This is a genomic window from Pseudomonas sp. S3_B11 (genome assembly GCF_054667715.1).
Genome location: NZ_CP162749.1, coordinates 3,033,943 through 3,091,613, shown reverse-complemented (window position 1 = coordinate 3,091,613; position 57,671 = coordinate 3,033,943). Strand labels below are relative to the sequence as shown.

The 57,671-nt window shown below is 60.8% G+C and carries 46 protein-coding genes and 5 pseudogenes (2 of these 51 only partly in view); 30 read left to right on the top strand and 21 right to left on the bottom strand.

The features are described 5' to 3' along the window. From AB4O22_RS13955 to AB4O22_RS13940, 4 genes and pseudogenes are all read left to right on the top strand, one after another. A protein-coding gene (locus AB4O22_RS13955; protein WP_003200711.1) for a dicarboxylate/amino acid:cation symporter crosses the window boundary here: on the top strand, positions 1-326 show its end. It extends 1,000 nt beyond the left edge of the window; 326 of the gene's 1,326 nt are visible here — the last part of the coding sequence; its start codon lies beyond the left edge, outside the window; the stop codon is at positions 324-326. A 140-nt stretch (positions 327-466) separates the two neighbouring features. After that, complete coding sequence (locus AB4O22_RS13950) at positions 467-1,771, top strand: CitMHS family transporter (protein ID WP_003200714.1); 1,305 nt, start codon at positions 467-469, stop codon at positions 1,769-1,771. Between the two features lie 92 nt (positions 1,772-1,863). After that, positions 1,864-3,117 carry an OprD family porin gene (locus AB4O22_RS13945; protein ID WP_003200717.1) on the top strand — a complete coding sequence of 418 codons (1,254 nt, stop codon included), beginning with the start codon at positions 1,864-1,866 and terminating at the stop codon, positions 3,115-3,117. 255 nt (positions 3,118-3,372) lie between these two features. Further along, positions 3,373-4,629, top strand: a pseudogene (locus AB4O22_RS13940) (MFS transporter). Between the two features lie 52 nt (positions 4,630-4,681). On the opposite strand, the gene AB4O22_RS13935 reads toward AB4O22_RS13940, so the two are convergent. After that, positions 4,682-5,425, bottom strand: coding sequence for a PDC sensor domain-containing protein (locus AB4O22_RS13935; protein ID WP_003200720.1), 744 nt, complete (start codon positions 5,423-5,425; stop codon positions 4,682-4,684). Between the two features lie 107 nt (positions 5,426-5,532). Next, positions 5,533-6,264 carry a FadR/GntR family transcriptional regulator gene (locus tag AB4O22_RS13930; RefSeq protein ID WP_013693026.1) on the bottom strand — a complete coding sequence of 244 codons (732 nt, stop codon included), beginning with the start codon at positions 6,262-6,264 and terminating at the stop codon, positions 5,533-5,535. 235 nt (positions 6,265-6,499) lie between these two features. On the opposite strand from AB4O22_RS13930, the pseudogene AB4O22_RS13925 reads away from it, so the two are divergent. The 3 genes and pseudogenes from AB4O22_RS13925 to AB4O22_RS13915 all read left to right on the top strand — a co-directional run bounded on the left by AB4O22_RS13925 (position 6,500) and on the right by AB4O22_RS13915 (position 10,107). Continuing rightward, positions 6,500-7,992, top strand: a pseudogene (locus AB4O22_RS13925) (aldehyde dehydrogenase). Positions 7,993-8,078: 86 nt separating this feature from the next. After that, the gene (locus AB4O22_RS13920; RefSeq protein ID WP_038859754.1) at positions 8,079-9,557 is read left to right on the top strand and encodes an APC family permease; all 1,479 of its coding nucleotides are present in this window, start codon (positions 8,079-8,081) and stop codon (positions 9,555-9,557) included. Between the two features lie 64 nt (positions 9,558-9,621). Continuing rightward, positions 9,622-10,107 carry an ester cyclase gene (locus AB4O22_RS13915; RefSeq protein ID WP_032833219.1) on the top strand — a complete coding sequence of 162 codons (486 nt, stop codon included), beginning with the start codon at positions 9,622-9,624 and terminating at the stop codon, positions 10,105-10,107. Position 10,108: 1 nt separating this feature from the next. On the opposite strand, the gene AB4O22_RS13910 is transcribed toward AB4O22_RS13915, so the two are convergent. Genes AB4O22_RS13910 through AB4O22_RS13900 form a run of 3 tightly spaced genes read right to left on the bottom strand, consistent with a single transcriptional unit; the run spans position 10,109 to position 13,030 of the window. Next, positions 10,109-11,437 carry a sensor histidine kinase gene (locus AB4O22_RS13910; protein ID WP_013693029.1) on the bottom strand — a complete coding sequence of 443 codons (1,329 nt, stop codon included), beginning with the start codon at positions 11,435-11,437 and terminating at the stop codon, positions 10,109-10,111. 13 nt (positions 11,438-11,450) lie between these two features. Next, complete coding sequence (locus tag AB4O22_RS13905; protein WP_003200730.1) at positions 11,451-12,137, bottom strand: response regulator transcription factor; 687 nt, start codon at positions 12,135-12,137, stop codon at positions 11,451-11,453. After that, on the bottom strand, positions 12,137-13,030 hold the full coding sequence (locus AB4O22_RS13900) for a MipA/OmpV family protein (RefSeq protein WP_223522898.1): 894 nt from the start codon (positions 13,028-13,030) through the stop codon (positions 12,137-12,139). Before AB4O22_RS13900 ends, AB4O22_RS13905 begins: the two co-directional genes overlap by 1 nt. A 172-nt stretch (positions 13,031-13,202) precedes the next feature. Here AB4O22_RS13900 and AB4O22_RS13895 point away from each other — a divergent pair, with 172 nt between their 5' ends. Next, positions 13,203-15,164: a methyl-accepting chemotaxis protein gene (locus AB4O22_RS13895; RefSeq protein WP_003200736.1), complete on the top strand. Its 1,962-nt coding sequence runs from the start codon at positions 13,203-13,205 to the stop codon at positions 15,162-15,164. A 114-nt stretch (positions 15,165-15,278) separates the two neighbouring features. Here the strand turns inward: AB4O22_RS13895 and AB4O22_RS13890 are convergent, their stop codons facing one another. The 6 genes from AB4O22_RS13890 to AB4O22_RS13865 all read right to left on the bottom strand — a co-directional run bounded on the left by AB4O22_RS13890 (position 15,279) and on the right by AB4O22_RS13865 (position 21,569). Then, a complete protein-coding gene (locus tag AB4O22_RS13890; protein ID WP_028236540.1) occupies positions 15,279-16,202 on the bottom strand; it encodes a fumarylacetoacetate hydrolase in 924 nt (307 codons plus the stop codon). Beyond that, on the bottom strand, positions 16,202-17,467 hold the full coding sequence (locus AB4O22_RS13885) for an MFS transporter (RefSeq protein WP_223471682.1): 1,266 nt from the start codon (positions 17,465-17,467) through the stop codon (positions 16,202-16,204). The genes AB4O22_RS13890 and AB4O22_RS13885 overlap by 1 nt, the downstream gene beginning before the upstream one ends. 132 nt (positions 17,468-17,599) lie before the next feature. After that, complete coding sequence (locus AB4O22_RS13880) at positions 17,600-18,649, bottom strand: type III polyketide synthase (RefSeq protein ID WP_003200744.1); 1,050 nt, start codon at positions 18,647-18,649, stop codon at positions 17,600-17,602. Between the two features lie 158 nt (positions 18,650-18,807). Further along, positions 18,808-19,248 (bottom strand): Zn-ribbon domain-containing OB-fold protein, encoded by a 441-nt coding sequence (locus AB4O22_RS13875; RefSeq protein WP_003200745.1) that lies wholly within the window; start codon positions 19,246-19,248, stop codon positions 18,808-18,810. Between the two features lie 10 nt (positions 19,249-19,258). Then, entirely contained in the window at positions 19,259-20,455 is a 1,197-nt protein-coding gene (locus AB4O22_RS13870) for a thiolase family protein (protein WP_003200749.1), read from the bottom strand. A 31-nt stretch (positions 20,456-20,486) separates the two neighbouring features. After that, positions 20,487-21,569, bottom strand: a complete 1,083-nt coding sequence (locus tag AB4O22_RS13865; RefSeq protein ID WP_003200752.1) for a hydroxymethylglutaryl-CoA synthase — start codon at positions 21,567-21,569, stop codon at positions 20,487-20,489. Between the two features lie 418 nt (positions 21,570-21,987). Here AB4O22_RS13865 and AB4O22_RS13860 point away from each other — a divergent pair, with 418 nt between their 5' ends. After that, positions 21,988-22,614: a TetR/AcrR family transcriptional regulator gene (locus AB4O22_RS13860; RefSeq protein WP_003200754.1), complete on the top strand. Its 627-nt coding sequence runs from the start codon at positions 21,988-21,990 to the stop codon at positions 22,612-22,614. 20 nt (positions 22,615-22,634) lie between these two features. On the opposite strand, the gene phlG is transcribed toward AB4O22_RS13860, so the two are convergent. After that, positions 22,635-23,516 carry a 2,4-diacetylphloroglucinol hydrolase gene (gene phlG, locus AB4O22_RS13855; RefSeq protein ID WP_460096511.1) on the bottom strand — a complete coding sequence of 294 codons (882 nt, stop codon included), beginning with the start codon at positions 23,514-23,516 and terminating at the stop codon, positions 22,635-22,637. A gap of 148 nt (positions 23,517-23,664) precedes the next feature. Here phlG and AB4O22_RS13850 point away from each other — a divergent pair, with 148 nt between their 5' ends. Beyond that, positions 23,665-24,342, top strand: a complete 678-nt coding sequence (locus AB4O22_RS13850) for a TetR/AcrR family transcriptional regulator (RefSeq protein WP_003200758.1) — start codon at positions 23,665-23,667, stop codon at positions 24,340-24,342. A gap of 24 nt (positions 24,343-24,366) precedes the next feature. Here the strand turns inward: AB4O22_RS13850 and AB4O22_RS13845 are convergent, their stop codons facing one another. Continuing rightward, a complete protein-coding gene (locus tag AB4O22_RS13845) occupies positions 24,367-24,837 on the bottom strand; it encodes a DoxX family protein (protein WP_223471684.1) in 471 nt (156 codons plus the stop codon). Positions 24,838-24,934: 97 nt separating this feature from the next. Further along, a complete protein-coding gene (locus AB4O22_RS13840) occupies positions 24,935-25,153 on the bottom strand; it encodes a tautomerase family protein (RefSeq protein WP_223471685.1) in 219 nt (72 codons plus the stop codon). 162 nt (positions 25,154-25,315) lie between these two features. Between AB4O22_RS13840 and AB4O22_RS13835 the strand changes: the two genes are divergently transcribed. Then, positions 25,316-25,591, top strand: coding sequence for a DUF1203 domain-containing protein (locus AB4O22_RS13835; protein ID WP_223471686.1), 276 nt, complete (start codon positions 25,316-25,318; stop codon positions 25,589-25,591). A gap of 96 nt (positions 25,592-25,687) precedes the next feature. On the opposite strand, the gene AB4O22_RS13830 is transcribed toward AB4O22_RS13835, so the two are convergent. Beyond that, positions 25,688-27,472: an IlvD/Edd family dehydratase gene (locus AB4O22_RS13830; RefSeq protein WP_460096508.1), complete on the bottom strand. Its 1,785-nt coding sequence runs from the start codon at positions 27,470-27,472 to the stop codon at positions 25,688-25,690. Between the two features lie 49 nt (positions 27,473-27,521). Then, complete coding sequence (locus tag AB4O22_RS13825) at positions 27,522-28,703, bottom strand: fumarylacetoacetate hydrolase family protein (protein WP_460096506.1); 1,182 nt, start codon at positions 28,701-28,703, stop codon at positions 27,522-27,524. A gap of 113 nt (positions 28,704-28,816) precedes the next feature. On the opposite strand from AB4O22_RS13825, the gene AB4O22_RS13820 reads away from it, so the two are divergent. The 4 genes from AB4O22_RS13820 to AB4O22_RS13805 all read left to right on the top strand — a co-directional run bounded on the left by AB4O22_RS13820 (position 28,817) and on the right by AB4O22_RS13805 (position 32,951). Continuing rightward, positions 28,817-29,767: a LysR family transcriptional regulator gene (locus tag AB4O22_RS13820; RefSeq protein ID WP_013693039.1), complete on the top strand. Its 951-nt coding sequence runs from the start codon at positions 28,817-28,819 to the stop codon at positions 29,765-29,767. Between the two features lie 184 nt (positions 29,768-29,951). Further along, complete coding sequence (locus AB4O22_RS13815) at positions 29,952-31,334, top strand: MFS transporter (RefSeq protein ID WP_013693040.1); 1,383 nt, start codon at positions 29,952-29,954, stop codon at positions 31,332-31,334. After that, on the top strand, positions 31,331-32,071 hold the full coding sequence (locus AB4O22_RS13810) for an SDR family oxidoreductase (protein ID WP_027912356.1): 741 nt from the start codon (positions 31,331-31,333) through the stop codon (positions 32,069-32,071). Before AB4O22_RS13815 ends, AB4O22_RS13810 begins: the two co-directional genes overlap by 4 nt. Before the next feature lie 31 nt (positions 32,072-32,102). Then, positions 32,103-32,951: an ureidoglycolate lyase gene (locus AB4O22_RS13805; protein WP_460096504.1), complete on the top strand. Its 849-nt coding sequence runs from the start codon at positions 32,103-32,105 to the stop codon at positions 32,949-32,951. A 127-nt stretch (positions 32,952-33,078) separates the two neighbouring features. Here the strand turns inward: AB4O22_RS13805 and AB4O22_RS13800 are convergent, their stop codons facing one another. The 4 genes and pseudogenes from AB4O22_RS13800 to AB4O22_RS13785 form a co-directional block, all read right to left on the bottom strand. Further along, positions 33,079-36,180, bottom strand: a complete 3,102-nt coding sequence (locus AB4O22_RS13800) for a multidrug efflux RND transporter permease subunit (protein WP_460096502.1) — start codon at positions 36,178-36,180, stop codon at positions 33,079-33,081. 3 nt (positions 36,181-36,183) lie between these two features. Beyond that, positions 36,184-37,353 (bottom strand): efflux RND transporter periplasmic adaptor subunit, encoded by a 1,170-nt coding sequence (locus tag AB4O22_RS13795; protein WP_223471690.1) that lies wholly within the window; start codon positions 37,351-37,353, stop codon positions 36,184-36,186. 117 nt (positions 37,354-37,470) lie between these two features. Then, positions 37,471-38,067: pseudogene (locus AB4O22_RS13790) on the bottom strand (methyl-accepting chemotaxis protein); the annotation flags it as partial. Between the two features lie 261 nt (positions 38,068-38,328). Continuing rightward, a pseudogene (locus AB4O22_RS13785) lies at positions 38,329-39,336 on the bottom strand (PDC sensor domain-containing protein); the annotation flags it as partial. A gap of 497 nt (positions 39,337-39,833) precedes the next feature. Here AB4O22_RS13785 and AB4O22_RS13780 point away from each other — a divergent pair. From AB4O22_RS13780 to AB4O22_RS13765, 4 genes are all read left to right on the top strand, one after another. Then, positions 39,834-41,282, top strand: coding sequence for an APC family permease (locus AB4O22_RS13780; RefSeq protein ID WP_460096501.1), 1,449 nt, complete (start codon positions 39,834-39,836; stop codon positions 41,280-41,282). Positions 41,283-41,366: 84 nt separating this feature from the next. Then, a complete protein-coding gene (locus AB4O22_RS13775; protein ID WP_460096499.1) occupies positions 41,367-42,788 on the top strand; it encodes an aldehyde dehydrogenase family protein in 1,422 nt (473 codons plus the stop codon). Positions 42,789-42,799: 11 nt separating this feature from the next. Then, positions 42,800-44,149, top strand: a complete 1,350-nt coding sequence (locus AB4O22_RS13770) for an aminotransferase class III-fold pyridoxal phosphate-dependent enzyme (RefSeq protein ID WP_460096496.1) — start codon at positions 42,800-42,802, stop codon at positions 44,147-44,149. Positions 44,150-44,231: 82 nt separating this feature from the next. Continuing rightward, positions 44,232-45,557 carry an alginate export family protein gene (locus AB4O22_RS13765; protein ID WP_460096495.1) on the top strand — a complete coding sequence of 442 codons (1,326 nt, stop codon included), beginning with the start codon at positions 44,232-44,234 and terminating at the stop codon, positions 45,555-45,557. A gap of 188 nt (positions 45,558-45,745) precedes the next feature. On the opposite strand, the gene AB4O22_RS13760 is transcribed toward AB4O22_RS13765, so the two are convergent. Beyond that, positions 45,746-46,498 (bottom strand): IclR family transcriptional regulator, encoded by a 753-nt coding sequence (locus AB4O22_RS13760; protein ID WP_223471695.1) that lies wholly within the window; start codon positions 46,496-46,498, stop codon positions 45,746-45,748. 273 nt (positions 46,499-46,771) lie between these two features. Between AB4O22_RS13760 and AB4O22_RS13755 the strand changes: the two genes are divergently transcribed. The 11 genes and pseudogenes from AB4O22_RS13755 to AB4O22_RS13705 form a co-directional block, all read left to right on the top strand. After that, on the top strand, positions 46,772-48,313 hold the full coding sequence (locus AB4O22_RS13755; protein ID WP_028236537.1) for an acetolactate synthase large subunit: 1,542 nt from the start codon (positions 46,772-46,774) through the stop codon (positions 48,311-48,313). A 10-nt stretch (positions 48,314-48,323) separates the two neighbouring features. Next, the gene (locus tag AB4O22_RS13750) at positions 48,324-49,814 is read left to right on the top strand and encodes an aldehyde dehydrogenase family protein (RefSeq protein WP_003200795.1); all 1,491 of its coding nucleotides are present in this window, start codon (positions 48,324-48,326) and stop codon (positions 49,812-49,814) included. A gap of 26 nt (positions 49,815-49,840) precedes the next feature. Beyond that, positions 49,841-50,635 (top strand): SDR family NAD(P)-dependent oxidoreductase, encoded by a 795-nt coding sequence (locus tag AB4O22_RS13745; RefSeq protein ID WP_003200796.1) that lies wholly within the window; start codon positions 49,841-49,843, stop codon positions 50,633-50,635. Between the two features lie 12 nt (positions 50,636-50,647). Continuing rightward, positions 50,648-51,688, top strand: coding sequence for a VPS10 domain-containing protein (locus tag AB4O22_RS13740; RefSeq protein WP_043042836.1), 1,041 nt, complete (start codon positions 50,648-50,650; stop codon positions 51,686-51,688). An 11-nt stretch (positions 51,689-51,699) separates the two neighbouring features. Then, positions 51,700-52,149 carry a VOC family protein gene (locus tag AB4O22_RS13735; RefSeq protein WP_003200799.1) on the top strand — a complete coding sequence of 150 codons (450 nt, stop codon included), beginning with the start codon at positions 51,700-51,702 and terminating at the stop codon, positions 52,147-52,149. Positions 52,150-52,163: 14 nt separating this feature from the next. Beyond that, complete coding sequence (locus AB4O22_RS13730; RefSeq protein WP_013693046.1) at positions 52,164-52,766, top strand: amino acid synthesis family protein; 603 nt, start codon at positions 52,164-52,166, stop codon at positions 52,764-52,766. A gap of 25 nt (positions 52,767-52,791) precedes the next feature. Further along, the gene (locus tag AB4O22_RS13725) at positions 52,792-53,655 is read left to right on the top strand and encodes an alpha/beta fold hydrolase (protein ID WP_039011653.1); all 864 of its coding nucleotides are present in this window, start codon (positions 52,792-52,794) and stop codon (positions 53,653-53,655) included. Between the two features lie 2 nt (positions 53,656-53,657). After that, positions 53,658-55,266 (top strand): annotated as a pseudogene (locus AB4O22_RS13720) (bifunctional 3-(3-hydroxy-phenyl)propionate/3-hydroxycinnamic acid hydroxylase). Beyond that, complete coding sequence (locus tag AB4O22_RS13715) at positions 55,263-56,027, top strand: 2-keto-4-pentenoate hydratase (protein WP_003200807.1); 765 nt, start codon at positions 55,263-55,265, stop codon at positions 56,025-56,027. Before AB4O22_RS13720 ends, AB4O22_RS13715 begins: the two are co-directional and overlap by 4 nt. Before the next feature lie 172 nt (positions 56,028-56,199). Then, a complete protein-coding gene (locus tag AB4O22_RS13710) occupies positions 56,200-57,141 on the top strand; it encodes a helix-turn-helix domain-containing protein (protein ID WP_003200808.1) in 942 nt (313 codons plus the stop codon). A 238-nt stretch (positions 57,142-57,379) separates the two neighbouring features. Further along, on the top strand, positions 57,380-57,671 hold the beginning of the coding sequence (locus tag AB4O22_RS13705) for a GntR family transcriptional regulator (protein WP_003200810.1). The gene runs 377 nt beyond the window's last position; the window shows 292 of its 669 coding nt (coding positions 1-292); the start codon lies at positions 57,380-57,382; its stop codon lies off the right edge, out of view.

Genomic DNA, 57,671 nt, shown 5'->3' with positions numbered 1-57,671 from the left:
TGCTGGCGATCATGCTGCTGTCGTCAAAGGGGGCCGCGGGTGTGACCGGCAGCGGGTTTGTCGCCCTGGCCTCGACCTTGACGGTCATCCACGACATTCCCCTGGCGGGCCTGGCCCTGTTGATCGGGATCGACCGGTTCATGTCCGAAGCGCGGGCGTTGACCAGCCTGGCGAGCAACGCCGTTGCGACCGTGGTGATCTCCCTTTCGGAGAATGCCTGCGACCGCGAACTCCTGTTGCGGACCCTGGATGGCAAACCCGCCCTGACGCAGACCCCGGCAACGGACTCAGCCTGGGACGACACGAAGGTCGCCAAACACATCTAGCCGCTCGCGGCTGACTCGACGGCACCACATCAGCTCACTCACTACCTGCGCCAGGCACACTTTTGCGTGTTGCCTGGCGGGTTGGGGGGCGTGCGCCTGAATGTCAGCCAAGCTACTCATAACAACAAGAGAACTGACATATGCTCGCTTTACTTGGCTTGGCCATGGTGGTGGTCTTTACCTTCCTGATAATGACCAAACGGTTGTCACCGATCGTCGCCCTGACGGTGGTGCCCATCGTCTTTGCCGTGCTCGGCGGCTTTGGCGGGACCACCGGCAAGATGATGTTGGACGGCCTGAAAATGGTCGCGCCGTCGGCGGCACTGTTGTTGTTCGCGATCCTGTTTTTCGGCCTGATGATCGACGCCGGTCTGTTCGACCCGTTGATCCGCAAAATCCTCAAGCGGGTCAATGGCGACCCGATGAAGATCGCCGTGGGCACTGCGCTGCTGTCGCTGTTGGTGGCGCTGGACGGTGACGGCACGACGACTTACATGATCACCTGTGCCGCGATGCTGCCGCTGTACAAACGCATCGGCATGAATCCGATGATCCTGGCGACTGTTTCCATGCTCTCCTTGAGCATCATGAGCGGCATGACCCCTTGGGGCGGCCCGGCGACCCGCGCGATCGCGGCATTGGGCCTGGATGCCGGTGAGTACTTCGTGCCCTTGCTGCCGACCATGATCGGCGGTGCGATGTGGGTGGTGTTCACGGCGTTCCTGCTAGGTCGTGCCGAGCGCAAGCGCATCGGCAACGTCCAGCTGCAAAGCGGTGGCGGTGACTGCTACATCAACGCGATCATCGAGAATACGCCGCACAAGCGTCCGAAGCTGGCCTACGTCAACCTGCTGCTGGTGGTTGCGGTGATGGTTGCGCTGGTGATGGGGCTCATGCACTCGGCGATCCTGTTCCTGATCGGTTTCGTCCTGGCGCTGATGATCAACTATCCGCAGCTGGACATTCAGAAGGAGCGCATTCTCGCCCACTCGGGCAACGCCATGACCGTGGTCCTGCTGGTGTTCGCCGCGGGCATCTTCGCCGGGATTTTTTCCGGGACGAAAATGGTCGATGCCCTGGCACAAACCCTGGTCGACTGGATTCCGCCTTCCTGGGGCCATCTGTTCCCGCTGGTGGTGGCGATTACCAGCATGCCGCTGACCTTCGTATTGTCCAACGATGCCTACTACTTCGGTGTCGTGCCGATCCTGGCCAATGCCGCTGCCGCCTATGGCATCGATCCGGTGGAAATTGCCCGGGCGTCCATTCTCGGCCAGCCGGTGCACTTGATGAGCCCGCTGGTGGCCTCGACCTTGTTGCTGGTGGGCATGGTTGACCGCGACCTTGGCGACTTCCAGAAAGCCACCGTCAAATGGGCGGTGCTCACGTCCCTGGTGATTACTGCACTGGCGCTGCTGACCGGGGCGCTGACGCTGTTTTCCTGATTCACCCGACACCTTAGCTTTTTGCCTGACACGCCTGCGCAAGCGGGTGTGCGCTGGCTTGCACGCCAAATAACAACAACGAGTAGCTCGACATGACCACTTTGCTTACCCGCGGGGCTTTGTTTCCAATCCTTGGGCTGTTGCCTCTGGCCTCGGCCAGTGCCGAAGGTTTCATCGACGACAGCAAACTCAAGCTGCAATTGCGCAACGTCTACTTCAACGAAAATTTTCGCGACGAGCACGGGATGAGCGCACGGGCGGCGAGGACCGCCAAGAGTGAGCGCACCGAATGGGCCCAGGGCTTCCTGCTGGATTACCAGTCAGGCTTTACGCCGGGCACCATCGGCTTCGGGGTCGACGCCCTGGGCCTGCTCGGGGTCAAGCTCGACTCCGGGCGTGGTCGCAGCGGCACCGGCCTGCTACCGGTGCATGACGACGGTCGCGCCGCCGACGAGTTTGCCAGCGCAGGGATGACCGCCAAGGCCAGGGTGGCCAAGACCACGCTCAAATACGGCACGTTGCTGCCCAAGACTCCGGTGCTGGTCTACAACGATGCGCGGCTGTTGCCCCAGACTTACCAGGGCACCCAGATCAGCAGCACTGACATCGACAACCTCACCATCACCGGCGGGTATCTGGAGCGTTTCAAGCTGCGCGATTCGAGCGACAGCATGCCCATCGTGCCCGATGGCTACGGCGGCGATAAGTCCGGTGACTTCAGCTATGCCGGTGCCGACTACAAGTTGGGCAAAAACATCCGCCTGAGCTACTTCTATGGCGAGCTGGAGAATTTCTATCGACAGAATTTTGCCGGCATCCAGCATGATCTGCCCTTGGGCGCTGGGGTATTGACCAGCGACCTGCGCTACTTCAACAGCGTCGATTCGGGTTCGGCCTACGGTGGCAAGATCGACAACGACATGCTCAGCGGATCGCTGTCCTACGCCGTTGTCGGCCATACACTGAGCGCCGGCTATCAAACCCTCAGCGGCGAGGCGGGCCTGCCTTATGTCAGCGGCGCCACGGTGTACTCCTTCAGCAACGTCGGGATCGGCAAGTTCATCGAGGAAGACGAGAAGACCTGGATGCTCGGTTATGGCTACGACTTCGCTCGCCTCGGTGTGCCCGGCCTGACATTTTCCACCCGCTACCTGAGCGGCAACGACGGCAAGTCCAATACCACCGTCAAAGAGTGGGAGCGTGACGCAGAGATCGCCTACGTGGTGCAGCAGGGTACGTTCAAGGGGCTGGGGGTGAAGTTGCGCAACTACGTCTATCGCTCGGACTTTTCCCGTGGCCGTGACAGCAACCGGATCTATTTCACCTATGACATCGCGCTTTGGTAGGACGCCGTGCGCGACGGCCGGTGCCTTGGCGTAGCGTGCCCCCAGGGCATGCATCCAACCCAACAACCCATGTGGGAGCGAGCTTGCTCGCGATGACGGTGTCAGATCCAGCATCATCGTTGGCTGATGGTCCGCCATCGCGAGCAAGCTCGCTCCCACAGGGAAAGGGGCCCGCGCTCATCACGGTGGCCCGGTTCGATTCTTTGCGACATCATGGCGGCAATTTTCTTTGGGGCAATGCCCGTCGAGGCCGCTATGGATCGCAACCGAGACCGACGTAACAAGCTTTCCCTGGATGGCCTGAATTTTTTCCTCGCGGATGTACGCGATGGGCTGGGTCCTTACCTGGCGATCTACCTGCTGGCGGTGCATCGCTGGGACCCTGCCAGCATTGGCGTGGTGATGACGGTGGCCGCTATGGCCGGGCTCGTCGCCCAGGCGCCCGCCGGAGCGCTGATCGACCGGGTGCGCAGCAAACGTGCCGTGGTGGCCGTGGCTGCCTTGATGGTGACGCTGGGTTGCCTGGTGCTACCGTTCACGTCTTCCTTCGGCCTGGTGGCGCTGACCCAGGCGCTCGGCGCCGTGGCGGCGTCGGTCTTCGCGCCGGCCATTGCGGCCATCTCCCTGGGCATTACCGGCGCCCGGGCCTTTACGCGGCGTACTGGGCGCAACGAGACATTCAACCACGCGGGCAATGCCTGCGCAGCGCTGCTGGCGGGTGGGTTCGCCTGGCTGTTCGGTCCCATTGCGGTGTTCTACCTGATGGCCGCGATGGCATTGGCCAGCATCGTGGCGGTCAGTTGCGTGTCCGCCGAGGCCATCGACCATGACGTGGCCCGGGGCCTGGAGGCCGGTCAGTCGGTGCAGGGCCCGACGCCCTCGGCGCTGCGCGTGTTGCTGGATAACCGCACGCTGCTGTTGTTCGCCATTTGCTGCGGGCTGTTTCACCTGGCGAACGCGGCGATGCTCCCGCTGGTCAGCCAGAAGCTCGCCCAGGCCAATGCCCACCTGGCCACGCCGCTGACGTCGGCTTGTATCGTCGCGGCGCAACTGGTCATGGTGCCCATGGCGTAGCTGGTCGGCGTCAAGGCCGATGCCTGGGGACGCAAGCCGTTGTTGCTGGCCGGCTTCCTGATCCTGCCCATTCGAGGGGTGTTGTACGTGCTCTCGGATGACCCCTATTGGTTGGTGGCGGTGCAGTTGCTCGATGGGATCGGTGCCGGGCTGTTTGGCGCGCTGTTTCCACTGGTGGTCAAGGACCTGACCCAGGGCACCGGGCGTTTCAACGTCAGCCTCGGGGTGCTGTCGACGGTGTTCGGGTTCGGCGCGGCGTTGAGTAACAGCCTGGCCGGCTTTGTGGTGCAGGGGGCTGGCTACAGCGCGGCGTTCCTGACCCTGGCGGCGATTGCTGCGTTGGCATTTGGTCTGTTGCTGGCGATGCCCGAAACGTTCCGGCCAAGCCGCGTTCCACAGGCCGACACGCTTACGGTCGCTGACGGCGGGGTCGCCTGAGCCTGCGTATCACCTATGCGTGAGCGAGCTTGCTCGCGATGGCGACCGGCAATCAGAGCCTGGGTACCGGCCGTTCCACGACGCTCCAATAGGACGAGGTGTCGATGAGGCTCAAAACGCGCCCTTGGTCCATGTCCTGGTTCAGCACGCCTCGTATCAAATCACCGGCCAACCAGCTCGCCGTATTAGCTGCCAATACTCGACCTTCGGCATTGAGCAACAGCGCTTCATTGCTGACTCTCATCAGGCTGCGCACGAGCAAGGGTTCCAACGAGTGCAGGGAGATGTCGGCGGCGGCAACGCCAATGAAGCGATCATCGAAAAAAATCGGCACGGAGAAGGCAACGATGTACTGCTCGGTGCCATACAAGTCGACAAAAGGCCCGTCTATGGAGGGCTGGCGAGTCTGCTGCGGACGGGTGTACCAAGGCATGTGCAGGTAATCGTAGAAACGATCGCTGCGGCTATCGAGATTCAGCTGCAAAGGCTGGACTTGTTCGTTCTGGGTCCGGCACCACCACTGCAGGTGCATCTCGCAATCTTCCAGCTCACCAGGGGCGAAAACCACGCCAGCGCCATGAAACTTGAGACTCTCGGAGTCAAGGATCTGCCGGACGCCACCCAACAATGGCTTGAGGTCGCGTTGATTGGGGCGCCTGGTCTTGCACCGTTGCCGTTCCCAAATGCTCGATACCTGGGCGCCCAGGTCGTTGAGACCCTTGAAGACGTTACCAATGGAAGCGTTGATCAACGTTGCGCATTGGGATAACCCATTTGCTGAAATTTCGTTATCCATGGCTCTAACTCATGCCTCGGAAGGGACAGTGCGGTGTTTGCTGGCGACACGGACAGGCTGTCGGGCGGTGTTTGGAGTCAGTTGTTGAGCAAGTTCTGTTCCAGTCATCAGGCATCTTGCGCCATCTGCTGCAAGCGTATGGCGGTCAAACGCCGGACGCCGCGAGCAACATGGGCTTCGGCCAGTGCCCCCGCTAGATTGGCATCGTTCGCAATGATGGCCTCCAGAATCGCCCGGTGTTCCCGCTCGATCACTTGGGGATCCGGTTGCTCATCAAATGGCAACCATAACAACTCCCCCAGTTCCGCCTGCAAGCGGGCCTCGCTGTGGGTCAGCCGTACCGACTGCGACGCCACGGCAATTTCGATGTGGAACCTGGCGTCGGCACGTCGGCGCTCCAGACGTTCTTGTGCCTTGGCCAGCGCATCGATGTAGCCACCCAGCCGCGCATGTTGCTCAGGGCCGGCGCGTTGGGCTGCCAAGCGGGCGGCGGCGCCTGAAATGGCTGCGTGCTCGTCGGCCAGGTCACGCAATTCAAGCGTGCTCATTTCACGCAATTGATCGAACAACGCCTGATCGGTGGTTTGTGGGGCGGCGCAGATAAAGCTGCCGCCGTTGCGTCCACGCCGGGTTTCGATGACCCCGCGCTCTCGCAAGGCAGCCAACGCATCGCGCAGGGTGACCGTGGCGACACCGAGTTGGGTGGCCAGGGTACTTTCGCTGGGGAGCTGTTCACCTTCGACCAGCAACCCCAGGTCAATCATTTCAACCAGGCGGCGGGTGACGGATTCCGTTTTCCCTTCCTGACTGAGGCGTATGAGACTTGATGTAGGGCTCATGGTCGTTTCATTCATTGGCGGCGTCGTCGACGCCTGGACTCAAAAAATTCTATTTCATAGTTCAAAGGCATTTTCAGGGGCCATTGGCGCGGAATTCTAGGGGTGGAAAGGCGTTTAAGTCAAAAAAACCTGGCTGAATTTGGTTTCCCTGGGGTTCTCATGGGCTAAAAGATATGGTTCCATATGTTTAAGCGAGCCGAGATCGCATTCATCCGAACCCAGGAGCACTTCAATCATGAGTCACTTGACCCGAGCAGAGTGGGAAGCCAGAGCCAAGGCGCTGGACATCGAGGGCCGTGCCTTTATCGACGGGCGATACAGGCCTGCCAGTTCAGGCGCTACCTTTGAATGCGTGAGTCCTGTGGACGGGCGATTGTTGGGCCTGGTTGCAAGTTGCGATGCCGCGGACGCCGAGCTGGCCGTGACCAGCGCCCGGGCGGCATTCGACTCCGGCGTTTGGTCGCGTCAGGCACCGGCAGTGCGCAAGGCGGTCATGCTGCGTTTTTCCGACCTCTTGCAGTCTCACGCCGAAGAGCTGGCACTGCTGGAAACGCTGGACATGGGCAAACCGATCGCCGACTCGCTGGCGGTCGACCTGCCCGGCGCCATCGATAGCATTCGCTGGTGCGGGGAGGCCATCGACAAGATCTACGATGAGGTGGCCGCGACGGCGGTAGATCAGCTCGGGCTGGTGACGCGGGAGCCGGTCGGGGTGGTCGCTGCCATCGTGCCGTGGAATTTCCCGTTGATGATGGCTTCGTGGAAATTGGGGCCGGCATTGGCGACCGGCAACTCGGTGATTCTCAAGCCTTCAGAGCGTTCGCCGCTGACGGCTATTCGTATCGCACAGCTTGCCCTGGAAGCAGGGTTGCCGGTCGGTGTGCTCAATGTGCTGCCAGGCCATGGACACACGGTGGGCAAGGCCCTGGCCTTGCACGGTGACGTTGATGCGCTGGCGTTTACCGGTTCCACCCGAGTGGCCAAGCAACTTCTCGTGTATGCGGGCGAGTCGAACATGAAGCGGGTTTGGCTGGAGGCGGGGGGAAGAGTCCGAACATTGTCTTCGCAGATGCCCCAGATCTACAGGCAGCCGCCGAAGCGGCAGCGGCCGCCATTGCTTTCAACCAGGGCGAGGTGTGCACCGCCGGTTCACGTTTGCTCGTCCAGGCTTCCATCAAGGCGCACTTCGTGCCGATGGTGGTCGAGGCTTTAAAAGGCTGGAAGCCAGGCCATCCGCTGGATCCCGACACCAATGTCGGTGCGCTGGTGGACGCGCGCCACCTGGAAGGGGTGTTGCAACACATTCGGCAAGGACAGGATCAAGGCGCCCAGTTGTTGCTGGGAGGGCGCGTGGCATTGGAGCAAACCGGCGGCAGCTACGTGGAGCCGACACTGTTCGACAATGTCAGCAACTCGATGACAATTGCCCGGGAAGAGATTTTCGGCCCGGTGCTGTCGGTGATCGAATTCGACGAAGCCGAGGATGCGGTGCGCATCGCCAACGACACGCCTTACGGGCTGGCTGCAGCCGTCTGGACGGCCAACCTGTCGCGCGCCCACACCATGGCCCGCGCACTTCGCGCCGGAAGTGTCTGGGTCAACCTGTATGACGGCGGTGACATGATGGCGCCGTTCGGTGGCTACAAGCAGTCCGGTAATGGCCGCGACAAATCCCTGCATGCCTTCGATAAATACACCGAGATCAAGGCCACCTGGATACAGCTCTGAGGCATTTCTGGTGAACCACGTTACGGGTGGAATGGTTCTGCCTGCTTGACGCTTACTCAACGAATTCCTTTTTGAAGGATGGCGCAATGAACAGCTCAATAAGCTCCACGGCAGCCGTGGACCAGGACGCGGAGCAACTCCGTGCCCTCGGGTACACCTCGAGTTTCGAACGTAGCATGAGCCTGTGGCAGAACTTTGCCCTCGGGTTCACCTACCTATCGCCGGTAGTCGGCGTCTACACATTGTTCGGCCTGTGCCTGGCAACGGGCGGGCCGCCCATGTTCTGGTCCTACCTGCTGGTGGGGTTCGGGCAAATGCTGGTGTGCCTGATTTTTTGCGAAGTGGTGTCCCAATATCCCATCTCCGGCGGTGTCTATCCGTGGGCCCGTCGCCTGGTGGGGAAAAAATGGGCCTGGATGGTCGGCTGGATCTACGCCATCTCCCTGTGCGTGACCATTGCTGCCGTAGCCCTGGGCGCCGGTCCCTACATTGCCAACCTGCTGGGTTTCGAGCCGTCGCCGGTCACCAATACCTTGGTCGCGCTGGTCCTGACCGCTACTGCGACGGTCTTGAACCTGAGCGGCACCAAGCTGCTGGCGCGGGTGGCTATGTTCGGCTTTCTGTGTGAGCTGGTCGGGGCGTTGTTGATCGGCGGCTATTTGCTGATTTTTGAGCGTCACCAGTCCTTGAGCGTGTTGTTCGACACGTTCGATATCTCCATCGATGGGGAGTACTGGCCGGCCTTCCTGGCCGCATCACTGGCCGGGATGTTCCTTTACTACGGTTTTGAAGCGTGCGGCGATGTGGCCGAGGAAACGCCCAATCCCAGCCGCCAAGTCCCCAAGGCCATGCGAATGACGATCTGGATCGGCGGTGCCGCGTCGATCTTTGCCGCCCTAGCCTTGATCCTGGCCGTGCCTGATATTGCCGCCGTTGTTTCCGGCCAGGACAAGGACCCCATGGCCACGATATTCGGCGCGGCGTTCGGTCCGGTCATGTCGCGGGTGGTCATGGCGGTGATCACGGTTTCGTTCGTTTCCTGTGTGCTGAGCTTGCAGGCATCCGCCAGCCGCTTGTTGTATGCCTACGCCCGAGACGAGATGCTCATGGGCAGTGGCGTGCTGAAGAAAATCTCCCCGGCCACCCATGTGCCGACCGCCGCCCTGATGGTCTGCGGGGTGCTGCCGGCGATCATCGTGTGTGTCGGTTTCTATCTTCAGAACGCCATCGCGCTGGTGGTGAGTTTTGCCGCCATCGGTATCTACCTGGCATTCCAGATGATCGTCGGGGGTGTGATGTACGCCCGTCTCCGGGGCTGGACACCCAATGGCCAGTTCACCTTGGGACGTTGGGGCTGGCCGGTGAACATCGCTGCGCTCTGCTATGGCTTGTTCGCCATCGTCAATATGTCCTGGCCGCGTATGCCAGACGCGCCGTGGTATGTGAACTACGGCATCGTGTTGGTTGGCGCCATCGTGATCTTCGTCGGCCTCGTCTACATGGTCCTGTTTCGCCCCTACGAGAAAGGTACCGCCCCGGCTTCCGATGCCTGGAAAAAAACCTAAGCGACATGACGGCCTGCCGCCGGGCGCGGCAGGCAAATCCTCTGATGAGAAAAGGGTGAACGCTATGACGTCTCGAATCCATTCGATGCTGTTTGGGTTGCTCCTGATTCTGGCCAGCCATGGGGTTCTGGCAGCCAGTCAAAACGATACCCTGGGTGTGATCCATGACTATATGAAAGCTTGGAACGCTCGCGATGCGGAGGCTGCGGCGAAGTACTTCACCGAGGACGGCGAGTTCCTCGACGCCTCGGTGGGGACACCGCAGGTCGGCCGGGAAAATGCCAAGACCCAGGTGATCGAAGTGTTCATGCACGCAGTGCCGGATCTGCAATGGACGATGCTGGGCGAGCCGATCGTCAACGGTGAAAGCATTGCCTTCGAATGGGAATTCAAGGGACACAATACCGGGCCTTGGAGCACCGAGACGCCGGCCACCCAGCGCCCCCTCAGCTTCAAGGGGGTGAGTTTCATCCGGCTCAAGGAGGGCAAGATTATCACGCAGCACGACTACTATGACGCCCTGGGTTTCAACAAGCAGCTCGGCTGGTAGATCAATGTTCCCGCCGCGAGAGCTGTAGCAACAAACCAGGCTCGGCTCTCCTGGCCGAGAGCGTCCAGCCGTGGGCCTGGGCGATTTCCTGGCAGATCGTCAAGCCCAGGCCGGCGCCATGGTCGCGGCGATGGGCTCCGCGCCAGAAGCGAATGAACAGGTGTGGCAGTTGCTCCCGCTCCACCCCGGGGCCCCAGTCTCGTACGCTCAGGTGATCCGCGCCGATGTCCACTCGAATCTCTGTGCCCCGAGGGGCGTGTTGGATGGCGTTTTCCAGCAGGTTCTTCAACAAGGTGAAGAGGGCGCTGCGATCCGCCTGCCATGGGTCAGCAGAGGCAGCGTTCTGCGCCAGCACCAGGCGTACCTCGGCGGCTTCGGCCATGCGCTGCAAATAGTTGCTGGCTTCCCTCGCGACATCGGCCAGTTCGACCTCGGCAAACAGGTAGTTCCGGGCCTCACTGGCTTCGGTCAGGAGCAGCAGTTGCTGGACTTGACGGGTCATGTGAGCGACATCGTTGAGCAGCGCGTTGCGATCGTGGCTGTCCTCCATCAATTCGATTTGCGCGCGTATCAGCGCCAGCGGTGTCTTGAGCTCGTGGGCCGCGGTTGCTAGAAACTCCTGTTGGGTCCGGTAGCCATGTTCCAGGCGCTGGAGGACCCGATTGAAACTGTCCACCAGCGGCACGACTTCGGACGGTACGCTGGTGACCTGCAAGCGTGAATGCAGGGAACGAGGCGAAATGGCCGCGGCCGACTCGGACACCTCGCGCAAGGGTCTGAGCGTATAGCCCAGGGTGATATAGGCACAGGCGGCAAAGACGAAGAGCAGCACCAGGCTGAACAGGACGATACCGGCGCCCATGAATGGCAACGCGAATGCACCATGGAAGAGGTCCATCAGCCGTTCGCTGACGGCAAGTTGCAGGAACCAGGTCTTGCCGTCGTGTTCGACCGGCGCGGTGGCGCCATACATCAGGATGCCCTGGCGCTCGAACTTGAACGGTTCGTGCTCTGAAGGACGCACCGCGGTGCTTGCAGGCCAGAAGGTTGCTTCGGTGGACGTCAGGACCACGTTTGCCGAGGCGTCCAGCACGCGGTATCCGATGTCTTGCGGCATGCTTTCATAGGTCCAGATTCGATCGGCCTCGCTGCGATCGAATCCGACCGGGCGGCCGGCAGGATCGAACTGGAGTTTCTCCGCCAGCTCCTGGGTGCGTTCGGCCATGTTCATGACCAGCAGGATGTCGCTCTGGGAGGTGACCAGGGCCAGCGCCGTCAATACGATCAGCAGGATGCTCAGCGCCACGCCAGCAATATAGGCCAGCAACACTTTGAATCTGAGGCTACTCAGCCACGTCGACCTGGCGCAGCGCATAACCAAGACCTCGCAAGTTGACAATGCGTTGGCGGGAACCGATGGCAAGCAGCTTGCGGCGGATACGGTGAAGGGCCACGTCCAGGGCGTTCGGCGTGACCGCCTCGCTCAAGCCCCAGCCTGCTGCCTCTATCGTCTGACGGCGGACGATCTCCCCAGGTTTGCGCAACAGCAGCAACATGATCTGCATTTCCGCTGGCGCCAGGGCAATGCTTTCATTGGCACACCACATGCTGCCGGTGTCGGGTTGCAGGCTCAGGTCGCCATGGCTGGGCGCCAGTGGGCGACAGTCCACGGGGCGGCGCAGCAACGCTCGCACGCGCGCGACCATTTCATCCATGGCAAAGGGCTTGGGCAGATAGTCATCCGCGCCGGCATCGAGCCCCTGTACCCGATCATGCAGGGCATCCCGCGCCGTGAGCACCAGGCACGGGATGCCTAGCCCGGCGCTGCGCAGACGCTTCAACAGGACGAGCCCGTCGCCGTCCGGCAACCCGCGATCGAGGATCAGCGCCTGGTAGGGCACACGCTGGATGGCCGACCACGCGCCATCCATGCGGTTGATCACATCGACGGCGATCCCCGCATTCGCCAGGCCCGTGCAGACCAGGTGCGCCAATCGTTCGTGGTCCTCGACCAGCAGAATTCGGCTCATCAGAAGCGGTACAGGTAGCCGAACAGCGCGCTGTTTTCGGTAGAGCTGTCTACCAGCGGGCTGTCCTTGATCTCACTGGCGAGGCTCGTCGCTTTGATATCGAGGAACAGGGCGTGGTGTTTATCGAACATGTAGTTTCCCCGGACGCCAAATTCGGTATTGAGGGCAGACTTGCCATCATAGGCCGCACGATCGATGCGGGCCTCACTGTCGCGCACGCCAAAATAATAATCGACGTATTTTTTGTCCTGCCACATCGCCGTGACTTGGGGTGTGAGCGTGATGTGTTCGCCGACCCGCCAGGTCCGCTCCAGGCCCACGTTGAAGCGCTGCCCCTTGCTGTTGCCCGACACCTCCGACAGCCACTCGGCGCGCACGTCCACCAGACCGGTGTGCCACTCCACTTTGGCCCCCGCCCAGAAGCTGCTTTTGCGGTCGCTCATGCCATCGAAGACCCGCGCGTCGTCAGCGTCGTAGCCACTGAAGTCGTACTGGCCCATGAGGCTGAAATCGATTTGCTGGGTGTCGCCGATCTCGAGTTGTGACAGCTTGACCTCGGCGTTTGGGCCGAACACCCATAGGTATTCGTTCTCGAAGTAGATCAGCGGTATCGCCTTGTTGTCACGATCGATGCCGGTATAGGGCTGCTGGCTGCTTAATGCGCCGACCCCCAGTCCCCAGGACGAAGACGGTTCGGCGTTATCAGACTCGGCCGCCTGTGCGGCCATTGCTGAAATGGCCACGGCGAGCAGGAACACACTCGGGATTGTCGAAACGGCTAAGCGCAAAGGCATTGAGTTCTCCAACAGGACAGGATGAATGCACGCCCATCGTCGAGAACTTTCTCTTACCGAATACTTACCGTTATTTGTCGAATGCTTGATCTTGATCAAGGCAAATACAAATTCCAGCCCCCCGGGCGGATATAAGTGCCAAGCAGTGCAATATCAGGCGTGATGGCCATTTGGTATTGCGTTAAGATCGTTCAGGATCAGCGTGTATAACAGCGGTTTTACAATAAGTTCACGCATCACTAATTCAGTATGATATGAGGCTTGAACGGAAATGCTCAGGAATGCACCGCTGCGTCTGAAACTTTTATTGATACTGCTACTTCCCTTATTGGGGTTTCTCACCTTGGCCGGGGTCTTTGTAGTGGATAACTACAAGACACTACGCGATATGAACACCACGGTGACTGCCAGCGCCACGGCGCAGAAGTTGAGTCAACTGATTACCGTATTGCAGCGCGAGCGCGGAGCCAGTGGGGTCTTCCTGGGCAGTGGCGGCAAGTCCATGGGTGAACGGATGTCCCAGGCGCGCCAGGATGCCAATACCTCGGTCGAGGTGGTGCGCCGGTTGTCTGCGTCGGGAAGCACGCAATTGGACAATGTCCTGCGGGCATTGGACGCGTTGCCCACCATTCGCGGGCAAGTTGATAAGTTGAGTATTAGCAGCACCGAGTCGGGTGTTCGTTATACCGAGATCATTCAAACGCTCATGGGTTACACCCACTCTCTGGAAGCAACGATCAACAACGCCACCATTGTCCATGCGCTCGGTGCCCTTAATCAGTTTATCGAGATGAAAGAGCGGGCCGGACGTGAACGGGTGGTACTCGGTCTGGTGTTCAGCCAGGACCATTTCGATGAGACGTTATTGTCACGCTTTAGCCGCAATCTCGGCGAGTTCTCCGCTTATTCCGACGGGTTCCGTCGCAAGGCCCAGCCAGGATTACTTCAACAACTGACTGATCAAATGCTGAAACCCGCTGCGGTTGCAGTCGACAAGTTGCAACGCCTGGCATTCGAGGTGCCATTGGGGCAGCCGCTGGGCATCAAGCCCGAGGCCTGGTTTGAACTCTCCACTCAACGCATCGACATGATGAGCCAGGTGGAACAAGCCCTGGGTGAAAGCGTCAGTCGCCTGGCGACACATGAGCGCGATGAAGCAAACCGTGCATTGTGGCTGACCATTGGCGCGGTCGTCGTGGCATTGCTTGCGGTGACGGTGCTGTCGTATGTGATCATCCGCATGATCGATTCGGCGGTGCGCGATGTGAACCGCGTCCTGAATGACTTGGCCCAGCGTGATCTCACTGCCAGGGCCACCTATGACGGCCGGGATGAGTTCGGCCAGATCTCGCGAAACCTCAACCGCATGGCGCAAGAGATCAGCGGGGTCGTGCAGGAAATCGGCAATGCCACGGCGCAAGTGGCAACCGCGGCGCAAGAGTCTTCCACGGTGACGGTCCAGACCAGTGAGAGTGTCGAGCAGCAGCGCCAAGGCACTGAGCTGGTGGCCACCGCGATCAATCAGATGAGCGCCACGGTGCGCGAGGTGGCGCAAAGTACCAACGACGCTGCGCACATGTCGCAACAGGTCAATATCAGTACGGCTCAAGGTCGGGTGGAGATCGAAAGTACCATCGGCTTGATTCGCCAATTGTCCGCGCAAGCCGAAGAGACCGCGGGGATCATTGGTGATCTCAAGCTGGAAAGCGACGCCATTTCCTCGGTGCTCGACGTGATTCGCGGCATTGCCGAACAGACCAATCTGCTTGCGCTCAATGCGGCCATCGAAGCGGCGCGAGCTGGTGACCATGGTCGCGGGTTTGCAGTGGTCGCGTCCGAGGTGCGCACCCTGGCGCAAAAGACCCAAGAGTCCACGGGCAACATTCAACAGATGATCAGCAACCTGCAGGCCGGCTCCGATCGTGCGGCCCTGTCCATGCAGCAGACCTTGGGCAAGGCCCAGGATGGCGCGAGCAAAGTCGAGCGAGCGGGCGAGTTGTTGGTGGAGATCGCCGAAGGCGTGGCGACGATCAGCGACCGCAACATTCAGATCGCCTCCGCTGCTGAAGAGCAGAGCGCGGTGTCCGAGGACATCAATCGCAATGTGAACGAGATCAATGATCTGGTAATCCAGGTGAGCGCCGGTGCCGAGCAGACGGCAATCACCAGCCAGGAACTCGCGCGCCTGGCCGAGTACCAGCAACAGTTGGTCAGTCGTTTCAAGGTGGCTTAGGTTGCCGCGGTATTTGTGACGGTGTGGTAGAACAGTGTCGTCGTGATGATGCTTCAGCCAACGTAGCCCGGGCCTTTAACGAAAAGGCCCGGATTTGTTCCATACGTTTCGGGATCAGAACTTTTTCGGTACGGGCAGGGGCCGGTCAATACAGCCATGGTCAGGTGCGCGTCGCGCAGGCAAGGGCACCAGCGAAACCAATTCCTCTTCGACGATTTGATTGCTCATGGCCAATTCCAGCTCGGGGCAGTCAATGCTGAGCCAGTCACCGTGTTGGAGCGGCACATTCGCGGTGCGATGGCTCAAGCTGTGAAACACGTAATGAACCAGCCCAGGCTCGAGAAACTGCTCATGTTTCTCCAGGAACTCTTCCGAGTATCGGCGCAAACTCTGCCAGCGATGCAAACTCATCCGGTGGTGACTTGCCGTCAAGGGTTGGCCGTCGCGTTCTATCTGGACATTGATGGCCAAGTCAGCCTGCAATTCCCCCACGATCAATGCCGGGGCAATCGCACAGGTACGCAAGTGCGCATGCGTTGAAGAAATGGTGTCACGACTGTGCAATACATGATCGTGAATATCGTTGCCCAGGGTAAAACCAATGAAGCGCAGCGCGCCAAACGGGTCGACCCAATAGAGGCAGACAATGCACGGCTCGCTACTGATGCTTTGTGAATGATAAGGCACCTGCAAAGGGTCGCCGTCGGTCTTGAGCAGTCGGCCGTTACCTTTGTAATACCAGGCTTGTTCTGTCTTGGCGGTACAGAGGGTGATTTCGCTGATCTGGACCAATAAGTTGTTATCGGGCTTGAGCGGCGGTCGGTATTTCACCGCCGCAGGCGTAAGCGGGTAGGGTGTGGACGGCAGGTCCTTGAGATAGGACTCCCAATCCATATTCCGATCCGCGCAATGGGCCAGGGCTTCATAAAGATTTCCCTGGGGTGGGCGCACCTCCCGGCTTTGCCCGGACTTGAAGTCAAATACGCCAAGACCTCCTCGCGGCACTGGAGAGTCCAGCAACATTACATAATGGGTCATCACTTATCCTCCAGGGTCAAGCGTGCGGACTGAGGGACGTAGTCCTTGAGTCCGTTGAAAGCCGGGTTTGTCTCTTTGAGCCGTAAGGACAGCAAGCCCCCCGTGATACTTCCGGCCAGTGCCAGGAACAGAATCGCGGTAAGCCCCCACGTCATGGCGATGTAGCCAGCGACGACAGGCGCGACGCCGCCTCCAAGAATCTCTCCGCAGCCCACCACCAGGCCCGTCGCGGTGGCCAATAGACTGGGCGGCACTGATTCGCTGGTCAGTGGACCGACCGTCATGCAGATCAGGCTGAAGTTGATGAAGGACAAGAAAAATAATTGAAGGAACAGTAGCCAGGGCAGCGGTGGGCTGATGATCAATAAACCCACCAGCAGCGCGCTGATCATGAAGCAGATGGAAACCACTGGCTTGCGACCCAGTTGGTCGGACAAGCCGGGAATGACCAGTTGGCCAAAAAAACCACCCAGGCCAATTGCAGAAATGATCATGGCCATGGAGAAATTGCTCAGGTGCAGGATGTCTGTCAGGTAGCTGGGGAGCAGGGCGCACAGAACGAACTGGCACGTCAGAATGCAAAGCATCAAGGCAATATTGAGCCGTACATTCCCGCTGGACAGGGCCGTCCTCCACTGACTTTTGGAGGTGTGTGCAATCGACACCGCGCTGGGCGCCTGAGTCGGTTGGTAGGTTCTATAGAGGTACCAGGCCACTAACAGGCCGGGTAACGAAATGATGGCGAATACGGCGCGCCAGGATCCGAACATTTCCAGCAAGACACCCGCCAGCAGCGGTCCGAGGCACAGGCCAATGATGGGGAACAAGGCCTGTTGAATGCCTAGATTGAGTCCGCGCCGGCAAGGCTGCGAAACTTCGTCGGTGACGATGATACTGACTGGAGTGAAGGCACCTTCACAGACGCCCATCAAGGCGCGCAAGAGCACCAGGCCCACCAGGCTGGTGATCAATGCAGACGCGCCGGCCAGAAGCGATAGCAGGGTGATCGACAGCACCAGCAACTTCTTGGGGCCCAGTACCCTGATGGCGGCGCCCATGAACAGGGCGGAGCCTCCCCATGCAAATGCCAGGATGGCCGACAACATGCTCAAGTCCTGATAGTCCAGGGCCAAGTCACGCATGATCACCGGGAACAGCGGCATGATAATGAACCTGTCCAGTCCTACCAGCCCGAAGCTCAGCGACAGAAGCGTGATCATGCGTCTTTCATAGCCGCCCCAAGGTCGAGCGACCAGATACTTCATCTCCATGTTCCTTCCCCTTCTTTCCCTAGTGCTTTCGAAGCCCTCTCGAACGAGGTGAACGCCTGCGATCCATACTCCGGCAGCCAGGGACAGGTGTGCCCCTGGCTGGGTGCCGGTGTTTTATCGGGTCTGTCAGGCGACCCACTTGCCCACGGCCATTTCAGCGGTGAAGCCGGGGCCGAAGGCCGCCAGCATGCCCGTCGCGCCATCGACAAGCCCGCTGTCGAACTGGCGCTTGAGCACATCGAAGACCACCACGCTGGCGATGTTCCCGGCTTCGCTCAAACTGTCGCGAGACTGCGCGACCCGACCGGGTTCCAAGTCCAGTTGCAGGACCAGTTCATCAAGAATTTTCCGTCCGCCGGTATGGAAGATGAAAAAGTCATTTTGAGCGCAATGTTGATTGAAGGTCTCGTAGTTCAATTCCTCCATCATCGGTGCGACATCTTTAATGGAGTTCATGACAGCCTTGTCCAAGGTGAAATGAAAGCCGCTGTCTTTAACGTCGTATTTAATGTAGTGCTCGCTATCAGGCAGGAAGTAAGACCCGGTATTGGCGATCTTGAAACCAGGCGCCTGGTCATCGGCGCGCATGACGCAGGCCGATACGGCATCGCCGAATAACGCGGCTGATATGAACGCGTGCAACTTGGTGTCCTGGGGTTGATAGCAGAGCGATGAGAACTCCAGGGAGACGATGAGGACATGGTTGTCCGGCGCCCGGCTGGCGAAGTCATTGGCTCGATTGATCGCCGCGGCGCCTGCCACGCAGCCCAGTTGAGCGATGGGCAGTTGTACGGTCGACGTTCGCAGGCCCAGGTCATTGATCAAGTGGGCTGTCAGCGAGGGCATCATGAAACCGGTGCACGATGTCACCGCGACCATGCGAATGTCATCGATGGTCAGCCCGGCATTCTCGATGGCTTGGCGCGCCGCGATGGACGACATGCGGCGGGCTTCGCGCTCATAAACGATACTGCGGTGGGTGAAGCCGGTGTGCACCGCCAGTTCATCGATAGGCAGGACCAAGTGCCGTTCGTTCACCTGCGTGTTTTGAATCATTCGTTTGGCAAGTGCCATTCGTGGATGATCATCATGCAACTGCTCTAGATGCTCGATCATTTGTTGCTGGGTGATCTTGTATTGCGGAAACAACAGACTGGGTTTACAAAGAGTAGACATGACAAGTCCTCGGCGAGAAGCCAATAAAGTTAGAAGCACATTTAAGGCAATGACTGCAAAGCAGGACTCTGAAAGACAGAATCAAAGCAGCGGGCTGGAGAGCCAAAAAACTTGACTGTTGTTATCGAAAGAGCGGGGTGTAGCGGGCGCCTGGTTTGTTATTTCACCAGTACAAACTTATAGGCATATTGCCAGGCCAAGTTGCTTTCCCGGACATGTTTGCGAATAACCATGCGCACAGGCGCACCGCTGACGACTTGCCGGGGATCGGTGACATCAACGATTTCCGAGGCAATCACCAGGCCATCGTCCAGGCGCACCATCGCCATGAAGCGGGGCACGGTTTCGCCATAGCCCATGGCCGCCAGTATCGGATTCTCGGCATGGGCGCTGACTTGGATCGTGCCGGTGCGTGAGCAGCGATACGGTTCCACATTCAACGAATTGCACGCGCCGCAGACGGTGCGCCGAGGGAAGAAAATTTCTTCGCAATCCTGGCAGCGGCTGCCTTCGAGACGGTATTTGCCGCCATGCTCGCGCCATTCGCGCAACATGCTGGCGGTGGTCATGCGGTGAATCTGTTCAGGGTAAAGGGACATGGTCGGCTCCTTAATCGTTGGAAAGCACAATGACGCTGTTGTGCGCGGCGTACCCGCCCAGGTTTTGCGAGACGCCAATACGGGCGCCTTTGACTTGGTTGTTGGACTCGCCGCGAAGCTGTCGGAACAATTCAGTAATGTGCAAAATCCCATCGCAACCGGAGGCGTGGCCGCGTCCGATGTTGCCGCCGTCAGTGTTCAGGGGAAGTTGCCCATCAAGGGCTATGCCGCCTTCCAATACAAAGTCGCCTGCCTGGCCTGGACCACATGCGCCCATGGATTCCATTTGAATCAACCCGGCGCCCAGCAAGTCGTAGACTTGCGCCACATCGATATCCTTTGCAGTGATGCCGGCTTTTTTGTAGGCGATTTCGGCGCAGGCCATCGAGTTGGCGGAAACCGCCATGCCTACATCTTTTGGCAGCCCTGGAAATTGCAACGTCGGGTTGTGATAGCGCGTGCCGAAATAGTGCGATACGCCGGTGTAGGCACAGCCACGGATAAATACCGGCTGGGTCGTGTAACGGTGCGCAAGGTGTTCGGCAACCAGGATGGCGCAACCGCTGGCTTCACCCCAGGCCAACATCGAGCCACATGCTTCGCTACTCTTGAGTGCTTCGAGGGACGGAATCGGCACGCCATAGCGGGTAGCCGTGGGGGTGTTATGGGCATAGATACGCATCTGCCGCCCAAACGTTGCCAATACATCCGCCTCGCGTCCTGCATAACCGAACTTTTCAAAATATTCGGCGGTCGCCAGGGCGAAGGCGTCTGTGTGTGAGATGCCGAGAAAATAATCGTATTCACATTCAGTGCTGGAGCCAATGTACTCGGCGTAGTTGATGTGATCGGTCATTTTTTCAAAGCCGCCGCACAGGACGATGTCGTATTCACCTGAGGCGACCATTTGGTGAGCCATCTGGAACGACACCGAACTGCTGGTGCAGTTGGCAGTACTCATGAACGTGGGGGCAGGGCTGATACCCAGGGCATCGGAAATGGTCGGGCCCAGGCCTCCGTATTCAGAAATGCCTTCACCGTGGTAGCCATAGGCAACTGCCTGGAGTTCACGGGGGTGCATCTTGATGGCGTTGAGCGCCTGGTAGGCGGACTCGACGATCATCTCCTTGAAAGTCTGACGAACTCTGGAACTGCCGGGCTTAGGGGTATAGGCAGCCGAAACGATAGCAACGCGTCGTGCGCTCATAAAAAAGTGCTCCTTGCTGGATGGATTGGAATCAGAGATAGGCCGTCAGGGCATAGTCGGGCCGCAAGTATTTGAACTCGTACTTGATCGACGTCCCGTAATCCACGTAGTACTTATCCTCCAGCAGCGTGCGCAGCGGAACGTTGGTCTTTTGATAGGCTTCGATGGCATCGGTGACGGTCAAGGCAATGGCATCGCTGCCTGCACCAAACCCATAGGAAACCACCAGGATTCTTTCGCCGGGACGCGCTTGATCGAGGACGTTGACCAAGCCCAGCAAAGGGCTCGCTGCCCCAGCATCGCCGACGCTCTGGGCATAGATGCCAGGTTCTATTTGCGCCGTCGTGAATCCCAGGTGCTTGCCGAGAGAGTAGGGGGTCGACACCAGGTTCTGTTGAAAGACGACATAATCGAAATCACCGGCCTGCGCATGGATCTTGGCCATCAATCCCGAGGCAGCACGGCGAGTCTGGTCTTCAAGGCCGATGCTGTTCTTGTCCGAACCCAGTCCCATTCCCGACCGAATATAGCGGTCCCCTTGAGGCCTGATGTTGTCAGCGACATCCGCCGCGCAAGAAAAACTTGCGTCAAAATGCGCGATCACATTTTCTGTACCCAACAGCAGGGCAGCGGCGCCCGCTCCGGCGTAGGACTCTGTCAGATCACCGGGGGCGGTGTTGCGGTTGATCGTATCGGCGCCCACCGCCAACGCGTTGCCCACCATGCCCGATGCTACCAGGGCGTATGCAATCTGAAGGGCGCTGGTGCCTGATTTGCCGGCAAACTGCACGTCAGCACAAAAGGCGTCATAGCCGCAGCCAAGCATTTCCAGGATGATCGCGGCCGAGGCCCGGGAGTCATATGGATTGGTGCAGGTGCCAAGATAAAGCGCTTCAAGGGAACAAGGCGGCGCTTTGTCCAGTGCGCGTTGGGCGGCAAGGACGCCCAAGGTAATGACGTCTTCATCAGGCTGCAGTACAGCCCTTTCGAGAACGCCCAGTTGACCCTTTACCAAGCTCAAATCGGTGTTTTTCCACACCTGGATCACGTCGTCCACCTTGAGCCGGCAGACCGGGATGCCCGCGCCATAGCTCACAATTCCTACTTTATTCATGTGTACTTCCTCCAGATTCCGTTCTTTCACCTGCTGGCAGAAAGCCGTGACAGGTGCATGAAATATTTAGAAACTATCTATTGGTGCTCGCAAAGTGATAAATGGCGGTCCCATGCCCATAAATCGGCAGGTTCAAGCGTCAGAACCTACCGGTCAACCTATGAACAATAGGTTTGTTTTCGTACAATCATTATGTATGATACGAAACGTACCGTATCGTTAAGGTAGCGTTAAAAATTTATGACTTTCCTTCTCATATCTCCCTATTTAGAGGTAATAAGCGCTCAAGAGACCCCCTGCTAAGCAGAAGCTGAGATCAAATAAACATACAAAACGAAACGATCCGTTTCATTGCTTTTCGAGAGAATCCTATACCCTGAGTCTCTTTTGTCAAGCGCCATATTGGAGATTTTGATTTATGGCCCGTAAACCATCTCGGAGCTCCATTGGCTCATTGAGGAGCCCTCACACGCACAAAGCGATCATCATTTCTGCCATAGAAACCCTTAAGGAGTGCGGTTACTCGGGGTTGAGCATCGAGGCGGTGGCCCGCCGCGCTGGCGCGAGCAAACCGACAATCTACCGGTGGTGGGGTAACAAGGCAGCCTTGATCGCCGAGGTCTACGAGAGTGAAAGCGAGCAGATTCGCAAAGAGCCTGATAAAGGCTCTTTCAAGGAGAATCTCAATTTCTTGCTGCTCAATCTCTGGAAGGTCTGGCGAGAAACGATTTGCGGGGAGGCTTTTCGATGCGTCATTGCTGAGGCCCAGCTCGATCCCAGCACGTTGCCCAAGCTGAAAGACGAATTCATGGAGCGGCGCCGGGAGTTGCCTCGCAAGCTGGTGGAAAAAGCTATTCAGCAGGGCGAGTTGCCCAAGGATACGTCGCGTGAATTGCTCTTGGATATGATCTTTGGGTTTTGCTGGTACCGGCTGTTGACCGAGCAGTTGGAGGTGGAGGCAGATATCAATGAGTTCACGACACTGCTGATGAACGGGGTATTGCGTCCGACTTCGGCGGCGGTTCAAGACGCCGCCGAAGCCTGATTATCGGGGAGGGGATGCGCTTATTTCGTGCCGCTGAATTGTGCATGAAGGCTCGGCAGGATGCTGGCCAGGTGGTTGAACTCACACAAGTCATGCACCGCAAATTCATAAGCCAGGGTTTCCAGCTCAACCTCTCCCAGACCGTTTTCTTCCAGTAGCTGAGCGGCTCGCTCGGCGCCTGGAAAACGCTGCATGGCGGGGTGGCTGCCGACCCAGTAACGGCTCGTCAGGTACAAACCCTCCGGACATTCCTTGAACAAGTGCGCCATCAGCGACACCGGCACTTGCGGTTCATGGGCCAGGCTCATCAGGGCGCTGACGCTGCCGTCTATTTTGGATTCGCGGTACAGGTCCGGACAGAAGCCCAGCTCGCAGGGGTCCCTGAAATCAATGTGCAGGTGCATGAGGCGGTCACCGACGTACTCGGAGGCGCAAAAGGTATTGCCATACAAGCGCTCCTCGAAGCTCAGGGTATCGTCCAGGAGGCGCTCGTGATGAACACAGGGGTTTTCCACATGGGCATAAGGAAACCACAGGGTGTAGCGTTCAGCCTCCAGTGGATGCCACATGAACCACCACTTGAGCATCTCAGCTGTGCTGTTGGGGAAAAACTTGCGACTTTGCACGTAGGCCATCGGCCCTGGCAGCAGCGCGTATCCGGCCTCTTCGCTAATGAAATCAGCGGCGAGCATGCGGTTAAGGTCTTCAACGCTGGGCGTCAAGGCGTCCGCCAAGGGCATGGGGCCTTGCTGTATCTTTTCGACGGCACTGAGCGGCACGCTGATCTTCGAGCGGAAAAAGTCGGCGTAGGGTTTGCCTTGGATGGCCCGCTGATTGGCTAGGAACTGCTTCTGCATTGGCAATGAGAAGTAGGTGAAAGGTGTCATTACGCGCGCTTCCATGACGGTATTTCCTTGGTAGTGCGTGAAAAGCCCGCAGCATCGGCTGCAAAGTCCTCACGTGGTGTTGTAAAGGGACAATGACGGGACCAAAATAGGTAGGCTGAAATAAAAAGTCAAATTTGAATTAGAACTATAAAGAGATGAGCTCATGGACAATGCCATTGGCAAGCCTTCCCTGCCTCGTGCTTCGCGACTCGATGGGCAGGCAACGCGGCTGCAGATTCTGGAAAAGGCGGGTGAGTTGTTTGCCGAACAAGGGTTGGCCAACACCACCAGCAAGCAGATTTGCGAACGTTCGCAAGCCAACAGCGCGGCGGTGAATTATCACTTCGTAAACAAAGAGGGCCTGTACCGCGCGGTATTGCTCGAAGCCCACGCTCGGTTGATGCGGATGGAAACTCTGGTTTCGCTTAACGAGCGGCCCGGGTCGCCGCAAGACAAATTACGTGCCCTCATCACCGTGTTGGTCGAGCGCTTGCACGACCATCCGGATGGCTGGGCGCTGAAAGTGCTCACGCGCGAAGTGCTTTCGCCTTCTCCCGAGTTCGAGGTGGTGCTCAAGGAACAATCGTTTCCCAAGGCGCACATTCTGCGTGGCTTGCTTGGACAAATCATGAACTTGCCAGCGGATCATCCGACAACGTTGCGCAGCGCCATCAGCGTCTTCGCCCCCTGTCTTTTTTTGCTTATAGCCCATCAGCCGTTGAAGCAGCATGTGCTGCAAGGCTTGAGTCTCGAGCCGCAGGGTTTGATCGACCACATGATGAGTTATGCCCTTGGTGGGCTCCAGGCAGTGGCGGCGACTGCGCACGACGCCGCAAGCTGACGCGGGGTCCATGGTTATCGGGGTCTACCGTTGGCGCAAGTCCAATGAGTAGGCACCGCCGCCGCGCGCGACGATGTAGAGGGCCAGAAAACCCATCAGTACAGGAAACTCGATGCCCCGATCTATCCAGGGCCATGTCGGCCCCAGCGCGTAGCTGATTGCAACCATCTCAATGGCGATCAGCAGGGCGACGAGTCGCGTGCCGAGCCCCATCGCCAGCATGAGCGCACCGACCGTCTCCAGGAGCATGACCAGGAAGGCAAGCTGTGCAGCGAAAGGCAGCCCCATCACGTTCTGGATGAGGTTGATCGACGCGCTCATTGGATCAGCCATCGATCCATGGGCGGTGCGCAGAACCTTCGGCAAGCCGTGGGTAAACAGGATCACGGCGAAGACGATCCGCAGCAAGGCGTACAGGTGAGGTTCGAAGCGGGCGACTCGTGCAGTCACCGTGGCCACCGCGCAGCGCAGCAATGATAGGTCTTGAGTTGTCATGGGGAATCCTTGGCAGGGTTGCTTGCACTGATGTATGACGTCGATAACGACCCCGACACGGTGTGGGGTCGATACGTCTTTTGAATATCCTCAGGCTCTATTGTCCTTTGGCAGGCAGCCCCATCTTCGTCAGCGTCAGCGTTTCATCGGCGCGCCCCCATCCGCCGTCTGCAACCTCTTCGACCAGCACCATGGTGAACGGACGAACTCCCTCGCCGAAGTACTCGACGAACATCTCTGTGGTGCGATGGATGATCTCTTCTTTGCGGGCGTGGTCCAGGATTCCTTCGGGAAATTTATAGTTGGCGAATGGCATCGGTTTGCTCCGTGGGTGTGAAACAGATTGGGTCGGGCGAACAGCCCGTGGCGCGCATTTTTCTTGTTTGGGCCCTGGAGATAAACCCTGCCGAGTTGCCATCTGAATTCAATAACCGAGAACAATCGGCGCCGTGGAACGCTCTCACGTGCCAACCTCCGGATGCATGCGGTGTCATTTGATTTTCGCCGCATTTTCATCCGAGAGGGGGCGCCCCAGGCTTACGACGCCGTTAACCACGTGCCCGAGGTCATGCGCATCCGACTACTGTCCCTGCGTGCTTTTTCCGAGGAGGGGATGATGCTTGATGCCGATGTGGTGGACGGACAGGCAATAGAGCCTGTGATCAGCCGGATGTTTGCCAATCCCGAGGTCAGTTACATCCACGTTCACAACGCTAAGCAGGGGTGTTACTCAGGGCGGATAGATCGGGTGTAGGCAAGGGGAGGACTTGGCTTGAAAGCATTCGGGCCTGCAAGCCTGGAGCATCGCTCCACGGCCCGATGCGCGGAAGCGATACTGAGTTGGCTGTTGTCAGTGCGAGTGACGCGGCTCGCCGCTGCGGGCGATCACGCGCAGATGCAACGTCGCCGGCTCCAGGCAGCCCCCTGTGGAAAGCTGTCCCACCAGTTGCCGGTACAGTTCCTGCCAGGGTGTCTGTGACGGCGCAATGTTCGGCGTCCATTCGCGGCGGCGCTGGGCCATCTCTTCGTCGTCGATCAGCAGGTTCACGGTGCGGGTATTGAGGTCCACTTTGAGCCGGTCATTGGTTTTCAGCAACGCCAGGCCGCCGCCCACAGCTGCTTCCGGGGACATGTTGAGGATCGATGGGCTCGCCGAGGTGCCGCTCTGGCGTCCGTCACCGAGGCAGGGCAGGGAGTCGATGCCTTGTTTGATCAGCGCCGCCGGAGGGGCCATGTTCACCACTTCGGCACTGCCGGGATAGCCCACGGTGCCAACGCCACGGATCACCAGGATGCAGCGCTCGTCGATGTCTAGCGCCGGGTCATCGATCCGCGCGTGGTAGTCCTCCGGTCCTTCGAATACGATGGCCCGGGCTTCAAAGCTATTCTCGGCACCGGGTTCGGACAGGTAGGTCTTGCGAAACGCCTCGCCCACCACTGACATCTTCATGATCGCGCTGTCGAAGAAGTTGCCGCTGAGCACGATGAAGCCGGCCCGGTGCTTGAGCGGAGTGTCGAAGGGATGGATCACGTCGGTGTTGCTGGTCAGGCTGTTGCTGACGATTTCGCCGATGGTCTTGCCGCTGACCGTGGCGCAGTTTTCATGCAGGCGCCCGGCTTTTTGCAGTTCATGCATGACCGCTGGCACGCCTCCGGCCCGATGGAAACCTTCCCCCAGGTACTTGCCCGCTGGCATGCAATTGACCAGCAGCGGTACGTCTTCGCCAATCCGTTGCCAGTCGTCCAGGCTCAGCTCGACGCCCATGTGCCGGGCGATGGCGATCAGGTGCGGTGGGCAGTTGCTCGAAGCGCCGAGTGCCGAGGCGACGGCGATGGCGTTCTCGAAGGCCTGGCGGGTCATGATCTGTGACGGACGTACGTCTTGCAGCACCAGTTCGCAAATGCGCTTGCCGGTGGCATAAGCCATTTGCCCGCGCTCGCGATAGGGCGCCGGAATGCTCGCGCAACCGGGCAGCGACATGCCCAGGGCTTCGGCCAGGGCGTTCATCGACAAGGCGGTGCCCATGGTGTTGCAGTGACCCACCGACGGCGATGCCGCGGTAGTCATTTCCATGAAGCCTTCGTAGTCGATCTCGCCGGCGGCCATCAGGTTGCGTGCATGCCAGAGCACGGTGCCGGAGCCGATCAGTTCGCCCTTGTGGTGGCCGTCGAGCATCGGCCCGCCGGACAGGACAATAGCCGGCAGGTCGGTGGTCGCCGCGGCCATCAGGCAGGCCGGGGTGGTCTTGTCGCAGCCGGTGGTGAGCACCACGCCGTCCAATGGGTAACCGTGAAGAATCTCCACCAGCCCCAGGTACGCCAGGTTGCGGTCCAGCGCGGCGGTGGGGCGGCGCGACTGTTCGGCGATCGGGTGTACCGGGAATTCCATGGGAATACCGCCGGCATCACGGATGCCGGCCTTGACCCGTTGTGCCAGTTCCAGGTGATGACGGTTGCAGGGCGTCAGGTCGCTGCCGGTCTGGGCGATGCCGATGATCGGGCGTCCCGACTGCAGCTCTTCGCGGGTCATCCCGTAGTTCATGTAGCGTTCGACATACAGGGCGGTCATGTCCGCGTGGGCAGGGTCATTGAACCATTGCTCGCTGCGCAGGCGGCGTTTTGACGTGTCACTCATGATTCATTTCTCTCTTGTAATTGGATGAATCGGTCACGGTCGTGGCGTTTTAGCGGTCCAGCAGTCCTCGGGCGGCGAGGTTACGCAGCAAGGCGCTGACACCAAAGGTCCAGGGGGCGGCATCGCAGCTGTGGGTCACCTGGTTATGCAGACTTCCGAGCAACGGGCTGCTGATGCTGACCACATCGCCGCGTTTGTGGGTGAAACCGCTGCCGGCATGGTCACGGTCTTCGGTGGGGGCAAACAGGGTACCGAGAAATAGCACAAAACCATCCGGGTATTGATGATTGGCGTTGAGCGTCTGGCCTGCCAGGTCCTGCGGGTCGCGGCTGATCTGGTTCATGGAGCTGGAGCCGTGCAGGCGATAGCCATCCTCGCCTTGTACCTGAAGATCGACCACGCAATCCCTTACATCATCCAGGCTGAAGTGTTCGTCAAACAGGCGAATGAACGGCCCTATGGCGCAGGAGGCGTTGTTGTCCTTGGCCTTGCTCAGCAACAGCGCACTGCGGCCTTCGATGTCCCGCAGGTTGACGTCGTTGCCCAGGCTGGCGCCGTGGATCTGGCCACGGCTGTTCACCGCCAGCACCACTTCCGGTTCCGGGTTGTTCCATTGCGATATCGGATGAATGCCGATGCGGCTGCCGCTGCCCACGGCGGCCAGGACCGGTGCCTTGGTGAAGATCTCCGCATCCGGGCCGATGCCGACCTCCAGGTACTGCGACCACATGCCCTGTTCGATGAGCAGGGCCTTCAGGCGCATGGCTTGCCCGGAGCCCGGCACGATCGTGCGCAGGTTGTCGCCGATCACGCTGTGCACCGTGGCGCGTACGGCTTCGGCCTTCGCGGCATCGCCGCCGGCTTGTTCCTCGATGACACGCTCGATCATGCTGGCGGCGAAGGTCACGCCGGCGGCCTTGATCACTTGCAAGTCCAGTGGCGGCAACAGCGACGGCTTGCTCGGGTCGGCATCAGGGCCGGTGTTGGCCAGCAGGGCTTCGACACTGGCGATGAAGGTGCCGGGCGTCTGTCGCACGGCGGCCAGCGGCGATTCGGTTTCCAGCAGATCACTCAATGTCGCAAAACGATCCGAGAGATCGAACACGCCGTCGCTGCGCAACGCAATGGGCGAAGGCCCGGCGATCCGGCCTGGCACCCAGGCACGTCCAATCAGGGTTCCGGCCACGCCATCGACGGGCAGGGTGTTCTCGGGAGTAAGCAGTAGCGACATGGCGAGTCTTCCTGTTCGTAAAGCCTTCACGCTAGGGTGGCCGCTCGATAAACTCCAATGAGATATATTCAGTATTTGATAACGTCGGGTTATCGCCGACCTGAGGAATAGCCATGTCAGATCTGTCCTTCTCCAGCTTCTGCGGCTGGCTCAAGTTCCGCCACTTGCTGCTGATCGACACGTTGGGGCGCACCCGCAACATGCACCTGGCGGCGCAGCAGATGAACCTCAGCCAGCCGGCCATCAGCAAGATGCTCAAGGAAATCGAAAGCCTGCTCGGCTTTGCCCTGTTCGAACGGCTGCCACGGAGCATGCCGCCCACGGCCTTGGGCGAACACGTACTGCGGTACGCGCAGATTGCCTTGAATGATGCGCGCTCGTTCGTCGAACAGATCAGCAGCTTGCGCGAGGGCGGCCACGGCTTTCTCAAGGTCGGCGGGATCTTTGCCGCCACTGCGGTGGCTTTGCCCGAGGCGATCCTGCAGATCAAGCAGCGCTGGCCGTTGCTGTCGATTGAAGTGGTGGAGCAGACCAGTAACCACCTGATGGAGATGCTTGAAGAGAAGACGCTCGACCTGGCGGTGGCCCGTTTTACCGATCAAAGCCAGCAGCAGCGCTATGACTTCCAGCCGTTGGCCCCTGAACCGTTCTGCATCGTGGTCAACTATCGCCATCCGTTGGCTGGCGCGGGTCCGGTCTCCTTGCAGCAGTTGGTGGATTTGCCGTGGATTCTCTATCCGGTCGGCACACCGATTCGCGCACGCATGGAGTTGGCCTTTGCCGAGGCTGGGGTAGGAATGCCGCGCAATACCATCGACACCATTTCCATGCAGACCTTCCTCCAGGTGCTGCAACGCGGGCCCATGATCGGCATGCTGCCCAATGCGATGGTCGATCCGCTGCTCGAAAGCGGTCAGCTCAAGACCCTCGATACCCCACTGCACCTGGCGCCGCAGGATTACGGCATCCTCACGCGCAAGGATGAGCCGTTGGTGGGCGCGGCGCTGGAGTTCGCCGAGATCCTCAAGGACAACGCGCGCCTGGCCGCCATGCAGCCTGCTTAAGGGCAGTATGAATCTGTGGGAGCAGGTTCCATGGGTCTGAAGATCATTTCGATAACGCATCGTTATCAACTAATCCAAAAATGCCATTGGGAAAGAATCGCTTCCCGACAGTAGAGTCCTCGTTCAATCGCCGGATGATTCGCTCATTCGACGTGACCCAATAAAAACAATCAGGGGTTACCTCATGCAAACCATCTCCGAGCAGTTGCCCGCGCAGGCTCCCGCCTGCGAATTGGATTTCGAAGACCGGACCTACCGCAAGGTCATCTGGCGCATCCTTCCGGTCCTGCTGTTGTGCTACATGGCGGCGTACCTCGATCGGGTGAACATCGGGTTCGCCAAGCTCGACATGCTCAACGAGCTGCAGTTCAGCAACACCGTATATGCCTTGGGCGCCAGTATGTTTTTCTGGGGCTATTTCCTCTTCGAAGTCCCCAGCAACCTGTTGCTGCATCGCTTTGGCGCGCGGTTCTGGATTGCCCGGATCATGCTGACCTGGGCGGTGGTGTCCATGGCCGTGGCCTACACCGTGCCGCTGGCGGCTTTCTTCCACCTCGAATCGAGCACGATGTTCTATGTGCTGCGTTTCCTGTTGGGCATCTGTGAAGCGGGCTTCTTCCCTGGCGTGATCCTGTACCTCAACTACTGGTTCCCGACCCATCGGCAGAGCCGGGTGATGTCCGGGTTCCTGCTGGCGTTGCCGGTCAGCCTGACCCTGGGCGGGATACTCTCCGGTTGGCTGATGAACAGCATGCAAGGGGTGCATGGCCTGTCTGGCTGGCAATGGATGTTGCTGATCGAAGGCATTCCTTCGATCATCATGGCGTTCGTGGTGATCGTCTGCCTGGCCGACAACATCGACAAAGCCAAATGGCTTTCTGTCGCGGAAAAAGCCCTGCTCAAGGCCAACCTGCAAACCGACAACCAGGGCAAGGCCACGCGCTTGAGCGAAGTGTTCCTCAACCCGCGGGTGTGGTTGCTGGTATTGATCCTGCTGACCTTCAACACCGGCTTCTATGGCCTGGCGTTCTGGATGCCGTCGATCATCAAGAGCACCGGCATCACCAACAGCTTGCACATCGGTTTGCTGACCGCCATTCCTTACTCGGTGGCAGTGGTGGCGATGCTGCTCAACGCCCGGCACTCCAACCGCACCGGTGAGCGGCGCCTGCACGCGGCAATTCCGGCGTTCATTGGCGGCGCCGGCCTGATCCTCAGCGCGTTCTTCGCCGACAACCTGGTGTTGTCCGTGCTCTTTCTCAGCGTCTCCGCTTCCGGGATCCTCAGTCTGATGCCGATTTTCTGGACCCTGCCGGGCACCGTGCTGTCGGGCGTCGCCGCCGCAGCCGGGATTGGCATGATCAACGCCATCGGCAACCTGTCGGGTTTCACCGGTTCGATGATCACCGCCGTGGCCGAGACCCTCACGGGCAACATCAACAACGGCACCTATGTACTAGCCTTGTGTCTTTTGGTCAGCGGTGGACTGATCCTGGCCATTCCCGCCTCGATGCTCGGCAGGACACCCAAGCACGCCACCACGGCAGCCCAACTGGAGACCGCATGAACCTACAAAACAAGCGCGTACTGGTCACGGCAGCGGGGCAGGGCATTGGCTTGGCCAGCGCCATTGCCTTCGCCCGGGCCGGTGCCGAGGTGTTCGCCACTGACATCGATATCCACGCACTGGCGGGGATCGAAGGGATCACCGCCATGACCCTGGACGTCACGTCGCCCGCGGCCATCAGTGCCGCCTGCGAACGCATTGGTGGGCTTGACGTGCTGTTCAACTGCGCAGGCTTCGTACACAGCGGCAACATCCTCGACTGCGACGAAGCCGCCTGGGCACGTTCGATGGACCTCAATGTCACGGCCATGTACCGGATGATCCGTGCGTTCCTGCCGGGCATGCTGGCCCGTGGTGGCGGTTCGATCATCAACATGTCGTCGGTGGCCTCCAGCGTCAAGGGCGTGCCCAATCGCTTCGCCTATGCAACCAGCAAGGCCGCGGTGGTGGGCCTGACGAAGGCCGTCGCCATCGACTTCGTCAGCCAGGGCATCCGTTGCAACGCGATCTGTCCGGGCACCGTGGATTCCCCCTCGTTGCGCCAGCGCATTGCTGACCAGGCCGCGCAGCAGGGCGTCGATGAGGCACAGGTCTACCGGCAATTTCTCGACCGCCAGCCCATGGGCCGCATCGGCCACACTGAAGAGATCGCGCAGTTGGCGTTGTACCTGGGCAGCGATGCGTGCGCCTACACCACGGGTGCCATCCACATCATCGACGGTGGCATGAGCATCTGAACCCCGGTCTTCACTTGAGCAGGAGTACGACATGAAACTATTGCGCTACGGCGAAAAAGGTTCGGAAAAACCCGGGCTGTTGGATGCCGACAATCAGATCCGCGACCTCTCGGCCCATGTGCCGGACATCGCCGGGCTGGTTCTCGGCCCGGATAGCCTGGCAGCGCTCGCCGCCCTCGACCCGCGCAGCCTGCCGATCGTGGCCGGCCAGCCGCGGATCGGTGCCTGTGTCGGCCAGGTCGGCAAATTCATCTGCATCGGCCTGAACTACGCCGACCATGCGGCCGAGTCGAACATGGAGGTGCCCAAAGAGCCGATCATCTTCAACAAGTGGACCAGTGCCATCTGCGGGCCGAACGACGACATCCAGATCCCGCGCGGCTCGCTCAAGACCGACTGGGAAGTCGAGCTGGGCGTGGTCATCGGGAAAGGCGGGCGCTACATCGACGAAGCGAACGCCATGGAGCATGTCGCCGGCTACTGCGTCATCAACGATGTGTCCGAGCGCGAGTGGCAACTGGAGCGCGGCGGTACTTGGGACAAGGGCAAAGGCTTTGACACCTTCGGTCCCCTTGGGCCGTGGTTGGTGACCCGGGACGAAATCGCCGACCCGCATACGCTGGACCTGTGGCTGGAGGTCGACGGACACCGCTATCAGAACGGCAATACCCGAACGCTGATCTTCAGCGTGCCGCAACTGATTGCCTACCTGAGCCGCTGCATGAGCCTGCAACCTGGGGATGTGATCTCCACCGGCACGCCGCCCGGCGTCGGTTTGGGCATCAAGCCCAACCCGGTGTTCCTGCGTCCGGGCCAGACCATGCGCCTGGGAATCCAGGGCTTGGGCGAGCAGCGCCAGGTCACGGTGCAGGCGGACTGACGACTAGACCGGACCACTGCTATCGCGAGCAAGCTCGCTCCCACATTGGATCTTCGGCAGGCACACAATTCATGTGCCCCGCAGGCCCCTGTGGGAGCGAGCTTGCTCGCGATAGCGATGGTCTGGCTTAACCTCGCTTGGGATCAACACGCCTCACGCGCTTCATCACCACCACAAAAAACACCGGCACAAACACCACCGCCAGTGTCGCGGTGATCATCCCGCCGATCACTCCGGTACCGATGGCCTGCTGGCTTGCCGAACTGGCGCCCGTGGCCATCGCCAGCGGTACCACCCCAAGGATGAAGGCCAGCGAGGTCATGATGATCGGCCGCAGGCGCAGGCGTGCCGCCTGGAGCGTGGCGTCGATCAGGTCGTGGCCTTCGTCGTACAGGCTCTTGGCGAACTCGATGATCAGGATCGCATTCTTCGCCGACAGGCCGATGATGGTGATCAGCCCGATCTTGAAGAACACATCGTTAGGCATGCCGCGCAACGACACGGCCAATACCGCGCCGAGCACACCCAACGGCACCACCAGCAACACCGAGGTCGGGATCGACCAACTCTCGTACAGCGCCGCCAGGCACAGGAACACCACCAGCAGCGACAGGCCCAACAGGATGGGCGCCTGGCTGCCGGACAAGCGTTCCTGCAAAGACAACCCCGTCCATTCCTGGCCCAGGCCTGCCGGTCCCAGGGCCACCAGCCGTTCGATTTCAGCCATGGCTTGCCCGGTGCTGTAGCCCGGTGCCGGTTCACCGGAAATGCTCACCGCCGGATAACCGTTATAGCGGGTCAATTGCGCCGGCCCCTGGGTCCAGCGGGCCTGGACGAAGGCTGACAACGGGACCATTTTTCCGCTGTTGTTGCGCACATGAATCTTCAGCAAGTCTTCGACCTGGCTGCGCTGGTCGCCCTCGGCCTGGACCACCACCCGTTGCATACGCCCCTGGTTGGGGAAGTCGTTGATGTAGGTCGACCCCACCGCCGTGGACAACACACTGCCGACGTCGGCAAAGGAAATGCCCAGGGCATTGGCCTGCTTGCGGTCGACCTCCAATTGCACCTGCGGCGCCTCCGCCAGGGCGCTTTCACGCACATTCATCAGCATCGGGCTTTTGTCGGCGGCGGCGAGCAATTCGCTGCGGGCCTGCATCAAGGTGGCATGGCCGAGGCCACCACGGTCCTGCAAACGGAACTCGAAACCGCTGGAAGTGCCCAGGCCGTCCACCGGCGGCGGTAGCACCGAGAACGCCATGGCGTCCTTGATCTGGCTCAGCGCCAGGTTGGCGCGGTCGGCGATGGACGCCGCCGAATCATCGGCGCCGCGTTGCGACCAGTCCTTGAGAGTGGTGAAGGCCAGGGCCGCGTTCTGCCCACTGCCGGAGAAGCTGAAACCGAGAATGATCGTGCTGTCACCGACCCCCGGTTCACCGGCGTTGTGGGCTTCGATTTGTTCCACCACCTGCACCGTACGACTCTTGCTGGCACCCGGTGGCAACTGGATGTCGGTGATGGTGTAGCCCTGGTCTTCCACCGGCAGGAACGAGGAGGGCAGGCGACTGAACAGCAGGCCCATGCCCACCAGCAACACGCCGTAGATCAGCAGATAACGGCCGCTGCGTTTTACCGCATAGGCCACCCAACCTTGATAGCGCTCGCCGAATCGGTCGAAACTACGGTTGAACATGCCGAAGAAGCCGCTCTTGGCGTGGTGATCACCCTTGGCGACAGGTTTGAGCAAGGTCGCGCAAAGCGCCGGGGTCAAGGTCAGTGCGAGAAACGCAGAGAACAGGATCGAAGTCGCCATCGACAGCGAGAACTGCTGGTAGATCACCCCCACCGAGCCCTGCATGAACGCCATCGGAATGAACACCGCCACCAGCACCAGCGTGATGCCGATGATCGCCCCGGTGATCTGCCCCATGGCCTTGCGCGTGGCCTCTTTGGGCGACAAGCCTTCCTGGGCCATGATCCGCTCGACGTTCTCCACCACCACGATGGCATCGTCCACCAGGATGCCGATGGCCAGCACCATGCCGAACATCGTCAGCACGTTGATCGAGAACCCCAGCGCGAGCATCGTCGCGAAGGTGCCCATCAGCGCCACCGGCACTACCAGCGTCGGGATCAGGGTGTAGCGGATGTTCTGCAGGAACAGGAACATCACCGCGAACACCAGCAACATCGCCTCGCCGAGGGTGTAGATCACCTTGGTGATCGAGACCTTGACGAACGGTGAGGTGTCGTAGGGAATCTTGTATTCCACGCCGGCCGGGAAGTAGCGTGACAGCTCGTCCATCTTGTTGCGCACCAGGGTCGCGGTGTTCAAGGCATTGGCGCCCGGCGACAGTTGCACCGCCACGGCAGTGGACGGCTTGCCGTTCAGGCGCGTGGAAAACTGGTATTCCTGGCTGCCGATTTCCACCCGTGCCACGTCGGCGATGCGCACCGTCGAGCCGTCGGGGTTGGCCTTGAGCACAATGTCGGCGAACTCCTGCGGCGTGTTGAGCTGGCCTTTGACGACGATGGTCGCGGTGATTTCCTGGGTGCTGCGGCTCGGCAAATCGCCCAGGCTACCGGCCGACACCTGGGCGTTCTGCGCCACGATGGCGGCGTTGACGTCGGCCGGGGTCAGGTTGAAACCGACGAGTTTCTGCGGGTCGATCCAGATCCGCATGGCCCGTTCGGCCCCGTACAACTGGGCCTTGCCGACACCGTCCAGGCGCTTGATCTCGTTCATCACGTTGCGCGCCAGGTAGTCGCTGAGGGCCACGTCGTCGAGCTTGCCGTCGCTGGAGGTGAGGGTGATCAGCAGCAGGAAGCCGGCGGAGACTTTGTCCACTTGCAGGCCTTGCTGGGTCACCGCTTGCGGCAGGCGCGACTCCACGGCCTTGAGGCGATTCTGCACGTCGACCTGGGCCAGTTCCGGGTTGGTGCCGGGTTGGAAGGTCGCAGTGATGGTGGCGCTGCCCAGGCTGCTCTGGGACTCGAAATACAGCAGGTTGTCGGTGCCGTTCAGCTCTTCCTCGATCAGGCTGACCACGCTTTCATCCACGGTTTGCGCCGAAGCACCCGGGTAGACGGTGTAGATCTCGATTTGTGGCGGGGCCACGACCGGGTATTGCGCCACCGGCAGTTGTGGAATGGCCAGGATACCGGCCAACAGGATGAACAACGCGACGACCCAGGCGAACACCGGGCGGTCGATGAAGAATTGCGGCATGGCTTAGTGTCCTGCCTGTGGCCCGGGAACCTGGGCGAGGGGAAGTGGGGTGTCATCGACCTGGACGTGCTCGCCGGGACGGGCGTGTTGCAGGCCTTCGATGACGATGCGGTCGCCGGGTTTCAAACCTTGCGTGACGACCCAGCGATCGTTTTGCGCGACGCCCAGTTGCACCGGTTGCTGGCTGACCTTCTGCTCGGCGTCCAGCAGCAACACTTGGGCGACTCCGGCGCTGTCTCGCAGGATCGCCCGTTGAGGCACGGTGATGCCCTGGCTATTGACCGCCTGTTCCAGGCGCACGCGAATGAAACTGCCAGGCAGCAAGTCCAGGTCGGGGTTGGGGAATTCGCTGCGCAGGGTGATCTGGCCGGTGCTCGGGTCGACGCTGAGGTCGGTGAACAGCAATTTGCCGGGTAGCGGATAGGGGCTGCCATCGTCCTGAATCAACGTGGCCTTGGCCTGGCCCTGGCCGACCGCTTGCAAAAGCCCTGAACGAAAGGCGCGGCGCAGGTCGTTGAGTTCGCGGGTCGACTGCGTGAGGTCGGCGTGGATTGGGTCCAGTTGCTGGATCAACGCCAACGGCGTGCTTTCGTTCTGCCCGACCAGGGCGCCTTCCGTCACCAGGGCGCGACCGATCCGTCCGGAAATCGGCGCGGTCACCGTGGCGTACCCCAGGTTCAGTTTTGCCCGTTCCACCGCGGCCTTGCTGGCAGCGACGTCAGCGGCGGTCTGGCGCACGCTGGCCCGGGCGTTGTCGTAATCCTGGCCACTGATCGCCTTGTCATCGATCAACTGGGCGTAACGTTGTGCCTGCAAGCGGGCCTGGAACGCATTCGCCTCGGCCTTGCGCAACGCCGCCTCGGCACTGTCCAGGTCGGCCTTGAATGGTGCCGGATCGATGCGAAACAGCACCTCGCCCTGTTTGACGTCGCGGCCTTCACGAAACACCTGCTGCAAGACCACGCCGGCCACCCGCGCCCGGACTTCGGCGACCCGCGGCGCGGCGATCCGGCCACTCAGCTCGTTGCTGATCGACAGTGGCCGGGCCTGGACGGTTTCGACGCGCACGCTTGCCAGCGGAGCGGATGCCTCCGGGGTCGAGGCGCTATCACAGCCACTGAGCAGCAGTGCCCCGACCAACAGGCCCAGTGTGACGAAAGGAATCTTGGACATGGTGCTTCCCCAATATTGAGCCGCCCATGGTAGGGGGCGAGGTCAATGGCAGGGGTGAAGCTTTGTAGGCGCTCTGTGAAATTGTGTAAGCACCCTAGTGGTCTGTTTCAGGGGCCACTAGATCCGAAAATGTCCCACCAACTGCTGTTGACGGTTGGCCATGGCATGCAGCGAGTGGCTGGCCTGCGATGCTTGTTCCATCTGGCCGGTCAAGGTCTCGCTGATCCCTCGAATGTCACTGACGCGATGGCTGATGTCCTCGACCACAGCGCTTTGCTCCAGGGCAGCGCTGGCGATCTGCTGGTTCATGTGCTCGATCACTTCCACGGCGTCGCTGATGTGTTGCAGTGCCGCCTGGGTCTTTTCGACTTGAACGACGCTGTCCCTGGCCTGCTCGCGGCTCAATTGGGTGCTGTGCACGACCTCCTGGCTCAACTGTTGTAACGCTTCGATCACCGTGCGTATCTGCTCGACCGAGTTCTGGGTGTTGCTGGCCAAATGGCGGACTTCGTCAGCCACCACCGCGAAGCCGCGCCCCTGTTCACCCGCCCTGGCGGCTTCGATGGCGGCATTCAAGGCCAGCAGGTTGGTTTGCTGGGCAATGGCGCAGATCACGTCCAGCACCTGGCCGATGTGTTGACTGTTGCCGGCCAGCGCCTGCACTTGCTCAAGCGTGGTCTCCAGGCGCCGGTCCAGGCTGTCGATGCTGGTGACCGCGTTGGCGAACAATTCACGCCCCGATCGGCTGGCGTTTTCGGCAACGGTGGCGGCATCGGCCGCCTGGTGGGAGTGGCGGGCCACTTCCTGGGCATTGGTGCTCATTTCATGCAGGGCGGTCGCGGCCAGCTCGACCTCCCGGTACTGCGTGTGCATGCCTGCGCTGACTTCCCGGGCCACCTGCGCCGAGGTATCGGCGGTGTCGCGGGTGTCCAGGGACGCTTGCTGGATATCGCGGATGATGGGCTGCAATTTGTCGAGAAAGCGGTTGAAGCCCTTCGCCAGTTGGCCCAATTCATCGTGGCGGTCGTTGGGCAGGCGCTGGGTGAGATCGCCGTCGCCCTCGACAATGGCGTCGAGCATGTGCGCCACCCTGAGCAAGGGCCGTGTGACGCCGTAGGCCGTCAGCCAGATAAGCAATAATCCCAGGCAACTGGCGAGCAAGCCCAGGCTGAGGTTGAACCAGTTGGACTGGCGACGCTTGTCGTCCAGCTGGGTCTGCATTTGCAGGGCTGGCGCTTGCACAAGCGACTCAGGCACGCGTATCTGCAATTGCCAGGGCGTATTGGCGGGAGCGGTTTGCACGGCTTGCTGAACGTCGATGGAGATGCCATCAACCGTGCCGCTATGGCCGGCAACTTGCCCTGACGGGGAAAGAATGTTGATCTCGCTGTGGCCGGGGTACAGGTCGTTGGCAAGGCTGGCGGCGAGTTGCTGAAGGGTATCGAGGCTGATGTCCATACCCACCACGCCGATGACTTTGCCCTGGTCCAGCAACGGTATGGAGATGCTGCTCATCAACGTCTTCTGGCCTTCGACCTCGATCGCGTAGGGCTCTGTCACGCAGGTGCGCCCCTGGGTCTGCGGGCAGACGTACCAGGCGTTGGCCGGCTCGCTGCCCGGTGGTGCGGTGTTGGCGCTGATCTGGGCTTCGCTGAGCACCTCTTGCACCAAATGGCCGGGTTGGCTTTGCGACCAGTACAGGGCAAAGCGACCTTTTTCATTGCCGGCCAGATCGCGTTGGCCAGTGAAACCGACATCTTCACCGACCAGCGCATCGGGAAGCAGTACCACGTAGAAACCGAGGACTTTTTCGCGGTTTTGAAGGGCTTGGCGGGTCGCGGCGATCAGGTCCCGGCGCAGTTGCCCTGGCGTCAGTCGCCCGCTCCACGCTTGGGCGCGCAGTTGCAAGACCTGCTGGGCAAAACCTTCCCCATAGATCGCCGTTTCGCTGAAAAAGCGTTCCACCCGCTGACCATGGGCCATGGCCTGTGCCTGCAGGCCTTCCAGGGCCGAGCGCCCCAGCAGTTGACTGCTTTGCTGCTTGAGCAGCGTTGCGCCTTGCTGGTTCTGATACAAGGAAGCGCCGGTCAATGCCCCGACGACGGCGAGCAAGCACAGGCCACTCAAGAGCGTGATCCGCCATTGGATAGAGAGACGAGCGAAGAACATGCTGAGGTTTCCTGCGCTTAGGGATTTTTATTGTTCTGTGCCCAGCACTGTTTGAGGGACGGGCAAGGCTATCTTGCGGGAGGAAACGCCTGCCGGTTATCCCGAATCGGCAGCCGCTGCACGCGGCATGCAGGAGTGTTGACCTGTTTTGGGGCGCGGCTTTGGATGCTGCCGTTTTGGGATAGCGAAGGGTTTTGGCAAGGGCCTAGGATCGAATCCAGCGTGCAAGCAAAACAATAAGCTTTTGGAAGTCGGCGAAGCTGGCCGTCTCCGATCCAGCAACACTGCCTCATACAATAAGGTCAAGAACAATGAGTGTATCTTTCCCGATCAGCAGCTCGACGGAGTTGAAGCGCGGCGCCTTGGGTGTCGGTTTCATCATCTTCTTTGTGATTTCGGCGGCGAGTCCCTTGAGCGTCATCGCCGGCGGTTTCCCCATTGGCATCATGCTGGGCAACGGCGCTGGCACGCCGGCATTGCTGCTCCTGGCCTTGCTGGTGTTACTGGCGTTCTCGGCGGGCTACACCGCCATGTCCCGCCACATGACCAACGCCGGTGGGTTCTATGCCTTCACCTCCCGCGGCTTGGGTGGCCTGGCCGGCGGCGCGGCGGGCGTGCTGGCGATGTTTGCCTACAACATTCTCCAGGTTGGCCTCTACGGCATGTTCGGCGGCGTGGTCAGTGGCACGATGGCCAGCGTCTTTGGCCTGGACTTGCCTTGGTGGACCTATTCGTTGCTGGCGATGGCCAGCGTTGCGATTCTTGGCTATCGCAAGATTGACCTGTCGGCCCGGGTGCTGTCGGTGGTGGTCATTGCCGAGTACCTGGCGATCCTGACGCTGGATTTCGCCATTCTCAAAACCGGTGGCGACAGTGGCATCAATCTCGATTCGTTCGATCGCAGCCATGTGTTCAGCGGCACGCCGTCCATCGGCTTGCTGTTCTGCTTCGCGGCGTTCATCGGCTTCGAGGCCACCACCATCTACGGCGAGGAGGCGAGAAATCCGCACCGCACGATTCCCATTGCCACCTACAGCTCGGTGTTGTTGATCGGTGGTTTCTATGCCTTGTCGGTCTGGGCGATGGTGATTGGCGTCGGGGCCGACAAGATCGTGCCGACCCTTCAAGCGCTCCAGGATCCCACCACGTTCATCTACGGCATGTCCGATCACTTTGTCGGCCCGCACCTGACCCAGATCATCCGCGTGCTGTTCATGGTCAGCATCTACGCCGGGCTGCTGGCGTTCCACAATGCCGCGGCGCGTTATTTCTATGCCATCGGTCGTGACGGTTTGCTGCACAGCCGGTTGGGCACCACCCATCGCGTGCACCAGAGTCCGCACATGGGCTCGGTCCTGCAAAGCCTGATCGCGGCGGTGGTGGTGCTGATCTTCGCCGCGCTGGACGCCGATCCGATCCTTCAACTGTTCGCCTGGTTTTCCAACCTGGCCACGCTGTGCGTGATCCTGCTCATGGCGCTGACCTCAGCGGCGGTGTTTGTCTATTTTCGCGCTCACCCGGAGCTGAAGCTGGGGCACTGGCGCGGTCAGATTCTTCCGGTCTTTTCGTGCCTGGCATTGCTGGCGGTCCTGGCCCTTGCGGTGATTCATTTCGACGTGCTGACCGGCGCCAGCCAGCTTCTGTCCTATGGCCTATGCGCTGTGATTCCCGCCGCGCTGATCGTCGGCGTGTTCCTCGCCGCTCGATTGCGCAAGGTATCGCCCGAGCGGTTCATGGCGCTGGGAAGCCACAAGCTCTAAGGCGTCAGGCACAACGTCAATCCACCCAGAAAACAAGTCCGCTGTCGTTCGGGACGGTTCGTCAGCGCGTGAAAGGAAGGTTCTATGCACGATTATCAAATGCTCATCAATGGGGCTCGGGTCGACGGTGAAAACGGGCACTTTGATGTGCTCAATCCGGCGACCGCTACGGTGTTCGCTCGATGCGCGGCCGGTTCCCTGGCCCAGCTGGACCTTGCCGTCGAAGCGGCGCAGTCGGCCTTTGTCGAGTGGCGACACAGCACCCATGAAGATCGCCGCCAGCGCCTTCTGAGCATCGCTACCGATCTCGAACAGGAAGCCGAGGCGTTGGCCCGGCTCATTGTCCTGGAACAGGGCAAGCCGCTGGAATTGGCGTTCTCCGAAGTGATGGGTGCGGTGGCCTGGACGCGCTATGCCGCCGAGCAGCAGATTCCCGTGGAGTTGGTGGAAGAAACCCCGCCCCAGCGTATTGAACTGCACCGCAAGCCGTTGGGCGTGGTCGCGTCGATCACGCCTTGGAACTGGCCGTTCATGATCGCTGTCTGGCACATCATGCCGGCATTGCGGGCCGGTAACTGTGTGATCAGCAAACCATCGAGCCTGACCCCCTTGAGCACCCTGCGCCTGGTGGAAGTCATCGCTCGCCACGTGCCTCGGGGCGTGATCAATAGCGTGACCGGTGAACAAGGGTTCGGCAGTGCGATCACCTCCCACGCCGGTATCCAGAAGATTGTCTTCACCGGCTCCACCGCCACCGGCCAGAGCGTGATGCGCGGCGCCGCCGGCAACCTCAAGCGCCTGACCCTGGAGCTGGGCGGCAACGATGCCGCCATCGTGCTGCCAGGCACCTCGGTCGAGGCGGTCGCCGAAGATATTTTCCAGGCCGCATTCCTGAACATGGGGCAGACCTGCGCTGCTCTCAAGCGGTTATACATCCACCAATCCCAGTACGAGGCCTTTGCCGAGGCCCTGACCCTGATCGCCCAGCGTCAGGTAGTGGGTGACGGCCTGGCGCCCGGGGTCACGTTTGGCCCGGTGCAGAACCTCGAACAGCTGGCGCTGGTGGAGGAACTGGTGGCGGATGCCCGCGCCCAGGGTGCGCGTGTGTTGTGTGGCGGTGCTCGTCTGGACCGCCCCGGCTTCTTCTATCCGCCGACGCTGGTCGCCGATGTGACCGATGGGCAGCGCCTGGTGGATGAGGAGCAGTTCGGGCCGGTGTTGCCGCTGATTGCCTACCAGGATGTCGAGGATGTCCTGCGTCGCGCCAATGCTGGCGACATGGGCCTGGGTGGATCGGTCTGGGGACGCGACAGCGAGCAGGCACAGGCCCTGGCCAGTCGCCTGGAATGTGGTATGGCCTGGGTCAACTGTCATGCGCAGATCCAACCGAATACGCCGTTTGGCGGCAGCAAGATGTCCGGGTTCGGCGTCGAGTTCGGCCTTGAAGGGTTGTTGGAGTTCACCGGCCAGCAACTGCTGTACGTACGCAAGCGTGAAACAGAGTGAGGAATGCAACCATGTACGAGCAATACAAGACAGCACCAAAAAAATTCTGGCACCCGATGAGTTCTTCGGCGCCGGCGAACCGGTCCAAGACGTTGATCATCGCCCGTGGCGACGGTAACTACATCACCGATATCGAAGGCCATCGCATGCTCGATGGGGTCGGCGGTTTGTGGAACGTGAACGTGGGCCATAACCGGGCTTCAGTGAAGGCGGCCATTGCCGCGCAGCTGGACGAACTGGCTTATTACCAGACCTTCGACGGCATTGCCCATCCGCGGGTGTTCGACTTGGCCGAGCGGCTGACGTCGATGTTCGCCCAGGAAAACATGACCCGGGTGTTGTTCAGCTCCGGCGGTTCCGATGCGGTCGAGACGGCCCTGAAAATGGCCCGCCAATACTGGATCGCCAGCGGCGAGCCAGGGCGCACGCGCTTTCTGTCATTGCGCAATGGTTACCATGGCGTGCACGTGGGCGGCACCTCGGTGGGCGGCAACGGCGTGTATCACTACAACCACGGGCCGCTGCTGGCTGGCTGTCATCTGCTCGACACGCCGTGGCGGTACCGCAACCCCTGGGACTGCCGCGATCCGGAAGAACTGACCGCTCACTGCATTCGTCAGTTGGAAGACCAGATCGCACTGCTCGGCCCGCAGACCATTGCCGCGCTGATCGCCGAACCGGTGCAAGGTGCCGGCGGTGTGATCGTGCCGCCGGCGTACTACTGGAAGAGGCTGCGCGAAGTCTGCGACCGCCACGGCATCCTGTTGATCGCCGATGAAGTGGTGACGGGTTTCGGCCGCACCGGCTGCATGCTCGGCAGTCGTGGCTGGGGCGTCGCTCCCGACGTACTGTGCCTGGCCAAGGGCATCACCGCCGGTTACATCCCCATGGGCGCCACGGTCTTCAACCAGCGCATGGTCGATGCCATCGAGAACGGCCCGGGTTTCAGCAACGTAATCATGCACGGCTACACCTACAGCGGGCACCCGACTGCCTGTGCGGCGGCCCTGGCAGTGCTGGACATCGTCGAGGCCGAGGATTTGCCGGGCAACGCCGGGAAAGTCGGTGCCCAGTTGCTGGAGCAACTGCAACCGCTGACCGAACGTTATGCAGTGGTGGGCGAAGTGCGTGGCAAAGGCTTGATGATCGCCGTGGACCTGGTGGCGGACAAGGCCACGCGCGAGCCGCTTGACCCTGCAACGGGCCTGGCCTCGCGCATCGCCGAGCAGGCGCGCCTGGCCGGCGTATTGATGCGCCCGATAGGCAACAAAATCGTGATGTCGCCGCCGCTGACTCTCACGTCCGACGAGGCCGCCATGATGGTCGGCGCGTTGGACAGCGCACTCGCTGACTGCCGTTAGCCCGGCCAGCCGGTGCCGCTTGCGGTGCCGGCTCCTGCATATAAAAACAGCCTACAAGGGCGCACCATAAGGAGCTCCAGCCATGCGAAATCTATCGCGTATGGGATTTTTCGGCAGTGGCCTTGCCTGTACGCTGGCGCTCTGCGCTGCGAGTCAGGTCCAGGCCTATGAGTTGTATGCCGATGACGATACTCACCTCAACGCCGACATGCTGGCCGTGTTCGGTCTTTTCAACAGTCGCAAGAATTACGACGGCAGGCCAGGTGGTTCAACCTGGCGCGAAGGCTTCATCAAGTATGGCGTCAGCGGCGACCAGGGCCTGGCCGGCCATGGCACCGCCTACGGGGCGTTCAGCCTGGTCAGTTCCGCCACCTGGGGCGATGGCGACGCGGCCGGCAATACACTGGGCAGCGAGCGCAAGACGAAGATTGAAGACGCTTACCTGGGTTGGCGTTCCGCCGATCTGTTCCCCGTATTGGGACAGGACGGTGTCGATATCTCCGGCGGTCGCCAGGTGGTCAAGCTGGGCAGGGGCTTCCTGATCAACGATGACGGGCCGAACCTGGGCAAGGGGCCTGCCGATGGTCGCTTGAATCGCGGTGGAGCCTATTACCTGGCTGCCCGGCACGCGTTCGATCAAACCGCCGTATTACGTCTCGGCGGGCAGGATGGGCTGCATGGCAGTGTGGTGTGGCTCAAGTCCGATAACCGCGCCCAGGCCGAAACCGAACTGGCCGCCGGTACGCTCGATTACACCGCCAAGGCGGGCACGTTGGGGCTGACCTGGATACATGGCCTCGACGTGAACGAGCAGTGGGCCAGCGATTTCCAGAAGCAACGCAAGGGCATGGACGTCTACAGCATTCGTGGTGAAGGTGACGCGGGCATCGAGAACGCCAGCCTGGCATTCGAATACGCCTGGCAGGACAAGGACGCCGGCCCGCAGAACGCCTGGTACGCCGAGGCCGGCTACACCTTTGCCGATCTCGCCTGGGCTCCGAAGCTGACGTACCGCTACAGCCGTTATTCCCAGAAGTGGGACTCGCTGTTCACCGGGCAGAGCACGGGCTATGGCACCTGGTTCCAGGGCGAAGTCGCGGGTAACTATGCAGGGCCCTTCAACAGTAATACGGCTATCCACCATGTCGGCTTGAAGGCCACGCCATTGGAAAACCTGACCCTTGGCGTGTTGTATTTTGATTTCAACACGGTACGCAAGGATAGCGCCCTGAACCTGGATGCCCGTGAGCTGGATCTGTATGCCGAGTGGGCGGTCAACGAGCATGTGATCATCACTCCGCTGATAGGCCTCTACAAGCCGGATCGGGATGCAACGACCGGGGCCAATCAAGTGGCGGGCAATGGCACCAACGTGTACAGCCAGGTGACGGTGGCCGTTCCGTTCTGAAGTAGGGGGTGTTCGATAAAACCTGTGGCGAGGGAGCTTGCTCCCGCCGGGACATGTAGGAGCTGCCGAAGGCTGCGATCTTTTGATCTTGATCTTTCGCTTGGGACTCAATGGGGGGGCGAAAAGATCGCAGCCTCGCTTCGCTCGACAGCTCCCACAGGGCAGCGGTATGGCCGCACCTCCGGTTTCTAGCCGATGGCAGGCGGATTCTGCATTCTCTCGGCAATCCGCCGGGTGGTGTCCATCACCATTTCAATCACGGTTTCCTGGCGCAGCAGTTTGAAGCTGTCGGTGCTGCCGACGGCTGAAAGGCTGCCCACCACCTCGTCGAGCCCAGGGTTGATGATCGGTGCCGCGATACCGGTGAGTCCCAGGTTGAGTTCGTCGTGGGTCATGCAATAGCCGTCCTTGCGGATCTTTTTCGTCACTTTGGAGAAGCTTGCCCAGTCATAGCCGTTGTCGGGGTCGTTGGCCATGTGTTCTTCGAACAGGCGTTGCAGGCGCCGTCCCTTTTGGAAGGCGATCAGCACCTTGGATTGCGCACCGCGAAAAAACGGCAGCGGCTGGCCGCGACCGAATGCGAACTGGTAGGTGTCGTTGGGTTCGGCGATGTAGGTGTTGATGATGTGGCCGTCATAGAAAACGCTGGCGAACACCGCAAGGCCCGTGGCTTCGGACAGCTGGTGCATCAACTCGCGGCCCGCCACGAGGATCGGGTCGTACTGGCGCATCATCCAGTCGAGCTCGATGATCCGTGGCCCCAGGCCGTAGCTGCCGGCATCCACCCTGACCAGCAGGCCCGCATCACACAAATCCTTGACGTAGCGGTACACGGTCGCCCGTGACAGGCCCATGCGCTCGGCGATGGTGTCGGGGTCGATCTTCAGCGTTGCCGGGTCGAACAGGTCCAGCACACTCAGCATTTTGCTCAGACTGCTCATTTCGCTCCTAAAGGGGGGATGGCGCGTAGGTGGTCGTTGGGTGAGCACTATAGGTAGGTGCGCCGATGATGAAAAGCCCGCTCGCTCGGCGAACAGGGCGTTGCCACGATACGTCAGCGCTTGAGAAAAACATACATATTGAAGGTGGTATTTACGTCATATTTTTGCATAAATCTCAAAATAAGAGTTTTTATGTATAAAAATGCTTGAGCGTAGGGTTTTTCTGTGTGATAAATCTCAGCCACTGCAAACGCTCGATCAAGAGGGCTGGAAATGAATGGTGCGCAACTGATAGTGAAAGCGGCGGTGGCGAGTGGTATCGAATACTGCTTCGCCAATCCCGGAACGACTGAAATTCCCCTGGTGGCAGCCATGGCCAGTGCGCCAGCCCTCAAGCCGGTGTTGTCCTTGTTCGAAGGGGTGTGCACCGGTGCTGCGGACGGCTATGGCCGGATTGCCGGCAAGCCGGCGATGACCCTGACTCACCTGGGGCCAGGCTTTGCCAATGGCATTGCCAACCTGCACAACGCGCGTCGCGCCAACACCCCGATCGTCAACGTCATCGGCGATCACGCGTCATGGCACGTCAATTACGATCCGCCGCTGGCCAGTGATATCCAGGCGCTGGCCGGGAGTGTTTCCGGATGGGTGCGCACATCGCGCACCGCATCGGGTGTCGGCGAAGATTTCCAAGAGGCAGTGCGTGCCGCCTGGCAAGCCAACGGGCAGATCGCCAGCCTGATTCTGCCGATGGACCTGCAAGCCAACACGGTGCAGCACGAGAAAGCCTTCACGACATTGCAGGCCCCGGTTCGCCGTTTTGCCGGTGACCGGATCGAGGCGGTCGCCCAGGCCCTTCGCGATGGCCAGCGCCTGGTGTTTATCGTTGGCGACCAAGGCTTGTCCGTCGCCGGACTCGAAGCGGCGGGGCGCCTGGCACAACTGCCAGGCGTGCGCCTGTTCGCCGAAACCTTTCCGCGCCTGAGCTATCGCGGTGGTGGTTTGCCTGACCTGGATCGCCTGCCTTACTTCCCCGAAGTGGCCATTGAGATTCTTGACCAGTACGACGCGGTGGTGTGCGCCGGCGTGCCGGACCCGATCAGTTATTTCGGCTACGAAGGCATCGCTTCTCGCCTGGCCGAACGTGAACGCCTGCTCTGCCTGGCGGAAGTAGGGGACGATGTTGCCGGCGCGCTCACTGCGCTTGCCGATGCGCTTGAAGCGCCGGCTTATGTGCCAACGCCAACCGGTATCGAGCTGCCGCCAAGCGAAGCTACGTTGACACCGCAGTCCGTGGGTCAGGTGCTGGCTGCGTCGTTGCCCGACGACTGCATCGTTTCGGTGGAAGGCGGGACGTGCGGCTATCCGTTCTTCACCGCCTCGGCCCATGCCGCACGGCATCGGGTCTTGACCAACACCGGTGGCGCCATCGGCCAGGGCATCCCGGTGGGTTTTGGCGCCGCCATGGCCGAGCGCGGCAACCGCGTGTTCTGCCTGCAATCGGACGGCAGTGCCCAGTACACCATCCAGACCTTGTGGAGCATCGCCCGCGAGCAACTGCCCGTGGTGATCCTGATCGCGGCCAACCATCGCTACGCCATTTTGCAGAACGAGCTGCGCCGCTTCGGCATGACCGAGCTGGGCCCCGAGGCCCTGAGCCTGACGGTGCTGGACCGTCCACGCATCGATTGGAAGGCTTTGGCCAAGGGCTACGGCTTGCCGGCCAGCACCGTGCACACCAATGGTGAATTGCAGCGCGCCCTGGCCAACGCCAAGGCCGATGGCGGTCCTTGCCTGATTGAAATGGCCCTGTGAAGGAGCGGATATGAACCCGATTCAATTGTTACCTGCCGTCGAGAAGTTCCTGTCGCAGCCCGGGCGCCTGTTTATCGGCGGGACCTGGCAGGACGCCGCCAACGGCCGCCGGTTTTCCGTGGAAAACCCGGCCACTGAGCACATCCTGGCGGAAGTCGCCGAAGGCGGCGAACGCGACGTGGATGCCGCCGTCGCTGCCGCCCGCGCGGCCTTCACCGGGCCCTGGGCGCAGCACTCACCGGCCCAGCGCGGGTTATTGCTGTTTCGCCTGGCGGAACTGCTTGACCAGCATCGCGAAGAGCTGGCGCAACTGATCACCCTGGAAAACGGCAAGCCAATCGCCGCGGCCCGGGGGGAAGCGGCCAGTGCGGCCAATATCATTCGTTATTTCGCTGGCTGGCCGACCAAGATCGAAGGCAGCACGCTGCCGGTATCGCCGTCCAGCGGCGCGCCGATGCTCAACTACACCTTGCGCGAGCCGGTGGGCGTCTGTGCCTTGATCGTGCCGTGGAACTTCCCGCTGACCATGTGTGTGTGGAAGCTTGGCCCGGCGCTGGCGACCGGTTGCGTCGCGGTGCTCAAGCCCGCCGAACAGACGCCTCTGGTTGCGATTCGCCTGGTGCAGTTGATCGAGGCCGCCGGTTTCCCGGCCGGGGTGGTCAACCTGCTCACCGGCCTCGGCGTGCATACCGGCGCACCGCTGGCCCAGCACCCGGACGTGGACAAGATCGCCTTCACCGGTTCGACCCAGGTGGGACGACTGATCGCCCAGGCGGCCACGGGCAACATGAAGAAGGTCTCCCTGGAGCTGGGTGGCAAGTCCCCCAACATCATCCTGCCGGACGCCGATATCGTCCGTGCCGCCAAGGGCGCCGCCGACGGCATTTTCTACAACCAGGGGCAGGTCTGCACCGCCGGATCGCGTCTCTACGTGCACGCCAGCGTCCTCGATCAGGTGCTTGAGGAACTCCAGCGCCATGCGGCCGCCCATGTGTTGGGGCCAGGCCTGGATCCGGCCAGCAGCATGGGCCCTCTGGTCTCGGCCCGGCAATTGGGCACGGTGCATGGCTACCTGCAACGCGGCCAGGAAGAAGGCGCCGAGCTGATCTGCGGCGGTGATCGGCCGGCCCACCTGGAGCGCGGCCACTTCATCCGGCCCAGCGTGTTTCTCGACCGCGCCGAGCGCGCCTGTGTCGCCCGGGAGGAAATCTTCGGGCCGGTGCTGACCGTCATGAGCTGGACCGAGATCGATGAACTGGTGCTGCGCGCCAACGACTCGCCCTATGGCCTGGCCGCCGGGCTCTGGACCCGTGACTTGCGTTCCGCCCATCGCGTGGCCGCCCAGTTGAAGGCCGGCTCGGTGTGGATCAACTGCTGGAACGTCGTCGACCCAGCCTCGCCATTTGGTGGCTACAAGCAATCCGGCTGGGGCCGGGAAATGGGTAAGAACGTGATCGATGCCTACACCGAAACCAAAAGTGTCTTCGTCGATCTCGCCTGAGCCGAACAATCACAAGAGGAACTGCTATGGATCTGGAATTACAAGGCCGCGTGGCGATCGTCACTGGCGGTGGCATGGGCATCGGCAAGGAAGTCGCGCGCTTTCTGTCCCAGGAAGGTTGCAAGGTGGTGATCTGCGCGCGGCGCATGGAATACCTCCAGCAAGCCGCCGAGGAAATTACCGCAGAGACCGGCAACGAGGTGCTGCCGCTGTTCTGTGACACCAACCAGATGTCGGCGGTGTCCGACATGGTCGAGGCTGCCCACAAGCACTTTGGCCGCATCGACATCCTGGTCAACGGCGCCGCGGCCCCGTCCGGTGTGGTGCGCAACGACATCGAGCACGCCGGCGACGACGAACTGCTCTCGGACCTCAACACCAAGGTGATCGGCTATTTCCGTTGCGCCAAGGCCGTGACCCCGCACATGAAGGCCGGTGGCTTCGGTCGCATCATCAATATCGGTGGCCTGACCGGGCGTGGCAGCAAGGTCCTCTCGGGCATGCGCAACCTGGCCATCGCCCACATGACCAAGACGCTTTCCGACCAACTGGGCCCAGCTGGCATCACGGTCAATCTGATCCACCCCGGCGTCGTGGACACCCCGCACATCCAGGAGCTTTACGAGCGCGAAGGGATCAAGCAGGGCAAGACGCCCGAGCAGGTGGAGCAGGGCTACATCGACGCAACGCCGATCCGACGCACCCTGGCACCCATCGAAATGGGCTGGCTGATCGGTTTCCTCGCATCCCCCAAGGCCGGTGCGGTGACCGGGGAATCCATTGGTATCGACGGCGGCTTGACCCGCGGCATCTTCATTTGAGGAGCAGCAGTGATGAGTAACGGAACCCTTTTGGTCGCCACCGTAGGGCAGGCGGTCATCCGCAGCGCCGACGATGGCCGTACCTGGCATCGCCTGGGCCTGGGCCAAGACCTGGAATTCGACGCGATCACCCGCTCCCTGAGCTTGCATCCAGGGACGCCTGAGGTGATCTATGCCGGCACCGATGTCGGCCTGTGCATCAGCCGTGATACCGGAGGCCATTGGCAGCGGGTGGATTCGCCATTCAACGGCCAGACCGTCTGGAAGGTGGCCGTGGATCCTCAGGACGCACAGCGGATTTTCGTCGGCACCGGTGCGCCGTCGCGCGCGGTGCTGTGGCGCACCCTCGATGGTGGCCAGACCTGGGAACGTGCCCCGGTGGAGATCCCGGAGTTTTGCGAAGGGGTCAGCCGTCCACGCTTGCTGGCTTTCGCCTACGACCCGACCGATCGCAACCAGTTGTGGTTCGGCCTGGAAGAGGGCGGGTTGTTCCACAGCCGTGACGGCGGCGATAGCTGGACCCGTGTCGATGACCGCCTGCTGTGGGACTTCAACTCGGACGTGCACAACATCGTGGTCCTGCCCAACCACGGGCAAAAGGTCATCGTGGTGGTGTGCGTCAACGCCGTTTACCGCAGCCTCGACGAGGGGCAGACCTGGACCGGCATCGTCGCCCGGGAAACCTTCGGCCTGTACTACGTGCGCGCCATAAATGCAGCGCTGGGCAGCGAGGATACGCTCTACCTGAGCATTTCCGACGGCACCCCTGGCACGACCAGCAAGGTGCTGGTCTCCCGGGATGCCGCCCTCAGCTGGGAAGTGCTGCCACTGCCGCAACAGCCCAACTCCTGTGTCTGGGCGATTGCCTTGAACCCTGCCGACCCTCGCCAGATTGTCGCCGGCACCAAGTACGGGCATCTGTTCACCTCCGAGAACGGCGGTGACGGCTGGCAGAAGCAGTGGCGTGAATTCAGTGAAATCGCTGATGTGCTCTGGACGCCCGCGGTGGCGCAAATCAAGTCCGGGCATCAATCCATCATCAAGAAGAACTGAGGTATCGCGCGATGAAAGTCGAAGTCGTTCGTACTCACCTGTCGCTGTCCGTGAGCGACCCTGAAGTGTCGGCGCGTTGGTACGCCGACGTGCTGGGCATGCATGAAAGCGCCCGGGGTGAAAGCTGGATCATGATGGCCTTCGGTGCCAAGCACCACGATATCGCGTTGCTCCGTGCAGCACCCGGGGCCCACCAGGGCGGCCTGGGGCTGCAGCACTACGGGCTGGAGATCGCGGGCGACATGACCACCCTGCGCAAGCTCTACGGCATGTTGCTGAAGAAGGGCGTCGAGGTGGTGAAGATCACTGACCACGAGATCGGTAACGGCGTGTATTTCAACGACCCCGATGGCAATCGCCTGGAATTCTTCCTCGAGTCCGAACACGACGATGCACGCGGCAAGGCCCGCTTCAAGGCCGCTGGAGCCCCCAGCCGGCATTTCGATCTCGACCCACTTTGAAAGAGACTTCTTTTATGAAAACCGCAAATTTCGCCAGTTACCACATCCGCAAATGGTACACCTTCGTCGAGGAAACCCTGGCCAACGAAACGGGCCAGTTGGCCGATGGCGAGCCGCTGTTCAAGTACGCCATTGGCGCGGTGATCGCCAACCCTTATGCCGGCCGTTTCAGTGAAAGCCTGGCCGAGTTGATTGAGCCATCACCCTTGCTGGGTCAGGAGTTTGGTCGGCGCATCCGGGTACTGGCCGGTCAGCACAAGATCGTCAGCTATGGCAAGGCGTGCCTGGTGGGCAGCCAGGGCGAGTACGAGCATGGCAATGCATTGTTGACCAATCCGGCGGCGGATCCGATCCGCGTCGCATTGGGCGGCGGCAAATCCTGGGTGCCTTCCACGGGCAAGCGTGGCGGGCCTGGCGTGACCATCGATGTGCCGCTGGCTCACAAGGATGCGCTGTATGTCCGTTCGCACTACGACAGCATTTCGTTGTCGTTCGGTGATGGTCCGGCGGCCGACGAATTGATCATCATCTGGGCCTTCGCCACGCGTGGGCGCTTGCATGCGCGCCTGGGTGGCCTTGAGGCTGCCGACGTCAAGGGCAATGACGGCCTGTATTGAGGTACGGATCGTGGGAAGCAAACGAATGTCTGCAAACAGCCAGTTCTTCACCAATCGATCGGGGCTGCGCCTGCATTATCTGTCCTGGGGCAATCCGTCGGGCATTGCGGTGGTACTGCTCCACGGGCTGCGCTCCTATGCCCAGACCTGGGATGGCCTGGTCAATGCGTTGGGCGAGCGGTACTGCTGCTATGCCCTTGACCAGCGTGGTCGTGGCCACAGTGACTGGGCGGATGCCTCCAGTTACCGGACCGAGGCCTATGTCAACGATCTTGAAGATCTGGTGGCGCATCTGGAACTGCAGCGTTTCGTCCTGGTGGGGCATTCCCTTGGCGGCACCAATGCACTGGAGTATGCGCGGCTCAATCCGGGACGACTGCAAGCGTTGGTGATCGAGGACATCGGCCCTGGTTCTTCGGTCAGCGGTGACGGCGCCGAGCGCATTCGGCGCGAGATGAGCCAGACACCGCTGTTGTTTCCTGACTGGGAGAGTGCCGCCCAGTTCTGGCTGCAAGCGCGACCTGGCCTCTCTCAGGAGGGGCTGGCTTCCAGGTTGATGTATTCCATGAAGGAAACCCTGGCTGGAATCGAATGGCGTCACGACCAGCAAGGTATTGCCCAGGCGCGCCTGAGTATTACCCCGACCGACCTGTGGCCGGCGGTACGGGCGCTGGATTGCCCGACGCTGTTCATTCGTGGCGCCCGTTCCGATTTCCTGCCCTTGGCGACCCTTGAGTCGATCAAGCAGGCCGGTAAGTGGGTGCGCACAGAGGAAATCGCCGACGCCAGCCATTATGTGCATGATGACCAGAGCGAAATGTTCAACCTTGTCGTCATGGACTATTTGTATGACCAGTGCCTACAACCACAACAACAAAGCGGTGAATAGCGATGAAGCAGGAGAAAACCCAGGTTGTCATCGTGGGCGGCGGCCCCAACGGGATCACGGCCGCTCATTACATGGGGCTGTACGGCATCGACTGCATCGTCCTTGAGTTGGCTGACGGCGTCCTGCCGTATCCGCGTGCGGTGGGCATGGATGACGAGGCCCTGCGTGTGTTGCAGGGCATCGGCATCGCCGAACTGGCCGCGCGCGACATGATCTGCAACGTGCCCTTGCGTTACTACAATGCGCGAGGCGTGTGTTTTGCCGAGGTCAAGCCGAGCACGGCAAACTATGGCTGGCCGATGCGCAACATCTTCATGCAACAGTTGCTGGAAACGACGTTGCGCGAGCAGTTGGGCAAGCACGCCAGTGTCGAGTTGCGCCAGGGCCATGAAATGCTCGATCTGGAGCAGGATGCCGAGGGCGTGACCTTGCAGGTGCGCGATGCCCAGGGCGAGCTCTATCAATTGCAGGCGCAGTACGTGATCGGCGCCGATGGTGGACGTTCCAGCGTGCGCAAGAAACTCGGCATCGAGCTGCTGGGGCTGACCCATCCGCGCAAATGGGTGGTGATCGACACGGCCAACGATACCCTGGATGCACCGTATACCGCCCTGCATGCCGACCCTCAGCGACCTTTCGTCTGCATCTACTTGCCGTATCAGCAGCGGCGCTGGGAGTTCATGCTCCTGGAGGGCGAAGACGAGACCCGGATGTGCGAAGAGACGACGATCCGGGACTTGATCCGTGGGCATATCGGCGATGCGGTCGATCAACTGGAAATCATCCGGATCCGCGCCTACACCCATAACTCTCGGGTCGCGGCGCGCTTTGTCCAGGGCCGTGTGGCCTTGGTGGGGGATGCGGCGCATATTTCCCCGCCCTGGGCCGGGCAGGGGCTCAATTCGGGCCTGCGTGATGTCGCCAACGTCACCTGGAAACTCGCCGCGATCCTTCAAGGGCGAGCGTCGCCGACGATTCTTGCCAGTTACGACCAGGAGCGCCGTGGGCACGCGACCGATCTCATCGCGTTGGCCGACAACATGGGCGCGGTGCTGGGGCTGACCAACCCGTTGATGGCCGGTGTGCGGGACTGGTTGTTCCAGGCCGTCAACAGCGTCGACAACCTTCGCTCGCACTTGCTGGAATTCAAGTTCAAACCCAAGGCGACCATCACCAAAGGCCTGGTGCATCACGAGCGTGCCGAGCTGCATGAGGATGATCTGGTCGGGCAGTTGTTCATCCAGCCGTCTCGTCGAGGACGCCCAGGGTCAGCGCCGGCGCCTGGACGATGTACTGGGGCATTCCTATGCGGTGCTGGGGTATCGGGTCAATCCGAGCGAACAGCTCAGCGAGCAAACCGCCGCCTGGTGGGCGCGCTGGGAGACGCGCTTCATCCAGATCAATCGCTCGCGCAGTGGCGTGGGGCGTAATCAACCCTTGTCCGCCAGCGGTGCCATTTGCGTCGAGGACATCGATAATCGCTTGGGCGAATGGTTTGCCAAGGTGCGTGACTGCGTTGTGGTGGTGCGGCCAGATCGGTTCGTTGCCGCGATCACCACACCCGAGCGGCTCGAAGGCGTTTTGCGCAAACTGGCGGAGCAACTCTCATGAAGCGTGAGGATGATTTCCTGATCCGGCTCCACGATGCTGCGCAGGTCGTACACGCCTTGCCTTCGTTGGAGCCTCAGGCCCTCGACCTGTCGGCGGGCTATACCTTGCAACGCGAGGCGCTGCGCCGGCGCCAGGCCGCTGGTGAGCGGTTGACCGGGTGGAAAGTGGCCTTCGCCGGCCGCGCCGCCCAGGACCGTTTCGGTATTGATGAACCGGTATTGGGCGCGCTGACCGATGCCATGGCTGTGGAACCCGGCAGCACGGTGCCCCTGGCACGGCTGATCCAGCCCAAGCTGGAGATCGAGCTGGCGTTTGTCCTGGGGCGCACGCTGGTGCCAGATTTCTACAGTGACGAGGACATCCTCGCCGCCATTTCCGAGGTCGCGCCGGCATTCGAAATTGCCGATTGTCGCTGGCAGGGCTGGCGTTTCGGTGTCGGAGCGTTTCTTGCCGACAATGCCGCCGCGGGACTGTATTGCCTCGGGGCCAGGGTGGGGTTCGATCCGGATCGACTGCCCGAAGTGAACTATCGCCTGGTGCATGACGGCGTGTCCTGTGGTGAAGGTAACGTCCTGGCGCGCGAGGACACACCTCTGGCGAATCTGTGTTGGCTGGTCCGGCGGTTGCTGGCCGACGGGCAGCGCGTTGAAGCGGGGCAGGTGGTGCTGTCCGGGGCGTTGTTGGCGCCGATGGACGTCAGGGCAGGCGAATATCGTTTGCACATGCTTGGCACGGAACTGGCTTTGGTTTTCCGACAATAAGAACGGTTCACGAGTCCGTGGCGAGGGAGCTTGCTCCCGCTGGGCTACGCAGCAGACCTGTTTTGTGAGCGCTTCGCGCTCAAGCGGGAGCAAGCTCCCTCGCCACAGGTTTATCGACCTCTTTGGATATCAGCACCAGGGTTAAGCACAGCACCACCGAGGAACAATGATCATGTTCGCCGAAGTCCGTACCTTCAATGATCCTCAGCAACATGCCGGTTCGATCCTGGGCTGGCAACAGGTCTATGACCAACTCGGGCGTGGCTGCCTTTCCAGCGAGCTGCGGCAGGTGTGCGCCGATCGCTTCCAGATCTTCCAGGAGGTGCTGGATAAGCGTGTGGTGCAGCGCGGTTGCGCGCCAAAAGGGCGCTTGTGCATTGCCATGTCGCTGGGCGGTGCGCCGGTGGTCCAGGGGCACCAGGTGGGCGCCCACAGTGTCGTGCTATTGCGCGATGGCGAGGACTTCGTCTTGCACGCCCCGGAAGGCATGCACTTCTTTGCGGCCAATGTCGACACGGTGCGGTTCGCCAAGCTGGCGGCCTACGAACTGTCGAGCGAACAGCTCAAGCGCCTGCAAAGCGTGTCCCAGGTCAGCGTGGATGAGGCGGTGCTGCGTCGCGTGCAGCAAAGGATCCACCCACTGTTTCGTCAGCTTTTGGAACAGGCGGACGCGGTCAATCCGGCCTCGGAAAAAATCCTCGAGGACGTGCTGCTCAACGCCTTTCTCGACTTGTTCAGTCACGCTTCGGACGAGGTGCGTGGCCGGCGCGGCAATTTTGCCGTCAGTGCCTATCTGGTCAAGCGTTGCCAGGAGCTGGTCGTCACCAGCGCAGAGGTGCCCTTGAGCATCCTCGACTTGTGCGAGCAATTGCGGGTGAGTCGCAGGACCCTGCAGAACAGTTTCCAGGCGGTCACCGGGATGCGTCCGGTGGAGTACCTGCGCAACCTGCGGCTCAATGCCGTGCGCCGGCGTTTGATCACGACCCGTGCGGCGGCATTGAACGTCAGTGAAATCGCCGTGGCGATGGGGTTTTTCCACCTGAGTCATTTTGCGGCCCATTACCGGGCGCTGTTTGGCGAGTCACCCTCAGATACACCCAGGGCACCTGCATGATGGGCTGCTGCCTGCGGTGTTACCGAAGCGTCATCCTGCACACATAAAGGGCAGCCACTGAGCTGTTTGGTAGCACAGGTGTGCGGCCAAGCCTATGGCAGGGCTTTAAGGCTGGCAGTGGTTTTCCTCTGAAAATTCCTTCAAATCAAACACTTGCACGATTATTCGTGAGCTTGGCACGCATTCTGCCTTTTTGAATCCATGGATAATTGGATACAAAAATTCAGAAGGTGCTGCCATGCAATTTGCCCCGACTTACGCTGAACGTCCGCCGATGACTGCCGAGGAAGAGGCCTACAACTTCCTGCTCGATGCCATTTGTGGCGGTCGGTTACGCAAGGGCGACCGGCTGATTGCCGAGGACATCGCCAACGAAATCGGCATGAGCCGGATGCCGGTGCGCGAAGCCTTTCGCCGTCTGGATGCCCAGGGGCTGGTGACCCTGCGACCCAATCGCGGGGCGATTGTCAGCGGCCTGGACATCGATGAGTTGCACGAAGTCTTCGAGATGCGCAGCGCCCTGGAAGGCC

What these genes read in the sequence shown, in the direction of transcription:
- AB4O22_RS13915 (WP_032833219.1), top strand. Translation starts at nt 9,622, where the DNA reads ATGACGTCTCGAATCCATTCGATGCTGTTTGGGTTGCTCCTGATTCTG.
- AB4O22_RS13845 (WP_223471684.1), bottom strand. Translation starts at nt 24,837, where the DNA reads ATGACAACTCAAGACCTATCATTGCTGCGCTGCGCGGTGGCCACGGTG.
- AB4O22_RS13875 (WP_003200745.1), bottom strand. Translation starts at nt 19,248, where the DNA reads ATGTCCCTTTACCCTGAACAGATTCACCGCATGACCACCGCCAGCATG.
- AB4O22_RS13840 (WP_223471685.1), bottom strand. Translation starts at nt 25,153, where the DNA reads ATGCCATTCGCCAACTATAAATTTCCCGAAGGAATCCTGGACCACGCC.
- AB4O22_RS13760 (WP_223471695.1), bottom strand. Translation starts at nt 46,498, where the DNA reads ATGAGCAGTCTGAGCAAAATGCTGAGTGTGCTGGACCTGTTCGACCCG.
- AB4O22_RS13795 (WP_223471690.1), bottom strand. Translation starts at nt 37,353, where the DNA reads ATGTCCAAGATTCCTTTCGTCACACTGGGCCTGTTGGTCGGGGCACTG.
- AB4O22_RS13920 (WP_038859754.1), top strand. Translation starts at nt 8,079, where the DNA reads ATGAACAGCTCAATAAGCTCCACGGCAGCCGTGGACCAGGACGCGGAG.
- AB4O22_RS13810 (WP_027912356.1), top strand. Translation starts at nt 31,331, where the DNA reads ATGAACCTACAAAACAAGCGCGTACTGGTCACGGCAGCGGGGCAGGGC.
- AB4O22_RS13745 (WP_003200796.1), top strand. Translation starts at nt 49,841, where the DNA reads ATGGATCTGGAATTACAAGGCCGCGTGGCGATCGTCACTGGCGGTGGC.
- AB4O22_RS13865 (WP_003200752.1), bottom strand. Translation starts at nt 21,569, where the DNA reads ATGAATAAAGTAGGAATTGTGAGCTATGGCGCGGGCATCCCGGTCTGC.
- AB4O22_RS13945 (WP_003200717.1), top strand. Translation starts at nt 1,864, where the DNA reads ATGACCACTTTGCTTACCCGCGGGGCTTTGTTTCCAATCCTTGGGCTG.
- AB4O22_RS13895 (WP_003200736.1), top strand. Translation starts at nt 13,203, where the DNA reads ATGCTCAGGAATGCACCGCTGCGTCTGAAACTTTTATTGATACTGCTA.
- AB4O22_RS13890 (WP_028236540.1), bottom strand. Translation starts at nt 16,202, where the DNA reads ATGACCCATTATGTAATGTTGCTGGACTCTCCAGTGCCGCGAGGAGGT.
- AB4O22_RS13740 (WP_043042836.1), top strand. Translation starts at nt 50,648, where the DNA reads ATGAGTAACGGAACCCTTTTGGTCGCCACCGTAGGGCAGGCGGTCATC.
- AB4O22_RS13710 (WP_003200808.1), top strand. Translation starts at nt 56,200, where the DNA reads ATGTTCGCCGAAGTCCGTACCTTCAATGATCCTCAGCAACATGCCGGT.
- AB4O22_RS13905 (WP_003200730.1), bottom strand. Translation starts at nt 12,137, where the DNA reads ATGAGCCGAATTCTGCTGGTCGAGGACCACGAACGATTGGCGCACCTG.
- AB4O22_RS13775 (WP_460096499.1), top strand. Translation starts at nt 41,367, where the DNA reads ATGCACGATTATCAAATGCTCATCAATGGGGCTCGGGTCGACGGTGAA.
- AB4O22_RS13820 (WP_013693039.1), top strand. Translation starts at nt 28,817, where the DNA reads ATGTCAGATCTGTCCTTCTCCAGCTTCTGCGGCTGGCTCAAGTTCCGC.
- AB4O22_RS13870 (WP_003200749.1), bottom strand. Translation starts at nt 20,455, where the DNA reads ATGAGCGCACGACGCGTTGCTATCGTTTCGGCTGCCTATACCCCTAAG.
- AB4O22_RS13950 (WP_003200714.1), top strand. Translation starts at nt 467, where the DNA reads ATGCTCGCTTTACTTGGCTTGGCCATGGTGGTGGTCTTTACCTTCCTG.
- AB4O22_RS13935 (WP_003200720.1), bottom strand. Translation starts at nt 5,425, where the DNA reads ATGGATAACGAAATTTCAGCAAATGGGTTATCCCAATGCGCAACGTTG.
- AB4O22_RS13725 (WP_039011653.1), top strand. Translation starts at nt 52,792, where the DNA reads ATGTCTGCAAACAGCCAGTTCTTCACCAATCGATCGGGGCTGCGCCTG.
- AB4O22_RS13730 (WP_013693046.1), top strand. Translation starts at nt 52,164, where the DNA reads ATGAAAACCGCAAATTTCGCCAGTTACCACATCCGCAAATGGTACACC.
- AB4O22_RS13885 (WP_223471682.1), bottom strand. Translation starts at nt 17,467, where the DNA reads ATGAAGTATCTGGTCGCTCGACCTTGGGGCGGCTATGAAAGACGCATG.
- AB4O22_RS13830 (WP_460096508.1), bottom strand. Translation starts at nt 27,472, where the DNA reads ATGAGTGACACGTCAAAACGCCGCCTGCGCAGCGAGCAATGGTTCAAT.
- AB4O22_RS13930 (WP_013693026.1), bottom strand. Translation starts at nt 6,264, where the DNA reads ATGAGCCCTACATCAAGTCTCATACGCCTCAGTCAGGAAGGGAAAACG.
- AB4O22_RS13880 (WP_003200744.1), bottom strand. Translation starts at nt 18,649, where the DNA reads ATGTCTACTCTTTGTAAACCCAGTCTGTTGTTTCCGCAATACAAGATC.
- AB4O22_RS13805 (WP_460096504.1), top strand. Translation starts at nt 32,103, where the DNA reads ATGAAACTATTGCGCTACGGCGAAAAAGGTTCGGAAAAACCCGGGCTG.
- AB4O22_RS13755 (WP_028236537.1), top strand. Translation starts at nt 46,772, where the DNA reads ATGAATGGTGCGCAACTGATAGTGAAAGCGGCGGTGGCGAGTGGTATC.
- AB4O22_RS13815 (WP_013693040.1), top strand. Translation starts at nt 29,952, where the DNA reads ATGCAAACCATCTCCGAGCAGTTGCCCGCGCAGGCTCCCGCCTGCGAA.
- AB4O22_RS13800 (WP_460096502.1), bottom strand. Translation starts at nt 36,180, where the DNA reads ATGCCGCAATTCTTCATCGACCGCCCGGTGTTCGCCTGGGTCGTCGCG.
- AB4O22_RS13750 (WP_003200795.1), top strand. Translation starts at nt 48,324, where the DNA reads ATGAACCCGATTCAATTGTTACCTGCCGTCGAGAAGTTCCTGTCGCAG.
- AB4O22_RS13780 (WP_460096501.1), top strand. Translation starts at nt 39,834, where the DNA reads ATGAGTGTATCTTTCCCGATCAGCAGCTCGACGGAGTTGAAGCGCGGC.
- AB4O22_RS13850 (WP_003200758.1), top strand. Translation starts at nt 23,665, where the DNA reads ATGGACAATGCCATTGGCAAGCCTTCCCTGCCTCGTGCTTCGCGACTC.
- AB4O22_RS13770 (WP_460096496.1), top strand. Translation starts at nt 42,800, where the DNA reads ATGTACGAGCAATACAAGACAGCACCAAAAAAATTCTGGCACCCGATG.
- AB4O22_RS13860 (WP_003200754.1), top strand. Translation starts at nt 21,988, where the DNA reads ATGGCCCGTAAACCATCTCGGAGCTCCATTGGCTCATTGAGGAGCCCT.
- AB4O22_RS13715 (WP_003200807.1), top strand. Translation starts at nt 55,263, where the DNA reads ATGAAGCGTGAGGATGATTTCCTGATCCGGCTCCACGATGCTGCGCAG.
- AB4O22_RS13765 (WP_460096495.1), top strand. Translation starts at nt 44,232, where the DNA reads ATGCGAAATCTATCGCGTATGGGATTTTTCGGCAGTGGCCTTGCCTGT.
- AB4O22_RS13825 (WP_460096506.1), bottom strand. Translation starts at nt 28,703, where the DNA reads ATGTCGCTACTGCTTACTCCCGAGAACACCCTGCCCGTCGATGGCGTG.
- AB4O22_RS13735 (WP_003200799.1), top strand. Translation starts at nt 51,700, where the DNA reads ATGAAAGTCGAAGTCGTTCGTACTCACCTGTCGCTGTCCGTGAGCGAC.
- AB4O22_RS13835 (WP_223471686.1), top strand. Translation starts at nt 25,316, where the DNA reads ATGCATGCGGTGTCATTTGATTTTCGCCGCATTTTCATCCGAGAGGGG.
- phlG (WP_460096511.1), bottom strand. Translation starts at nt 23,516, where the DNA reads ATGGAAGCGCGCGTAATGACACCTTTCACCTACTTCTCATTGCCAATG.